The following is a 55,929-nucleotide window of genomic DNA, read 5'->3' as shown; positions in this document are numbered from 1 at the left end:
ATTATGCCCTCCCGCACCCCGAACGCCATGTCGAACGCCACCCGCATCACTCCCAGCATCCTGTCCGCCGACTTCGCCCGCCTGGGCGAGGAAGTGCGCGACGTCGTCGCCGCCGGCGCCGACTGGATCCACTTCGACGTGATGGACAACCACTACGTGCCCAACCTGACCATCGGCCCGATGGTCTGTGCGGCGATCCGCCCGCACGTGACGGTGCCCATCGACGTGCACCTCATGGTCGAGCCGGTGGACGAGCTGGTGCCCATGTTCGCCAAGGCCGGCGCCGACTACATCAGCTTCCACCCGGAGGCCAGCCGCCACGTGCACCGCACGCTGTCGCTGATCCGCGAGCAAGGCTGCAAGGCCGGACTGGTGTTCAACCCGGCCACGCCGCTGTCGCTGATGGACCACGTGATGGACAAGATCGACCTGGTGCTGCTCATGTCGGTGAACCCCGGCTTCGGCGGCCAGAGCTTCATCCCCAGCACCCTGGCCAAGCTGCGCGAGGCGCGCGCCCGGATCGACGCCTGGACCCAGGCCGGCGGCCAGCCGATAGCGCTGCAGGTCGACGGCGGGGTCAAGATCGACAACATCGCCGAGATCCGCCGCGCCGGCGCCGACACCTTCGTGGCCGGCTCGGCCATCTTCGGCAAGCCCGACTACCCCGGCATCATCAAGTCCATGCGCGAGCAGATCGCGCTGGGCGAGAGCCTGTCCGCCTGAGCCTCGGGAACAACGCCATGACCGCATTCCGCGCCGCGCTGCTGGACCTGGACGGCACCCTGCTGGACTCCATCCCCGATCTGGCCTGGGCCGCCAACGCCATGCGCGTGGAGCTGGGCATGGCGCCGCTGCGCGAGGACGTGGTGGCCACCTTCGTCGGCAAGGGCGTGGACAACCTGGTGCGCCGCAGCCTGGCCGGCAGCCTGGAGGCGGCCGAGCCGGACGCCGACGCCTTCGCCCATGCCCGCGAGATCTTCCACCGCCACTACCACGAGGTGAACGGCGAGAAGGCCACCGTCTACCCCGCCGTGATCGAGGGCCTGAAGCACCTGCGCGAGCAAGGACTGAAGCTGGCGGTGGTGACCAACAAACCCACCGAATTCACCCTTCCGCTCTTGCAGCGCGCCGGCCTGGCGGGCTTTTTCGACGCCGTGGTCTGCGGCGACACCTGCGCCCGGCGCAAGCCCGATCCGGATCAGGTGCTGCATGCCTGCGAGCTGCTGGGCGTGGCCCCGCGCGAGGCCGTGACCATCGGCGACTCCATCAACGACGCCCAGGCCGGGCGCAATGCCGGCACCCAGGTGCTGGTGGTGCCTTATGGCTACAACGAAGGTCGTGACGTGCGCGAGCTGGATGTCGATGGTATAGTGGACACGCTTGTCGACGCCGCCCGGTGGGTCGCGCTCTGGAATCAAAACAGGGACGCAGCTGAAATCCATCATGGCATCGCCGGGCCGCAAGCCTGATCGACAACGCAAAACCCTGCGCAACGCAAGAACGCTCGCACAACACATGAACATTTCCATCCAGAACCAAATGCTCGGCGCCTCGTGGCGCTGGTGGCGTTTGTCTTCCGGGTGGCGATGATTCCCTTCCCGGCCCTAGACGCGACGTAGCCGCCTAGCGCCGACACTGTGCAAGCACAGCGCCAAGCCCGGAACCAGTAACCTGGACCGGGCTTTTTTGTTGCGCGCCCGGTCCCGAATGCGAAACCCCGCGAATACCGCGACACCCCCGCAAACCATCGCCGACGAGACCCGACATGACCGAAATCGAATTCAAAGCCCTCGCCGCCCAAGGCTACAACCGCATCCCGCTGGTGGCCGAGACCTATGCCGACCTGGACACGCCGCTGGGCATCTACCTGAAGCTGGCCCATGCCGGCCCCCAGGCCGGCCGCATGACCTGCCTGATGGAATCGGTGGTGGGCGGCGAGCGCTTCGGCCGCTATTCGTTCATCGGCCTGCCGGCGCGCACGGTGATCCGCGCCAGCGGCACGCGCACCGAGGTGCTGCACGACGGCAAGGTCAGCGAAACCCATGACGGCAACCCGCTGGCATTCATCGAGCAATACCAGGCGCGCTTCAAGGTCGCGCTGCGCCCCGGCATGCCGCGTTTCTGCGGCGGCCTGGCGGGCTATTTCGGCTACGACACGGTGCGCCACATCGAGCCCTGCCTGGGCCCGGCGGTCAAGCCCTTCCCGGCCGGCATGGAAGGCGGCACGCCGGACCTGATGCTGATGCACGTGGACGAGCTGGTCATCGTCGACAACCTGGCCGGCCGCATCTACCTGATGGTCTACGCCGACCCGGCCCAGCCCGAGGCCTACAGCCGCGCCCAGCAGCGCCTGCACGACCTGCGCGCGCGGCTGCGACGCCCGGTGGAAATCCCGTACAGCCACGCCAGCATGCAGACCGAGGAACGGCGTGATTTCAAGAAGGAAGACTATCTGGCGGCCGTGCACCGCGCCAAGGAACACATCGCCGCCGGCGATCTGATGCAGGTCCAGGTCGGACAAGTCATCGCCAAGCCCTTCCGCGATTCGCCCCTCTCCCTCTACCGAGCCCTGCGGTCCCTCAATCCCTCCCCCTACATGTACTTCTGGAACTTCGGCGACTTCCAGGTCGTGGGCGCCTCGCCCGAGATCCTGGTGCGCCAGGAGCGCATCGTCGACAACGGCGTACCGAAGTCCCAGATCACCATCCGCCCGCTGGCCGGCACCCGCAAGCGCGGCGCCACGCCGGAAGAGGACGCGGCGCTGGCGGCCGAACTGAAGGCCGATCCCAAGGAAGTGGCCGAGCACGTCATGCTGATCGACCTGGCGCGCAATGACGTCGGCCGCGTGGCCGAGGTGGGCTCGGTCAAGGTCAGCGACACCATGGTGATCGAACGCTACTCGCACGTGATGCACCTGGTGTCCAACGTCACCGGCACCCTTAATCCCGGCATGAGCAGCATGGACGTGCTGCGCGCCTCCTTCCCCGCCGGCACGCTGACCGGCGCGCCCAAGGTCGAGGCCATGAAGCTCATCGACGAACTGGAACCGGTGCGCCGCGGCATCTACGGCGGCGCGGCCGGCTACCTGAGCTATGGCGGCGAGATGGACGTGGCCATCGCCATCCGCACCGGCGTGATCAAGGACGGCACGCTGTATGTGCAGGCCGCCGCCGGCATCGTCGCCGACTCCAATCCGGAAGCCGAATGGGCCGAGACCGAAGCCAAGGCCCGCGCCGTGCTGCGCGCGGCCGAGCAGGTGCAGCACGGCCTGGACGAACCCATCTGAGCGCTCCCCGACAACCGATACGACCAGCGGAGCCGGCCCCGGCTCCCCAGGAGAGAAGAACATGCTGCTGATGATCGACAACTACGATTCGTTTACCTACAACCTGGTGCAGTACTTCGGCGAACTGGGCGAGGACGTGCGCGTCGCGCGCAACGACCAGATCACGCTGGAGGAGATCGCCGCGCTCAACCCCGACCGCATCTGCGTGTCGCCCGGCCCCTCCTCGCCGGCCGAGGCTGGCATCTCGGTGCCCGTGATCCAGGCCTACGCCGGCAAGAAGCCCATCCTGGGCGTGTGCCTGGGCCATCAGGCGATCGGCGCGGCTTTCGGCGGCGACATCGTGCGCGCCCAGCAGATCATGCACGGCAAGACCGTCCGCATCTCGCACACCGGCACCGACATCTTCACCGGCCTGCCCACGCCCTACACGGTGATCCGATACAACTCTCTGACCATAGACCCGGCCACGCTGCCCGACTGCCTGGCCGTCACGGCCACGGCGCCCGACGGCGACATCATGGGCGTGCGCCACAAGACCCTGCCGCTATACGGCGTGCAGTTCCATCCCGAGTCCGTGCTCAGCGAGCACGGCCACGCGCTGCTGCGCAATTTCCTGAACCTCGCCTGAAGAAGGACGCATCGTGACCATTTCCGCCGCCGAAGCGCTCACGCGCTGTATCGAACACCGCGAAATCTTCCATGACGAGATGCTGCATCTCATGCGCATGCTGATGCGCGGCGAGATGTCGCCGCAGATCGCCAGCGCCCTGCTGATGGGCCTGCGCGTCAAGAAGGAAACCATCGGCGAGATCACCGCCGCCGCGCAGGTCATGCGCGAATTCGCCACGCCCGTGGTCACGCCCAATCCGGCCGACCTGCTCGACATGTGCGGCACGGGCGGCGACGGCAGCCACACCTTCAACATCTCCACCACGTCCATGTTCGTGGCCGCCGCCGCCGGCGTGCCCATCGCCAAGCACGGCAACCGCAGCGCCTCCTCGTCCAGCGGCAGCGCCGATGTGCTGGAAGCGCTGGGCGCCAACCTGACGCTGTCGCCCGAGCAGGTGGCCGAATGCATCCAGGCCACCGGCATCGGCTTCATGTTCGCGCCCGCCCACCACGGCGCCATGAAGAACGTGGCCGCCGTGCGCAAGGAACTGGCCGTGCGCACCATCTTCAACATCCTGGGCCCGCTGACCAACCCGGCCGGCGCCGCCAACCAGCTGATGGGCGTGTTCCACGCCGACCTGGTCGGCATCCAGGTGCGCGTGCTGGAGCGCCTGGGCTCGCGCCATGTGCTGGTGGTGCATGGCAAGGACGGCATGGACGAGGCCTCGCTGGGCGCGGCCACGCTGGTGGGCGAACTCAAGGACGGCAAAGTCTCGGAATATGAGATCCATCCCGAGGACTACGGCCTGTCCATGATGTCGAACCGCAGCATCAAGGTATCCAATCGCGAGGAATCGCGTGCGCTTGTCATCGAGGCGCTGGACAATGCCGAGGGCGCCGCCCGTGATATCGTCGCGCTCAACGCGGGTCTGGCCATCTATGCCGGTAACAAAGCTGGTTCCATTCCCGAAGCCTTGGCGCTAGCATTCGAAATGATCGCCACCGGCGCCGCACGCGCCAAGCTCGAAGAATTCTGCGCATACACCCGGAAATTCCAAAAATGAACGACATTCTCGCGAAGATCCTCGCCGTCAAGGCCGAGGAAGTCGCAGCCGCACGCCAGATGCGCAGCGAAGCCGAAGTCCTGCGCGAGGCGCAGGCCCGGCAGGACGTGCGCGGCTTCGCGCAATCCATCGAAGACAAGATCTCGCAAGGCAAGCCCGGCGTGATCGCCGAAATCAAGAAGGCCTCGCCGTCCAAGGGCGTGCTGCGCGAAACATTCAGCCCGGCCGAGATCGCCGCCTCGTATGCCGTGCACGGCGCGGCCTGCCTGTCGGTGCTGACCGACGTGCAGTTCTTCCAGGGCTCGCACGACCACCTGCGCCAGGCCCGCGCGGCCTGCTCCCTGCCGGTGCTGCGCAAGGACTTCGTGATCGACCCCTACCAGATCATCTCGGCCCGCGCCATGGGCGCCGACTGCGTGCTGCTGATCGTGGCCGCGCTCAGCCCCGGCCAGCTGCGCGAGATGGAAACGCTGGCGATGGAACTGGGCATGGACGTGCTGGTGGAAGTGCACGACGCCAAGGAACTTGAAGTCGCGCTTACGATGAAGACGCCGCTGCTGGGCATCAACAACCGCAACCTGCGCACCTTCGAGACCAGCCTGTCGAACACGCTGGACCTGCTGCCCCTGATTCCCGCCGGCAAGCGCGTCGTGACCGAAAGCGGCATCCTCAAGCCCGAGGATGTTCAGCTGATGCGCCAGCACAAGGTCGACGCCTTCCTGGTGGGCGAAGCCTTCATGCGCGCGCCCGATCCGGGCGCGGAACTGGCGCGGCTGATCCGCTGATCCCCTGCCCCCTGATCTCCAGCGGGCCCGGTCCCGGACAGCCTACGGCCGTTCGGCCCGGGCCGCTTCCAGCGCCGCCACGCGCCGGTACAGCGTGCTGCGGTGCACGCCCAGCACACGCGCCGCACGGCTGACATTGCCGCCATGCGCGGCCAGCGCCTCGCGGATGGCCGCGTCTGCCAAGGCCTGCAGGCTGGGCGGCGACGCCTCCTCGGGCTGGCGCGGCGCATGCCGCGCCGCATCAACGCCCCCGCGCTGGATCTCCTCCGGCAACATCGACAAGCCCGCCACGCCCGACGGGCCGGCCAGCACGCGCAACGTGCGCAGCACCGAGACCAGCTGCCGGTAATTGCCCGGCCAGGCGTAGCTGGCCAACGCCCGCTCGACCACGGGCGGCAACGCCGTCGCCGCGCCCTGCGCGTTCCAGAGCGTGCGCAGCAGCTCGCGCAGGTCCGTCCGCTCGCGCAGCGGCCCCAGCGTCACCGTGTATTCGGCGATGCGGAAATACAGGTCCGGCCGCACCGGCGCATCCGCGCCCTCGTGCGCCAGCGGGCGATGCGTGGCGCACAGCAGCGCGAAATCCACCGGCACCGGCCGCGCCCCGCCCAGCGGCGATACCTCGCGCTCCTGCAGCACGCGCAACAGGCGCGACTGCAAGGCCAGCGGCATGTCGCCGATCTCGTCCAGGAACAGCACGCCCCCATGCGCCTGCCGCAGCAGCCCCTTGCTGCCCTGGCGGCGCGCGCCGGTGAAGGCCCCGTCTTCATAGCCGAAGAGTTCGGATTCGATCAGGCTTTCAGGCAGCGCCGCGCAGTTCACCGCCACGAACGGCCCGGCGGCGCGCCGGCTGCGCGCATGCATCTGGCGCGCGAACACTTCCTTGCCCGCGCCGGTTTCGCCCTGCAGCAGAATGGATACGCCGGCATCCATCAGGTGCACAGATCGACCCAGCGCGTCCAGCGCCGCCGCGTCCAGGCTGACGGCGGCTGGCGCGGGCGCGACGGCGCGGGGCTGACTGCGTTCAGGCGCCGGCACGACGCGCGGCGCGGGCGACGGCGGCAGGCTCAGCCGCGCGTGATAGACGGCGCCGTTGCGCGCCTGCACCCGGCCCGTGGCATCGGGCGCGTGCGTCAGCGCGTCTTCGAACAGGTCTTCATGGCGATACACGCCCAGCGCCGTGGCCGAGAGTTCCAGCGCCCGCAGCGCCAGCCGGTTGGCCCCGACCAGCAGGTCGCCCCGGAAGGCCAGCAGCGCCTCGCCCGGCGCCCCCAGCCCGGCCGGATCGGCATGCAGGCGCAGCACGGTGTCGCGCTCGTGCGCCTGCGCGAACAGGCGATGTTCGATCTGGTCCACGGCGGCACGCACCAGGGCCAGCGCATCGGGCCGGATGCCGCCCGCCTGGCTGGACAGGTCCAGCACGCCCAGGATCCGTCCCTGGCTGTCGCACACCGGCACCGCCGCGCAGGTCAGGATGCGGTTGGGCTCGAAATAGTGCTCGGCCCCGTGCACGACGATGGAACGGCCCTCGACCAGCGCCGTGCCGATGGCATTGGTGCCAGCCGCGGCCTCGTCCCAGGGAGAGCCGGGCATCAGGGCGATGCGCGATGCGCGCTGGGCGAAATCCAGGTCGCCGCCGCAATCCAGCACCAGGCCGCGCGAATCGGACAGGATCACCAGGCCGCCCTGCCCGTGCGCACGCTTGCGCAGCTCGGCCATGACAGGATCGGACATGCGGCGCAGCGCCTCGTTGCGCTCGCGGGCCTCGCGCAGCTCGGCCTGGGTCAGCGGTTCGGCGGGGCGCAGGCCGCGCATGTCGAAACCCAGGTCGGCGCAGCGCCGCCACGAACGCAGGATCGGCTCGGCGACCATGCCGCCGGGCACCGCGCCCTGCTGATTGAACAGCAGGCGCGCTTGCGTCAGCGACTGCCGACGGGTCTGGATGGCCATGCATGTCTCCTTGAGCGGCGTTCTGCGACACCTGTTGCGCGACGTTGTCGCAAAACGCGACAGCGCCGGGACGGACTTGCGCCGTCCGCGCCTGCGGGAGGCGCGCGCAAGCCTACTTTCGCACGCGGTCCGCGCGCTTGTCCAGCCGCGTCCCCGGTTGGCACGCGGATTGCTTGAGAGCATGCAGGCAGGCTGCCGCCGCCATTCCCGCTGCATCAACCCGCTGCATAAAAACACTTACGGAGACTAGCAATGGACATCGCGACCCGCGTCACCCCCGACACCTATGGCACGCGCATCGACATCAAGCCGCAGTACGACAATTTCATCGACGGACGCTGGCAGAAGCCGGCTGACGGCGAATACTTCGACAACCTCACCCCGGTCACCGGCCAGCTGCTGACGCGCAACGCCCGCTCCAAGGAGCGCGACATCGAGATGGCGCTGGACGCCGCGCACCGCGCCGCGCCCAAGTGGGCCACCACCGCGCCGGCCGAGCGCGCGCGCATGCTGCTGCGCATCGCCGACGCGATGGAAGCCAACCTGGAGCGCCTGGCCACGGCCGAGACCTGGGACAACGGCAAGCCCATCCGCGAGGCCCGCGCCGCCGACATCCCGCTGGCGATCGACCATTTCCGCTACTTCGCCTCGGCCATCCGCAGCCAGGAGGGAGGGCTGTCCGAGATCGATCACGACACGGTGGCCTATCACTTCAACGAGCCGCTGGGCGTGGTCGGGCAGATCATCCCGTGGAACTTCCCCATCCTGATGGCCGCGTGGAAGCTCGCCCCGGCGCTGGCCGCCGGCAACTGCGTGGTGCTCAAGCCGGCCGAGCAGACGCCGCTGGGCATCATGCTGCTGGCCGAGCTGGTCGCCGACATCCTGCCGCCGGGCGTGCTCAATGTCGTCACCGGCTTCGGCCTGGAAGCGGGCAAGCCGCTGGCCTCCAGCAAGCGCATCGCCAAGATCGCCTTCACCGGCGAGACCACCACCGGCCGCCTCATCATGCAGTACGCGTCGCAGAACATCATCCCGGTGACGCTGGAACTGGGCGGCAAGTCGCCCAACATCTTCTTCGACAACGTCGCCGCCGAGGACGACGACTTCTTCGACAAGGCCGTCGAAGGCTTCGTGATGTTCGCGCTCAACCAGGGCGAGGTCTGCACCTGCCCCAGCCGAGCGCTGATCCAGGAATCAATCTACGAGAAGTTCATGGAGCGCGCGCTCAAGCGCGTGGCGGCGATCAAGCAGGGCAATCCGCTGGACGCCGACACCATGCTGGGCGCGCAGGCGTCGAGCGAGCAGCTGGAAAAAATCCTGTCCTACCTGGACATCGGCAAGCAGGAAGGCGCGCAGGTGCTGGCCGGCGGCGCGCGCGCGCAGCTGGCGGGCGCGCTGGAGCACGGCTACTTCGTGCAGCCCACGGTGTTCAAGGGCCACAACAAGATGCGCATCTTCCAGGAAGAGATCTTCGGCCCGGTGGTGGCCGTGACCACCTTCAAGGACGCCGAGGACGCGCTCAGCCAGGCCAACGACACGCTCTACGGACTGGGCGCGGGCGTCTGGTCGCGCGACGTCAACACCTGCTACCGCATGGGCCGCGGCATCAAGGCCGGCCGCGTCTGGACCAACTGCTACCACGCCTATCCGGCGCACGCGGCGTTCGGCGGCTACAAGCAATCCGGCATCGGGCGCGAGAACCACAAGATGATGCTCAACCACTACCAGCAGACCAAGAACCTGCTGGTGAGCTACTCGCCAAAGAAGCTGGGCTTCTTCTGATCCGGCGACAGCGGCGGCGGCGTCGCGGCCGCCGCCCGCCCGGTCCAAGGCAAGCGCCGCGGACCGGGTCCGCAACGCGCGACCGGAGACACGCCATGCCCGAAGCCACGCCGCGCGTGGTCGCCACCGACGCGGCCCGCGACCTGATCGCCACGCTGCGGGCCAAGCACGGCCCGCTGATGTTTCACCAGTCCGGCGGCTGCTGCGATGGCAGCTCGCCCATGTGCTACGCGCTGGGCGAATTCATGGTGGGCGGCGCCGACGTGCTGCTGGGCGACCTGGAAGGCTGCCCGTTCTACATGGGCGAGGACCAGTTCGCCTACTGGGAGCACACCCAGCTCATCATCGACGCCGTGCCCGGCCGCGGCGGCGCCTTCTCGCTGGACAGCGCCGAGGGCCGGCGCTTCCTGCTGCGCTCGCGGCTGTACTCGGACGAGGAATGGGCGAACGTGGCGCCGGTGGGCCGAGGCTGAGAACCGGTTCCGCGACCGCTCAAGGCCAAAGGTGGCCGCGCGCAGCCGTGAAACAGGGAGTCGGGCCCATCAGCTGCCGCCCCGCCCCTGCTTGCCCGGCGGCACGGCATCGGCGGACCCGGACTGCTTCCACTGGAACGCGACGCGACGGATGCGCGCGGCGCGGAATTGGGTGAACGAACGGCCGCCCGGCATGGGCGCGCCGCGCAAGGGACTGCTGGAGTTCTTCATTGCTAGGCTGAAGGGGTGGGAAAAAGCGGTGGGCGCGGCCTTGTTCAAGCGCGTGGCGCGGCCATCAAGCGGTTGAACGGCCTCAGGCCGACGCGGCGACGCGGGCCGTGGCGCGGGCGGCAGCAGGGCCCTGCTGCGCCCACTCCAGCGCATCCTCGAGCCGGTCGTTGCCCCAGAACATCTCGTCGCCGACGAAGAAGGTGGGCGCGCCGAACAGGCCCAGATTGCGGGCGCGGTCGACCTGGCGGCGCAACGATTCCTTGACCGCCTCGGTCTTGGCGCGCGCGATCAGCGCGTCCGCGTCCAGCGCCAGGTCGCGCAGCAGGTCATGGACCACATCCTCGGCCTGGATGTCCAGGTCGTGCTGGAAATTGGCGCGGAACACGGCCAGGCAGAAATCGCGCCCCCAGGATTCATCCTGTCCCATCAGCGCGATGCGCGCCGGCAGCACGCTCATGCGCGGGAACAGGCGCGGACGGCGGTAGATCACGCCGTACTTGTCGGCCAGGCGCACGATGTCACGCATCATGTAGGCGCCCTTGCCCGGAAACAGCCGGAACGGCGTGTCGTTCCAGCCCTGGGCCTGGAAGATCGGGCCGAGCAGGAAGGGCCGCAGCTCCACGCGCACCCCGGCCTCGCGCGCCAGGTCCTCGATGCGCTCGATCGCCAGGTAGCTGTACGGGCTGGCGAAATCGAACCACATCTGCATGCGCGGCATATCGGGCTGGGGAACATTCATCACGGGGCTCCGGCGACCTGAATTAGCGCGACCTGCGCATCCGGCAGGCCGCTGAGGACGACATCGCGATCGCTGCCCACGGTGATGGCCTCTCCCGCATGCAGCACGCTGTCGTCGGGTTGGCGGTATTCGGACACCCAAAGCGTGCCGACGTGGCACACGATGCGCAGGCCCGAAGCGCGTCTGAGCAGCATAGTCGAACGCCCGGCCAAACGGAATGACATTCCCGCAGTGCAACATAACTGGATCATGACGCCCCCTTGCCGCGGCAACGGCTATCGCGGCGGGCACCCTCGCATGAAATACAACGGAACCCATCGTCTGAGTCATATTGGACGCTTCAGGCGTTATAGTGCTCAAGCGATATTTCGGCCCCTTACGCATGAGTTTCAGGAATGTCATACCCACTGGCCAAACTGCCCCCGCTTGATCTGGTCCGAGGCTTCGTGGCCGTGGGGCGGCGCATGAGCATCACGCTGGCCGCCGAGGACCTGCATGTGACCCAGTCCGCCGTCAGCCGCCAGATTCGGGCGCTGGAGGCGCACCTGGGCGTGCCGCTGCTGGTGCGCGGCTTTCGCAGCGTGTCCTTCACGTCGGAAGGCGCCCGGCTGTTCCGCATGGCCGATATCTGGCTGGCCCAGCTCGGCGACCTGACCGAGCAGCTGCGCGCGCCCGAGCGCCGCACCCCGGTCACCGTCACCACCACCATCGGCGTGGCCTCGCTGTGGCTGCTGCCGCGCCTGGGCGACTTCCAGGCGGCGCACCCGGACATCGATGTGCGCGTGGCGGCCGACAACCGGGTCATCGACATCGACCGCGAAAGCGTGGACATCGCCATCCGCTACAGTCTGCGCGACACCGTGCCCGACGGCGCCGCCTGGATGTTCGACGAATCGGTGGTGCCGGTGGCGCACCCCACGCTGGACGTGCGCGGCCTGGACGCGCGCGAACTGCAGCGCCACGTGCTGCTGGAATTCGACGACCCGAGCCGGCCCTGGCTGCAATGGTCCGAATGGCTCAGCGCGCGCGGCCTGTCGCGCGTGCGGCCCAAGGGCATGCTGCGCTTCAACCAGTACGACCAGATCGTGCACGCGGCCCTGGCCGGCCACGGCATCGCGCTGGGCCGCCTGGCGCTGATCGCGCCCATGCTGGCCGATCGCCGGCTGGCGGCCGTGGGCGGACAACCGGCCAGCGCCACCGAACACGCCTACTGGCTGGTCCGCAACGCCCGCCGCAGCACGCCCGACGCCGACGTGGTGACGCGCTGGCTGACGGAGCAGGCGGCGGCCACGGCGCGCGGATTGGGGGACTGATTACCCTGGCGGCCCATGAGGACAAATTTATACAGAACTTTATAAAGACCGGCCGCGACTTCGCTAGAATGCCGTCGGCCTGCAGCGAAACGCCTCCGCAATGATGCAAACAACCTATCGGACGCGCCCTGCCCCGCACGCCCCCGCGCGACGCTGACGTCGCGCTTTTCCCAGAAGCAGTCCGCAGCATCCCGCGCCGCCCGGCCCAGCCGTTGGCGGGCAGGCTCTTTTTTACCTATTGGCGCAGATGAAGCTTTCCCGTCCGGTTTTTTCCTGGCAAGGCTGGTTCCAGAACTTCCAGCAGTCTTTCCTGCTCCTGCTGGCCCCCTGGCTGGTCAGCGTGCTGGCGCAGTTCGCCGGCCGCGCCTACCTGCTGGCCAAGCACGCGCCGCCGTCGCTGTACATAGCCTCATCGGCAGACGTCGGCCGCTCGCTGACCATCGGCCTGCTGTTCGACATCAAGGTCGCCGCCATCGCCTTTTCGGCGCCGCTGCTGGCCGGCCTGGCGATCGCCGCCTTCCCCCGGCTGCAGCGCGGCTGGCTGCGCTGGCAGTCCGCGCTGGGCGCGGTGATGGCGATGCTGTTCACCGCCGCCACGGTGATCAGCGTTTTCTACTACGCCACCTTTGCCCGTTCGATCGACGTCTTCGTGTTCGGCCTGATCGACGAAGACACCTCGGCCGTCCTGGGCACCGTGTGGCAGGGCTATCCCGTGCTGCGCGCCGGCCTGCTGTTGTCGGCCGTGCTGGCGGCCACATGGTGGCTGACCGCGAAATGGCGCGCGCGGCTGGAGCGGGCCTTGCCAAAACCGCGCTCGGCCCTCGCCTGCGCGCTGCGGCTGCTGCTGATCATCGGCATCACGGTGCTGGCCTGCCGTGGCTCGATCAGCAAGTTCCCCTTGAACAAGGACGACACCAATCTGTCCGCGGTCGCGCTGCTCAACGACATCGCGCCCAACGGCATCTCGGCCTTTTCCTGGGCCCTGGCCGACCGCGACAACGACAAGCGCTTTGCACCGGTGACGCAGCGCGAAGGACAGCTGCTGAACCAGCGCTTCCTGGGCCGCCCTGGCGACGGCCTGGAACCCTTCATGGCCGTCACGGCATTGAACCCCGCCGCGCGCGAGCGCCCGCCGCACGTCGTGCTGCAGGTCATGGAAAGCATGGGCCATCACCTCAGCTCGCTCGACGCCCCCGGGCGCGACCTGCTGGGCGCGCTGCGGCCGCATTGGGAATCCGACTGGCGCTTCGACCGCTTCGTCTCCGAAGGCAACGGCACCATCGATTCGCTGGCCCGGCTGCTGGTGCGCAGCCCCATGAAGGCCATCGGCCAGTCGTCGGCGGCATCGGCCAAATTCGCCGGCAATGCCTTCGCGCCGTACCTGCAGCGCGGCTACCGGGTGCTGTTCGTCACCTCGGGCACGGCCACCTGGCGCAACCTGGGCCCCTTCGTGCGCCAGCAGGGCGCGCACGAGTTCATCGACCAGCAGACGCTGCGCCAGCGCTATCCCGAGGCGCAGATCGGCACCTGGGGCGTGCCCGACGAATACATGTTCCGCTACATGGAGGAACGGCTGGCCGAGGCCGACCGCGCCGGCCAGCCCCTGTTCATCATGGCGCTGTCGACCACCCATCACCCCCCCTTCACGCCGCCGCCCGGCGCCGGCGGGCGCGACCTGGCGCTGGACGAAGCGACGCGGGCCAAGCATTTCCATGACTGGACCGGGATCGACGACGTGCTGGGCACGCTGCGCTACGCCAACGACCAGCTGGGCGGCTTCATCACGCGCGTGAAGGCCTCGTCCGCCGGCGCCCGCACCATCATCGCGGCCACCGGCGACCACAACATCCTGGGCGTGGACTACCAGGACCCGAACGACGCGGCGCTGGCCCGCGCGGTGCCGTTCTATGTGTACGCCCCGCCGGCCTACCGCGCCAATGCCGTCTATGACCGCGAGCGGATCGGCAGCCACAAGGACATCATGCCGACGCTCTATCAGCTGAGCCTCTCGCAGGCCCCGTACTTTCAATCCGGCTGCGACCTGCTGGCGCGGCATCCGGACAGCGGCTGGTGCTTCGGTTTCAACGCGCCCTATCTGATGCTCACGCAGGCCGGCGCCTACCAACCCCAGCGCCCCAGCCGGATCCGGCCCTGGGCCGGCCCGTCGGGCCTGGCCCTGGCGGCCGAGCGCGACGCCACGGCCGAGGAATGGGCGGAGCACGTCAGATTGAACGCCTATCCGGCGCTGATGGAGTGGCAGATCAACCTGCAGGTGCAGGAACAGGGCCACCTGCGCAAATAAGGCGGGATCGGGCCGCGCGCCGGCGCGGCCCGCGCGGGACTCAGCCGACCCGCACCTCGGGCGCGCCCGCGCCCATCTCGCCAACCACGGCCGCCTGGTCGAAGCCCTGGCTGCGGAACAGGTCCAGCACCGCCTGGGCCGCTTCCGGCGCGCAAGCCACCAGCAGACCGCCCGAGGTCTGCGGATCGGTCAACAGCGCGCGTTCCACAGCCGTCACGTCATCCGCCAGCTTCACGGAAGCGCCATAGGACGCCCAGTTGCGGCCCGACGCGCCGGTGATCACGCCATCGGCCGCGTAGGCCTGCACGCCCGGCAGCCAGGGCAGCGCAGCGCGCCGCAGATGAGCGGTCAGGCCCGCGCCGCGCGCCATTTCCAGCGCGTGGCCGAGCAGGCCGAACCCGGTCACGTCGGTGATGGCGTGCACACCCTCCATCGCCGCCAACGCGGCGCCGGGCCGGTTGAGCCGCGTGGTTGTGTCGATCATGACGCGGTAGCCGGCCTCGTCCAGCCGGTTTTTCTTCAGCGCGGCGGACAGGATGCCCACGCCCAGCGCCTTGCCCAGGATCAGCACGTCGCCGGCGCGCGCATCGGCATTGCGCTTGACGCGGCCGGGATGCACCAGCCCCATTGCCGCCAGACCATAGATGGGCTCGACCGAATCGATGCTGTGGCCGCCGGCCACCGGAATGCCCGCCTCGGCGCAGACCGATTCGCCGCCGCGCAGGATGTCGGCGATGACGCTGTGCGGCAGCACGTTGATCGGCATGCCGACGATGGCCAGCGCCATGATGGGCGTGCCGCCCATGGCATAGACGTCCGAGAGCGCGTTGGTCGCGGCGATGCGGCCGAAGTCGTAGGGATCGTCGACGATGGGCATGAAGAAATCGGTGGTGGCGATCAGCGCCTGCTCGTCGTTGAGCTTGTAGACCGCGGCATCGTCCGCGGTCTCGGTGCCCACCATCAGGTTCGGGTAGCTGGCCGCCGGACCGAAACGGGCCAGCAGCTCGGACAGCACGCCCGGCGCGATCTTGCAGCCACAGCCGCCGCCATGCGACAGCGAGGTCAGGCGCGGCACGGCCGGGGCCGCTGCATTCTGGTTCATAGGGTTCTCCATATGTAGACCGAAAAAGGATAGCACCGCGCCCATGATGGGCCTATCATGGCCAGGCAGCAGGCAGCAAGGGACGGCCGCCCGCCAGGGCGCACCGACAGCCACACTTCACCGTGCGTGAGGGCTATATGGACCGCCGCGACTTTCTCCGTATCACCGGCGCCTCGGGCGCCCTGTGCGCCGCCGGCGCGACGCTCGCCGGCTCCGCGCTGGCGCAGGAGCGCACCGCCACCGTCTCCGCCGACTGGCGCGCCTTCGAGCTGACCGCCGACATCAGCATCGAAGATCCCGGGGCCCAGGCCCGCCTCTGGATTCCCATGCCCGACAGCGCCGACACCGACTACCAGCGCGGCGCGCAGACCGTCTGGCGCATCGAGGGCGGCGGCACCGCCAGCCTGGCGCAGGCCCCCGGCTATGGCGTGCGCATGCTGGCCGCGCAATGGCCTGAAAACCCGGACATACGCAGGATCACGGTCATCAGCCGCTTCCAGACGCGCAACCGCCGCGTCGACCTGGACCAGCCCGCGCCCGCCAACTTCCGGCCCGAAAGCGCGGCGACGCTGCGTGAATACCTCAAGCCCACCGATCTGCTGCCCACCGACGGCATCGTCAAGGCCACCGCCGACCGCATCACGCGCGGCCACAGCGGCGATCTGGCGCGGGCGCGCGCGATCTACGAATGGGTGGTCGAGAACACCTGCCGCACGGCCTCCACCCGAGGCTGCGGCGTGGGCGACGTGCGCTACATGCTCACGGCCAATGACCTGAACGGCAAGTGCGCCGACATCAATGCGCTGTTCGTGGCGCTGGCGCGCGCCGCAGGCATCCCCGCGCGCGACGCCTACGGGCTGCGCGTGGCCGATTCGCAACTGGGCTACAGAAGCCTGGGCAAGGCCGGCGACGTCACCCGCGCCCAGCACTGCCGCGCCGAGTTCTACGCCGCCAGCCACGGCTGGGTGCCGGTCGACCCGGCCGACGTGCGCAAGGTGATGCTGGAAGAGCCGCCGGGCGAATTGCCGATCAACAATCCGCAGGTGCGCGCGGCGCGCGTGATGCTGTTCGGCGCCTGGGAGATGAACTGGGTGGCCTTCAACCACGGCCACGACGTGGCCTTGCCCGGCTCCGGCCTCGGCCCGGTTCCTTTCCTGATGTATCCCAATGGCGAGACAGCCGCCGGGCGCATGGACAGCCTGGACCCCGACAGCTTCCGCTACCGCCTGACGGCGCGCCAGCTCCCGGCCTGACGGCCACGGACCGTCCGCCTTGTTCAGCCGCCGCCACTTCCTGCAATCGGGCCTCGCGCTGGCCGCGCTGCCGCTGGCGGCGCGCGCCGCCTCGGACGACGCGCTCAAGTCCGCCACCGGCCCGGACTGGGCGGCCTGGACCTCGCCCACGCCGCCGCTGATCCTGCCCGACCTGTCCGGCCGCGAACACAAGCTTTCGGCCTGGCGCGGCAGTGTCGTGATGCTGAGCTTCTGGGCCACCTGGTGCGATCCCTGCCGCGACGAAATCCCGCTGATGTCGGCGATGGCGCGGCGGCACCGCGAGGAAGGTCTGCGGCTGGTCGCGGTGAACGTGGGCGAGTCGCTGGCGAAGGTCAGCACCTTTCTCGCCAAATGGCCGGTCGCCGGCACGGTGCTGCACGACCGCAACAGCGCGGCGGCCAAGGCATGGAATGCGGTGGGTCTGCCGGCCAACTACCTGATCGACCGAGGCGGCGCGGCGCGCCAATGGCATCTGGGCGAACTGGACTGGAAGGCCGACCGCGTCAGCGGCGTCGTCACGCGCATGCTGCGGGCCTGAAGCGCCGCGCGCGGCATCGGGCGCAAGAGGGATGGCGGAAGGCAGCAGGAGTCGAACCTACCTGGGAACGTCTGACGCCCCCAACCGGGTTTGAAGCCCGGCCGTGCCGCCGGGCACGGATGCCTTCCGCGAAGGCCCGCCTATGATACCGGCTCTGCCGCCGCTTGCCCAAGCGCGTAGGCGCTTTCGCCGCGTAGCACGTGATTGTCGCGCACGCGCCGCGTGTAGCCGACGCGATCGAAGAACTCCAGGATCTGGATCGCGCGCTTGCGCCCCAGGCCGGTCGCGTCGCGGAACGCCGCGGCGTTGAGCCCGGCGGGCGCGGCCGCCAGTCCGCGCGCCAGCGTCGCCAGCTCGCGCACGCGGTCACGGTGATAGAACAGATCCTTCACCACCTGCGCCACCTCGCCACGCCGCAGCAGTTTGCGCAATAGCAGCCGCACGCGCTCTTCCGGCTCGCCGCGCAGGCGCGCCAGGTCGCGCACCCAGGGCGGATCGTAGCGGCCCTCGGCCAGCAACGGCAGCAGCGCGCCGGCCAGCGCGGTTTCATCATCGGACAACGTCGCGGCATGTCCCGGCAGATGCAGCCAGGGCCCGTTGCGCGCGATCCGTCCTTGCGCTTGCAGATCGTCCAGCAGCACCTGCCACAAGGCGTCCGGCATGGCCGGCAGCGCCATGCGGCGCAGCCGCGCGCCGTCCGGGCCGGGCTCGTCGGGCGCGGCCTGATGGAAGGCCGCCAGCGCCTGCTCGGCCTTGGCGCGCAGCGCGTCCCACTGCGCGGCCAGGATCAGCGTGCGGGGCGCCTGCGGCGTGCGGCCGGCCAGCCATCGCGCCCCGGCAGGCGCCGCCAGCGCGCGCGCGTCGCGGCCGGTCAGGCGCTGCAAGGCGGCTTCGTCCAGGCCCAGCGTCGCCTGTTCCAGCAGCGGCGCGAGATCCGCGCCGTCCAGCATCGCCGCCAGCGCGCGCAGCCATTGCAGCCGCGCCGGCGCGCGCCGCTTGCGGTCCGGCGCATTCGGATCGAGCACGCGGCCGCCGCCCACCGTGCGCGTGGCCTGCGCGTTGCGCACGATGTAGCGGTCGCCGGGCATGGCGCAGACCGGCGCGTCGAACACCAGCTGCGCCCAGCCGGACTGGCCCGGCGCCAGCGTTTCCGCCGACAGCGGCACGGCATGCGCCAGATGGCGGGCCGCGCCGATATGCACATGCAGCGGCGTCCAGGCGCGCACCGTGCCGGCCGCGCCGGCGGCATCGGCCTCACCACCCGGCAGCAGCGTCAGTTCCACATCCACATGGCGCGAGGGCAGGAAGCAACGCGCGTCCGCCACCCAGTCGCCGCGCGCGATCGCATTCTTGTCGATGCCGGCCAGGTTGAGCGCGCAGCGTTGTCCGGCCGCGCCGGTTTCGCTGGGCCGGTTCTGCGCGTGGATGCCGCGCACCCGCAGCCGTTCGCCGGCCGGCATCAACCGCAGGTCGGCGCTTTCGTCGCCCGCTCGCGCCAGGCCGGCGTGCGCCGTGCCGGTCACCACCGTGCCGTGGCCCGCCAGCGTGAAAACGCGGTCCACGGCCAGCCGGAACAGGCCGTCGTCGCGGCGCTGGCCCAGCGCCTGGGCCGCCTCGTGCAGATGACGCCGCAGCCGTTCCGTGCCGGCGTCGCTAGCCTGCGCGGCGCACAGTTCGAACACCGGCGCGCCGTCCAGGAAGGTGCCCGCCGTCAATGCGGCGATGCCGTCGCGCGCCGCCGCCAGCTGCGCCGCGTCGGCGCGGTCGGCCTTGGTCAGCGCCACCGCGCCGCGCGCCACGCCCAGCAGCGACAGGATGGCCAGATGCTCGCGCGTCTGCGGCATGACGCCGTCATCGGCCGCCACGACCAGCAGGCCGAAGTCGATGCCGCTGGCGCCGGCGGCCATGGTGTGCACCAGCTTCTCGTGGCCGGGCACGTCGATGAAGCCCAGCACGTCGCCATTGTCCAGCGGCGTGTAGGCATAGCCCAGCTCGATGGAAATGCCGCGCGCCTTTTCTTCCTTGAGGCGGTCGGTGTCCACGCCCGTCAGGGCGCGCACCAGCGTGGTCTTGCCGTGGTCGATATGGCCCGCGGTGCCGACGATCACAGGATGGGCTCCGCCAGCTGCGCGGCGAAGGCGACCTCGTCGCGCGCTTCCAGGCAGCGCAGGTCCAGCCACAGCGCATCGTCGGCGATGCGGCCGATCACCGGCACCGGCAGGCCGCGCAGCGCGGCTTCCAGCCTGTCCAGGTGCCGCCCCGGCCGGCCCGGGCCGCGATGGCGCGCCGCCAGCCCGTAGCTGGGCAGCTGGTTCACCGGCAAAGCGCCGCTGCCGATCTGGCTGTACATGGGCACGGCCTCGACCTCGAAAGCGGAACCGGCCGCGTGCGCCAGCGCGCCGCGCAGCCGTTCGGCCAGCGCCTGGATCTCGCGCTGCGGCCGCGTCAGCAGGCGCAGCGTGGTCAGGCGGTCGGCCAGGAACTCCGGCGCGCGGTACAGGGCCAGCACCGGCTCCAGCGCGGCCAGCGTCAGCTTGCCCACGCGCAGCGCGCGCTTGAGCGGGTTCTTCTTGATCTTGCGGATCAGGTCGGCGCGGCCCACCAGCAGGCCGGCCTGCGGGCCGCCCAGCAGCTTGTCGCCGCTGAAGGTGACCAGGTCGGCGCCGGCGGCGATGGTCTCGCGCACCGTATCTTCTTTCGGCAGGCCGAACTGGGCCAGGTCCACCAGCGTGCCGCTGCCCAGGTCCACCGTGGCCGGCAGGCCGCGCGCATGCGCCAGGGCGGCCACCTCGGCCACGCTCACGCTCTTGGTGAAGCCGGTGACGGCGTAGTTGCTGCAATGCACCTTCATCAGCATCGCGGTGCGCGGGCCGATGGCGTTCTCGTAGTCGGCGGCGTGGGTGCGGTTGGTGGTGCCCACCTCGATCAGCTTGGCGCCGGCGCGCTTCATGATGTCGGGGATGCGGAAGGCGCCGCCGATCTCGACCAGCTCGCCGCGCGACACCACCACTTCGCGCCGGTCCGCCAGCGCGTTGAGCATCAGCAGCACGGCGGCGGCATTGTTGTTGACCACGGTAGCCGCCTCGGCTCCCGTCAGCTCGCGCAGCAGGCCCTCGACCAGATCGTCGCGGTCGCCGCGCCCGCCCGTGTCCAGGTCGAACTCCAGGTTGGCCGGCGAGGTCAGCGCGCGCAGCACCGAGGCCACGGCCTCGTCGGGCAGCAGCGCGCGGCCCAGGTTGGTGTGCAGCACGGTGCCGGTCAGGTTGTGCACGGCGCGCAGGCGCGGCGCCGTGGCGCGGGCCAGCGCGGCGTCCACGCGGCCCGCCACGGCCGCCGCGTCCAGCTCGGCGCGCGTCAGGCCGCCCTGCAGCGCGCGCTGGCGCAGCGCGTCCAGATCCTGGCGCAGCGCCGCCACCACCTGGGTGCGGCCGTGGGCGTCCAGCGCCGGCCGCAGCGCGTCGGCGTTCAACAGCCGGTCGAGCGAAGGAATGTCGGAAACGGCGGCGGCCTGGGCGGCGCCAGCGGACGACGGGACGGCGCTCATTCTTCCTCCGTGCCGTTCCACAGCAAGGGATTGCCGCTGGCGCGGGCGTAGCCGGCCTCGCCGACCAGCACGTCCAGCATCAGGCTGGCCAGGTCGTCGGCCACCGGCTCGACGTGCAGATCCTTGTCCTGGTAGAAGATCTTGCGATAACTGTGGCAGTGGTCGCAGGTCTCCGCCTTGATGGCCTCGGAGCGGCCTTCGATGGCCTGATAGGCCACCGATTCCACGTCCTCGCAGTGCGAGCACTTCACGCGCACCATGTGCCACTGGGTCGAGCACAGGCTGCAGCACAGGTAGCGGTAGCCCTCGAACTGGCCGCCCACGCGCACGATGCTGGCCACCGGCAGGCTGGCGCAGACCGGACAGACGCCGAAGGGGCTGGTCACCGGCAGCTGCTTCTCATCGAAACGGCTGGCCAGGCTGGTCCAGTAGACCTGCAGGGCCGCCATAACGAAGGGCGCGGCGGCGCCGTCGACGCCGTGGTCCTGCTCGGCCAGCACGGCTTCGGCCAGGTCCTCCAGCGCCTCGGGGTCCTCGTCCACGGCGCGGCGCAGCGCGGCGCAGACCTCGGCGGCCTCGGCGGGCGTGCCGGGCGTCCTGGCGACCTCGTCGACCAGCCGCGCCAGGATGGCCCGCCACAGCGGGTCGCGCGGCCAGCCCACCGCCTGCAGCGGCGGCATGCCATGGGCCTGGGCCAGCGATATGCGGTCCTCGTCGGCGCCGGGCGGCTGGCAGTCCTGCAGGGCGCGGTGCTGGGCGTCGACCAGGTCGGCCATCAGCCGCAGGTAGTCGCCCACCGGGCTTTCGGCCGCCAGATGACGCAGGCGCGCGGCGCGCGTGGCGAACACGCTGGCGCGCTCGGGCAGCTGGATGCGGGGAATGCGGTTGTGGTCTAGCGCTTCGATCTCGCCGCGCGGAAGAATTCGCTGCAATTGCGTCTCCAAGAAAACGAACACGGCTGCCCGCCCCGCGTGGGGGACGGGCAGCCGTGCGACCGGTCCGGTCGGGGAAGGCGACGGGCTACTTGCCCGCGGGCTTCCTGAGCTGCTCGCGGAACCAGGCGCGATGATGCTTCCACGCCCAGCCTGCCGTCACATGGCCCCGCAGCATCGCCGTCAAGGAACCCTTGACCCAGATCGCCGCGTAAATATGCACAATGATCGCGCAAATCAGCACCAGCGCACAAACGGCATGCAGCACCGAGGCGGCGCGGATGGCCCAGATCGGGAAGTAGAACGCGAAGTATTCGCGCCAGATCACGATGCCGCTGACGAACAGGCCCAGCATGCACAGGATCAGCACGTAGAACAGCAGCTTCTGGCCGGCGTTGTACTTGCCGACCTCGGGCAGCTTTTCCTCGCGGTTGTCGATCACGTCGTCCAGCTGGCTCAGCCACTGGCGGTCGGCCTTCGTCATGATGTTGTTGCGCCACATGTGGCCTGCGAAGACCACGAAGCAGAAGAACATCACCAGCCCGATGAACGGATGCAGGATGCGGGTCCAGGGACCGCCGCCGAACAGGTTCGAGAGCCAGAAGAAGGCTGGATGGAACAGCGCCAGGCCGGACAGCGCCAGCAGGATGAAGGTCAGCGCGATGGCCCAGTGGTTGGTGCGTTCACCGGGCGAGTAGCGCTTGATCAGGCGGTTGCCGCGGTGGTCGCGGGATTGGCTGTCACTCATGGCGAGCCTCCTCTTCGGCCTTGCGTTCGTCTTCCTCGTGCACCTCGTTGCGGCCGACGCGGGCGTAGTGGAAGAAGCCCGCCAGCGCGGTCAGCGCCATCGCCGCCACGCCCAAAGGCTTGGCGATGCCCTTCCACAACGACACCATCGGGCTGATGTGCGGATCCTTCGGCAGCCCGTGGTACAGCCCCGGCTGGTCGGCGTGGTGCAGCACGTACATGACGTGGGTGCCGCCCACGCCCTGCGGGTCGTACAGCCCGGCCTGCTCGAAGCCGCGCGACTTCAGGTCCTCGATGCGCTCGGCCGCGTGCTGCTTCATGTCCTCCTTGGTGCCGAACACGATGGCGCCGGTGGGACAGGACTTCACGCAGGCCGGCTCCTGGCCGACCGCGACGCGGTCGGAGCACAGGGTGCACTTGTAGGCCTTGTTGTCCTTCTTCGAGATGCGCGGCACGTTGAACGGACAGCCGGTGATGCAGTAGCCGCAACCGATGCAGTTCTCTTCGTGGAAGTCCACGATGCCGTTGTTGTACTGGATGATCGCGCCCGGCGAAGGACAGGCCTTCAGGCAGCCGGGATCCTCGCAGTGCATGCAGCCGTCCTTGCGGATCAGCCATTCCAGGTCGCCCTGCGTGTTCTCGTATTCGGAGAAGCGCATGACGGTCCAGGAATGCTCGGTCAGGTCGGCCGGGTTGTCATAGACGCCCACGTTGGTGCCGACCTCGTCGCGCAGGTCGTTCCATTCCATGCACGCGGCCTGGCAGGCCTTGCAGCCGATGCACTTGGAAACGTCGATCAGCTTGGCGACCGAGCCGACGGACGGCTCGCGGACGCCGGGCGGCGGGGTGGTGGTGGCGGAGCGCCGCTTGATGTCCAGGGATTGCATAGCCATGTCGGTCTCCTGTTATGCCTTCTCGACGTTGACCAGGAACGACTTGAACTCCGGCGTCTGGGAGTTCCCGTCGCCCACGAACGGCGTCAGGGTGTTGGTCAGGAAGCCCGGCTTGGCGATGCCCACGAAGCCCCAGTGGATCGGGATGCCCACGTGGTGCACGGTCTTGCCTTCGATCGTCAGCGCGCGCAGCCGCTTGGTCACCAGCGCCACGGCCTTGATGTAGCCGCGGTTCGAGGACACCTTCACGCGCTGGCCGTTGGCGATGCCCAATTCCTTGGCCATCGCCTCGCCGATCTCGACGAACTGCTCGGGCTGCAGGATCGCGTTGATGCGGACGTTCTTGGTCCAGTAGTGGAAGTGCTCGGTCAGGCGGTAGGTGGTGGCCACGAACGGGAACTTGTCCACCGTGCCCATCGCCGCCAGGTCGTCCTTGAACACGCGCGCGGCCGGGTTGCTGGTCACGCCCTTGGCCTTGGGATGCAGCGGGTTGTAGCCCAGCGGCGTCTCGAACGGCTCGTAGTGCTCGGGGAACGGACCCTCGGCCATGCCCGCGCGGGCGAAGAAGCGCGCCACGCCCTCGGGGTTCATGATGAACGGCCCCATGCCGCCTTCCGGATTCTCGTCGGCCTTGAAGTCCGGGATGTCGGCGCCGCCCCAGCTCTTGCCGTTCCAGGAAATCAGGCTGCGGCGCGGGTCGAAGGGCTTGCCCGACACGTCACAGGACGCGCGGTTGTAGAGAATGCGGCGGTTGGCCGGCCACGCCCAAGCCCAGTTCAGGGTCTGGCCGATGCCGGTGGGATCGCTGTTGTCGCGACGCGCCATCAGGTTGCCCGCCGGGCTCCAGGCGCCGGCGAAGATCCAGCAGCCGCTGGCGGTGGAACCGTCGTCGCGCAGCTCGGCGAAGGCGGCCAGCTGCTCGCCGGCCTTGCGCGTGATCTTGGTCGGATCCTTGGGATCGGCCAGGTCGGCCAGCGCCTTGCCCGAGTATTCCTTGGCCAGTTCCTCGGCCGTCGGACTCTGCGGGTTGGAATACGGCCACGACAGGTTGACGATGGGATCGGGGTACTTGCCGCCCTCGTCCTGGTACATCTTGCGCAGGCGCGTGAAGATCAGCGACATGATCTCGATGTCGCTCTTGGCCTCGCCCGGGGGTTCGGCGCCCTTCCAGTGCCATTGCAGCCAGCGCCCGGAGTTCACCAGCGCGCCGTCTTCCTCGGCGAAACAGGTGGTCGGCAGGCGGAAGACCTCGGTCTGGATCTTGCTCGGATCCACGTCATTGGCCTCGCCCGCGTTGCGCCAGAACTCGGAGGTCTCCGTGACCAGCGGGTCCATGATGACCAGGTACTTGAGCTTGGAGAAGCCCGCGGTCAGCTTGGCCTTGTTGGGCGCGGCGGCCAGCGGGTTGAAGCCCTGCGCCAGGTAGCCGTTCATCTTGCCCTGGTTCATCAGCTCGTAGACCTGCAGCATGTCGTAGAGCTTGTCGAGCTTGGGCAGGTAGTCGAAGGCCCAGTTGTTCTCGGCCGTGGCGGCCTTGCCCCACCAGGCCTTCATCAGGCTGACGTGGAACTTGGCGTAGTTCTGCCAATAGCTGAGCTGGTTCGGACGCAGCGGCTTGGAGGCGCGCGCGGCGATGTACTTGCCGTAGTCCTGCTCGGGCTCGTTGGGCAGCGTCATGTAGCCGGGCAGCAGGTTCGACATCAGGCCCAGATCGGTCAGGCCCTGGATGTTCGAGTGCCCGCGCAGCGCGTTCATGCCGCCGCCGGCGATGCCGATATTGCCCAGCAGCAGCTGCACCATCGCGCCGGTACGGATGATCTGCGAGCCGATGGAGTGCTGCGTCCAGCCCAGCGCGTACAGGATGGTGGCGGCGCGATCCTTGGTCGCCGTCGAGGCCAGCATGTCGCAGACCTTCAGGAACTTGTCCTTGGGCGTGCCGCAGACGCGCTCGACCATTTCCTCGGTGTAGCGCGAGTAGTGCTTCTTCAGCAGCTGGTAGACGCAGCGCGGGTGTTCCAGCGTGGGATCGGTCTTGACGTAGCCGTCGTCGCCGCGCTCGTAGTCCCAGCTCGACTTGTCATAGCTGCGTTTCTCGGCGTTGTAGCCCGAGTACAGGCCCGCGTCGAACGCGAAGTCTTCGCGCACGATGAAGGAAAAGTCGGTGTAGTTGCGCACGTACTCGTGCTGGATCTTGTCGTGATCCAACAGGTACTTGATGACGCCACCCAGGAAGATGATGTCGGTGCCGGTGCGTATGGGCGCGTAAAAGTCCGCCACGGACGCCGAGCGCGTGAAGCGCGGGTCCACGACGATGAGTTTCGCCTTGTTGTGGGCTTTGGCTTCCGTGACCCATTTGAACCCGCAAGGGTGGGCCTCGGCGGCATTTCCGCCCATGATCAGTACTACGTCCGCGTTCTTGATGTCGACCCAATGGTTCGTCATCGCTCCACGGCCAAACGTCGGGGCAAGACCTGCCACCGTCGGGCCATGTCAGACACGGGCTTGGTTATCGAATGCCAACATCCCCATGCTGCGCACGGTCTTGTGCGTGATGTAGCCCACCTCGTTGCTGCTTGCCGAGGCGGCCAGCATGCCGGTGGTCAGCCACCGGTTGACCGTCTTGCCGTCTTCCGTCTTCTCGACGAAGTTGGCGTCGCGGTCGGCCTTCATGAGCTTGGTGATGCGCGTCAGGGCGTCGTCCCACGACATCCGCACCCACTTGTCCGTACCGGGCGCCCGGTATTCCGGGTACTTCAGGCGGTTGGGACTATGGATGAAGTCGATCAGGGCCGCGCCCTTGGGACAGAGCGTGCCGCGGTTGACCGGGTGATCGGGATCGCCCTCGATGTGGACGATGCTGGCGCGCGCATTCTTGGCGCCATCGCCCAGGCCGTACATCAGCAGGCCACAGGCGACCGAACAGTAGGGACAGGTATTGCGCGTTTCGGTCATGCGCGCAAGCTTGTACTGACGGACTTCCGCCATGGCCGTGCCGGGGGCAGCCCCCAGCAATGCCAGACTGGAGCCTGCCAGCGTCGCACCTGTCACCTTGAAGAACTGGCGGCGGTTCATGTTGACCATGAAACACTCCTCTCCGGGTGAGTGACGGAAGCCAAGGGCCGGCCCGACGGGAAAGCCCTACGAATTCCAAGGATATTTAACGCGAAGTATATGCCCATAACCCGTCCCCGCGCCACGGGCCGGGCGGACGAGCCGCAAACCGGGAATTTGACGGCCTGATCCCGGTTTTTCACGGATTTTGGATGATCGCGAGACTGTTACCAATGCCGGCGCCCCCTGCCAATCCATTGGTGCGCCGCCGCAATCGCCGATATCGCGCCGGTCTTGCAACCATCGCGCGAATATATTCGACGCGAAATTTCTCCACTCGTACCATCCGATCCATCCACGTTGCCACGGCTTGCCGCTGTGACTCGCCACGCAAAGGCGACGGGTTCAAGGATCCTGGAGACGAGATGCAAGAATCTATCCATGATGTGGCCGTGATCGGCCTGGGCGCAATGGGCGCCGCGACGCTTTTTCAGCTCGCGGAACGCGGCCAGCGCGTCATCGGCATCGAACGGTTCCAGCCGGGGCACGATCGCGGCTCGTCGCACGGGGAGTCGCGGGCGATCCGCCTGGGCTACTCGGAAAGTCCGCAATACGTGCCATTGCTGCGGCGCGCCTACGCGTATTGGCGCGAGCTCGAGCAGTTGACGGGTGAAACGCTGCTGCTGACTTCCGGGATCCTGGAGATGGGCATGCCAGGCAGCCGATTGGTGGCGGGCACGCTCAAGGCGAGCGAGCAATATGGACTGGACCACGAGGTGCTGAGCCCGCGCGAAGTTCAGCGCCGCTATCCCGCCATTGAATTGCCGCAAGACTATTCCTCGGTCTGGCAGCCGGATGCCGGGATCCTGCGGTCCGATGCCATCAATGCACTGCATATCCGCCATGCGATCGCCCAGGGAGCGCAAGTCGTGACGAACGCGCGCGTGCTGGCCATCGAGCCCCGGGCCGGCGTCGTGCGACTGGTCCTGGACGACGGGCGCGCCATCGAAGCCGGATCGGTGGTCGTCTGCGCGGGGCCGTGGACGAGCGATCTGGTGCCATCCCTGAAGTCCACGCTCACGCTCACGCGGGCGGTCTCCTGCTGGTACCGACCCAAGCGGCCCGAGCTGTTCAAGTCCGGCGCGCTGCCCGTCTTCATGATTGATGACGGGCGCGATTTCTTCTACGGCTTCCCGGACTTTGGCGATGTCGGCCTGAAGTGTGGCTCGCACTATGGAACCGGGCAGATCCAGCATGCCGATCTGGCGCGACAAGACGCATCGGCGCCAGATGAAAACCACACGCGCGACTATCTTGAACGCTACATGCCCGAAGGCGCCGGCCCGCTGCTTGGCATGAAGACGTGCCTGTACACCATGACCCCGGATACGGATTTCATCATCGACACGTCACCGGAGGACGATCGCATCGTGGTCGTCTCTCCGTGCTCGGGGCATGGCTTCAAGTTCGCCGGCGTCGTCGGCGAGATCGCTGCCGACCTGGCGATCAGCGGTGACACGGAGCAGGACATCTCGCGATTCCGCATCGACCGATTTCCGGCCTGAGGGCTGCGCGCCGCACAGCCCCCTCTGGCTCGACGCTATATGGAGCGTCCCAGGCCGCCATCGACCCGCAGGTTCTGCCCGGTGATGTAACCCCCGCCCTCGGAAGCCAGAAACGCCACGGTCGCGGCGATTTCAGCGGTGCTTCCATAGCGTTTCATGGGAACGCCATCGCGGCGCTCGATGACCGTCGGCAGGCTGTCGATCCAACCGCATTGAATGTTGTTCATGCGCACGTTGTCGGCGGCATAGGTATCCGCGAAGACCTTTGCGTAGGCGGCAAGTCCTGCCCGGAACACCGCGGACGTCGGGAATCCCGCAACCGGCTCGAAGGCCGCGACCGATGAAAAATTGATGATCGAACCCGATTTCTGCGCCTGCATGATCGGGGCCACGATGCGAACCGGACGAATGACATTCATCAGATAGATATCCAGGCCCAGGTGCCACTGCTCGTCAGTGATTTCCAGAACCGGCCCGCGCGGCCCGTGGCCGCCGCTGTTGACCAGCACGTCGATGCGCCCCCACTGCCGCATGACCGCATCGACCAGGCGCTGCAAATCGTCATTCGATTGATTGGAGCCGGTCACGCCGATACCGCCCAGTTCATTCGCCAGCGCTTCGCCTTTTCCGGAGGACGAGAGAATCGCCACCTTGAAACCATCCGTCGCCAGGCGCTTGGCGGCTGCCGCGCCCAGGCCGCTTCCGCCGGCGGAAATGAGCGCCACTTTTTCCATTGACATGTAAAAGTCCTTTTTCATTGACTATTTGGACAAGACTCAGAGCCGCCCATCCCCGGGCATGGCAAGCCGCTTGCACGGGACCTTCGGCTCGCCTTCGATTTCAATCCAGCGGTTTTCCCCGAAGGTCCCGCAGGCCGAATGCCGCCAGGCCGCTTATGACGCAAAGCGCCACGACATACCAATTGAACAGGTCGGGCATTCCTTTACTGGCGAGCCAGGAGCCGAGATACGGTGCGGTGCCGCCAAACGCGGCAATGGAAACGTTGTAGGGCACCCCCCAGCCGATCGCGCGCACGCTGGTTGGAAACTGCTCGGCGAAGCTGGCGGCGACCGCGCCGCTGCCCAGTCCGATCAGGCTCATCGCGGCCACCATGATCCATGGCAGCGATTCAGGATTACCCAGCGCATAATGAATCATGGGTATAAACAATGCCGCGAACAGCAGCCACGAACTCCCGAGCACGAGCCGACGACCCACAAGGTCCGCAAGCGCGCCACTGATAGGCATAGACACGCTATAGGCAATCAATCCGAACGTGCTCGCGAGAAATGATGTCGATGCGGATACGCGACCACTGGCTCGCAACAGGTTGGGAATGTATGCAGCCCAGATATAGAACGCCATCGTCGTGCCGATCGCAAGGAAAAAGACTCGCAACACGCCCGGCCAATGATTGAGCATGACGGCGCGCAGGCTGCCCCGGTCTTTCTTTGACGTGGTTCGAGCGGCGCGCTTGAAAACTTCCGACTCTCCGATCGAGCGCCGCAGATAGAGGCCGAAGATGCCAAGCAACGCGCCCAGCACGAACACCAGTCTCCAGCCGTAACTTTCCATCTGGTCCTTCGGCAGCAGATAGGTCAGGAAGGTTCCCGTCAACGACGCGCATAACGTCCCCAACCCAACGCTGATGTAGAAGAAGCTGCCGCTGAAGCCGCGACGGTGCAAGGGCGCCGATTCGACGATATAGCTGCCGCCTGACGATGTTTCACCGCCCATGGCAAGCCCCTGCATCAGGCGCGCCAACAGGAGCATGGCGGGGGCCAACCAGCCCGCCTGTTGAAAGGACGGGACGATCGCGATCATCAGGCTTCCCGTGGCCATGAGGAAAATCGTCGCGGCCAACGCATTCTTGCGGCCATACCGATCCGCATAGATTCCGAAGATGAAGCTCCCCAGCGGCCGCACGAAAAAGCCGATGGCGAAGACGGCGAATGTTGAAAGCAACGCTCCCAGCGGATCACCCGAGGGAAAGACCAGGCGCGAAAGATAGCTGGCGAAGAGCGCGTAGGCGAACCAATCGAAGCACTCGACGAAATTGCCAATCGCGCCGGCCATCACCGCGCGGTTCACGGAAGATGGCGGACTAGTGTCTCCCTGCTGTTCGCGCACCCCATGCCCAGGCGCGTCGGGGTCGATACTCTTGAGCGAGCTGTCCATTTCTCAGCCTTTCATTCAGATGCCTGTTTCAGGAAAAGACACTCGAATCGGGGCTGACGAGAAGGGCGCGATGGCAGATGTTCTCGTCCGGAAAAACGCTCCGCGAAACCCGTCCTTGAATGCCCCAGACTCGCACGGCATGCTTCGACGCTGCTTCGACGCAAGTTAGCTGTCGCCCGGGAAAGAGTCCAAGACAATCATTCAACCGCTGCTATCGCGCGAATGTATGCGACGCGCCCGCCGCGCAAGTTGCGCAACTTGCGCACGCGCGAGCATGGCAAGGCCGGCCATGCGCAAGCCGGCAATCTGACGGCCGGATCCCGGCTTTTCGCGGATTTTGGACAATCGCGGGACTGGTACCATTGCCCGCGAACCCCGCAAGTCCGTTGGAGCGCCGATGCGCCGCGTTGCCCCGCTGATCCTGTCCCTGTCCCTGGCCGCCGTCTGGCCATCCCTGGCGCCGGCCGCGCCGCCGGCCCCGACCCCGGCCGCGGCCGCCACCGAGGCCGCGCACCAGGCGGCGATGGAAGGCTATCTGTACTTCTACCCGCTGCTGGTCATGGATCTGACGCGACGCCAGGCCGCCCATCCCTCGCAGAACACGCCGCCCAACGCCTACGCCTTCGTGCGCGGCCTGCCCCAGGCCGGCGCCGCCGCCCCCTGGGCCAATCCCGACATGCTGCGCGGCACGGCCTGGCTGGACCTGAGCGCCGGCCCCGTGGTGCTGTCCGTGCCCGACACCGGCGGCCGGCTGTACACGCTGACGCTGGTGGACCTGTGGAACGACGCCTTCGCCGTCCTGGGCAAGCGCAGCACCGGCACCGCCAAGGGCAACACCGTGCTGGTGCCGCCCGGCTGGAGCGGCACCCTGCCGTCCGGCATGCCGCGCATCGACGCGCCCACCACCCATGTCCTGGCCCGGCTGCTGATCCAGGCCGACGGTCCGGCCGAGTACCCGGCGGTGCACGCCCTGCAGGATGGCTTCGTGATCACGCCGCTGTCGCAATGGAACCTGCCGCCGCAGGCGCAACGCGTGCGCGCCGACGGCGCGCTGAACATGAAGGTCTCGCCGCGCGAGCAGGTCGAGTCGCTGCCGACCGACGCCCTGTTCGCCTACGCCGCCGAGCTGCTGCGCCGGAACCCGCCGCACGCGGCCGACCAGCCCGTGCTGGCCCGGCTGCGCGGCGAGGGGCTGATCCCCGGCCGCCCCTTCGACTTCGACAAGCTGGACCATCCCGCCAAACAAGGCATGCGCCGAGGCCTGCGGGCCGCGCGCGAGCGCATGCAGGCTGCCGCCGGCGCCACTCTGCGCGAGGCCAATGGCTGGCAGCGGGAAGCGGGCGGCGTCGGTGTGTACGGCAATGCCTACATGCGCCGCGCGCTGGCCGCCCAGGCCCAGCCCGGCGCCAGCCTGCCGGAGGACCTGACCACGCTGCTGCTGGCCGCCGACAGCCGGGGCGAGGCCGTGGACGGCTCGCGCCGCTATCACCTGCGCTTCGCCAGCGGCCAGTTGCCGCCGGCCGGCGCCTTCTGGTCGCTGGCGGCCTACGACGCCCAGGGCCTGCTGGCGCCCAACGCGCTGAACCGCCAGGCGCTCGGCAGCCGCGACCCGCTGCGCTACAACGAGGACGGCTCGCTGGACCTGGTCCTCGGCCACGAAGCGCCCGCGCCCGAGCAGCAGTCCAACTGGCTGCCGCTGCCGGCCTCCGGACCCGCGCAATTGCTGCTGCGCGTCTACCAGCCTGGCCCGGCGCTGCTGGACGGACTCTGGACGCCGCCACCGCTGCTGGCGGAAACGCCGCCGGAGGTCACCGCCGAGGCGGCCCCGGCGCCGGCGGCACCCGCGACCGACCCCGCCCCCGAGACCGGAGCAAGCGCGCCAGCGGCTTCCGCCACGACCGCCACATCGTCCGTCCCGGCGACCCCGCCGGCCAAACCGGCGGTCCAGGGCAAGGCCAAGCCGCAAGCACAGTCCCAGCCGGGCCGCTGACCGGCGGCGTCGCCGCCGTGCCGGCGCAGGCATGGCCCGCCCCATCCGCCCGCGAAAAAGACGGCGGCGCGCCCCCGCCAGCCGCTACCATATTCATTTCAGCAATCAGGAGCGCCCGACATGGACGACGCCTTCAGCCACCAATTGTCGATGACCATCCTGATGACGCCAGACATGGCGAACTTCTCAGGCAATGTGCACGGCGGCACCATCCTCAAATACCTGGACCAGGTGGCCTACGCCTGCGCCAGCCGCTACGCAGGCCACTACGTGGTGACCCTGTCGGTCGACCAGGTGGTGTTCCGCGAACCCATCCATGTGGGCGAGCTGGTGACCTTCCTGGCGGCGGTGAACTTCACCGGCCGCACCTCGATGGAGATCGGCATCAAGGTCGTGACCGAGGACATCCGCAAGAAGCTGGTGCGCCACACCAACAGCTGTTACTTCACGATGGTGGCGGTGGACGAGCACGGCGTGCCCGCCGAAGTGCCGCCGTTGAATCCGGGCACGCTGGAGGAAAAGCAGCGCTTCGTGGCCGCGCGGCTGCGGCGCGAGCTGCGCCAGGAAATGGAACGCCGCCACGGCGAGATCAAGCGCGAAACCACGCACGACGCCGGCAACGCCGGCTGAAGACCCGCGCGGCGGCGTTCAATCCGTTCCGGATCCCGCCTGCGCCAGGGGCTCCAGGCACAGCCGCAGGATGCGCGCGACCTCGCGGCTCGCCTGCGTCGTCGGCCGGACCTCGGACATGGCCAGCGTGATGCCGCGCCGGATGCCGGGCTCGACGATCCGCGCGGCCGCCAGCGCGCCGGCCTGCATATCCCGCAGGACCGCGTGCTCGGCCAGCACGGCGTAGAGCCCGCCCTGCAGCACCATGTGTTTCTGCAGCGCCAGGGAATCGCATTCCAGCGCCACCGTCAGCGTCACGCCCATGCGGCGCGCGAGCTGGTCCATCTGGCGCCGGAAGGCGCTGGGCGCGCCGGCCAGCACCAGCGGCAGGCCCTGCAACCCGGCGAAGGGCACGGTCCGGCGGCCCGCGACCCAGCTGTCCGGCGCGCCGACCAGCAGGTGCCGGGCGGTGAACAGCGCGCTGTCGCGGCGGCGCGCGCCGCGGCCGCTGCGCGGCAGGATGCCGATGTCGACCTCGCCGTTCTCCAGCCACTCGTCGACCGCCGCGCCCACGCCATCGCGCACGCGCAGGCGGATGCCCGGATAGCGCCGGCTCAGCTCCAGATAGGCGCGCGACAGGTACTGCGGATCGATCGAGGACAGCACGCCGATGCAGACCTGACCGGCCGGCTGCTCGACCTGCCGCGCCAGATCCTGGCCCAGCGCCTCGCCCGCCTCCAGCCAGGCCAGCACGCGCGGATACAGGCGGCGCCCGGCCTCGGTCAGGGCCACGCCGCGACCCGTGCGCAGGAACAGGCGGCCGCCGCAGGCCTGCTCCATCGCCGCCAGCTGGCGGCTGACGGCCGACTGCGCGCCATCGCGCAGGGCGGCGACCTTGGTCAGGCTGCCCAGATCGGCGATCTGGATGAACAAGCGCCATTGATCCAGCGTCAACGTAGCCATGAGGCCCCCGGGAGAGAAGACGCGCGCGGCGTCAGACATGACAAAAAAAGTATATCTGCTATCGCTGTCATGCCCTGTTTTCGCAAACCACGGCGTCCTAGACTGGCCGGGATCCGTATCCGCGAGACGCCCCCATGCCCCATCCGCCCAACGTGCTCTTCATCATGGTCGACCAATGGCCCGGCGCCCTGCTGGGCAGCGCCGGCCATCCCGTCATCCAGACGCCGACGCTGGACCACCTGGCCCGCCTGGGCACCCGCTATCCGCGCGCCTATGCTGAATGCCCGATCTGCATCCCGGCGCGGCGCAGCGTGATGACCGGCACCTCGCCGCGCGGCCACGGCGACCGCAATTTCGCTCCCGCGCTGCCCATGCCCGCGCTCCCCACGCTGGCCCAGCGCTTTCGCGACGGCGGCTACCAGGCCTACGCGGTGGGCAAGATGCACCTGTACCCGCAGCGCGACCGCATCGGCTTCGACGACATCCTGCTGGCCGAGGAAGGCCGCTCGCCGCTGGGCGCGGTGGACGACTACGACATGTACCTGGCCGAACAGGGCGCGGCGGGCGAGCAGTACCTGCACGGCATGAACAACAACGACTATCTGCACCGCCCCTGGCACCTGCCGGAACGCCTGCACGTCACCAACTGGACCACCCGCGAGGCAGCCCGGATGATCAAGCGGCGCGATCCGCGCCGGCCGGCCTTGTGGCATGTCTCCTACACCCATCCGCATCCGCCGCTGGTGCCGCTGGCCGCCTACCTGGATCTGTATGGGCGCGACGCCATCGACCTGCCCGCGCGCGCCGCCTGGGAACAGCGCTGGGACCAGGACGCGGACGCGATGCCGCCCGCCCTGCGCAGCATCCGCGAGCACTGGCCCATCGGCGACGACCCCGCCCGGCTGCGCGCCATCCGGCGCGCCTTCTACGCGCTGTGCAGCCACATCGACCATCAACTGCGCGTGCTGCTCGGCACCCTGCGCGAGGAAGGACTGCTGGACGATACCGTCATCCTGTTCTGCGGCGACCATGGCGACATGCTGGGCGACTTCGGCCTGTGGGCCAAGCGCCTGTTCTACGAAGGCTCGGCGCGCGTGCCCATGATCCTGGTCGGCGCGGCCGGCGATGCGCGCGTGCCCGCCGGCCAGGTGGACGAGCGGCTGGTGGGCCTGCAGGACGTCATGCCCACCCTGCTGTCGCTGGCCGGACTGCCGGTCCCCGCCACGGTGGAAGGCCTGCCCATGACGGGCGAGCGGCGCCGCGACATTCTTTATGGCGAATGCAAGGAAGACCGGCTGGCGACCCGCATGGCGCATGACGGCCGCCACAAGCTGATCTGGTACCCGGCCGGCAACGTTGTGCAGCTGTTCGACCTGCAGGCCGACCCGCGCGAATGCCGCGACCTGTCCGAGGCGGCGCAGTACGCGCTTATCCGCCAGCGCCTGGAACAGGCGCTGGTCGAACGGGCCTGGGGCGTGGACCGGGACTGGATTTCCGCGGGCCGGCTGACCGGCTTCCCGGCCCCCGCCGCGCCGCCGCGCGCGGACCGCCAGTTCGGCGGCCAGCGCGGCCTGCACTATCCGCAACCGCCCCTGAGCGATCCCACCCGGACGGTGGGATCGCCGGGCTGAGACGCGCGCCGGCGACGACAACGACAAGGGAGACTGCATCATGAGCTGTGCCAAAACGCTGCTGGCCATCGGCCTGGCATTCTGCGCGCCCCTGGCGGGCGCCGCCGGCCCGGGGCCGTCCTGGCCGGGCGACAAGCCCATCCGGCTGATCGTGCCCTATCCCGCCGGCGGCAACGCCGACATGATCGGCCGCGTGTTCGCGCGGGCGCTGGGCGACAGACTGGGGCAGACCTTCATCGTCGACAACCGCCCCGGCGCGGGCGGTTCGATCGGGACCGGCATCGCGGCCAAGGCCGAGCCCGACGGCCATACGCTGCTGCTGGGCGACATCGCCACGCACGCCATCAACCGGCTCTCGATGCCCAATCTGCCCTATGACGCGCAGCGCGATTTCGTGCCCGTCGCGCGCCTGACCAGCGTCTCGCTGCTGCTGGTCGCCACGCCCAAGACCGGCTTCAAGACCGCCGGCGACTTCATCGCCTACGCCAAGGCCCATCCCGGCAAGCTGAGCTACGCCACCGGCGGCATCGGCACGCCCAGCCAGCTCGCGATGGAGATGCTGCGCGGCGCGGCCGGCATCGACCTGCTGGCCGTGCCCTACAAGGGCAGCGCGCCCGCGCTCAACGACGTGGCCTCGGGCCAGGTGGATGTGATGATCGACGGCGCCGCCGCGCCGCTGGTCAAGGGCGGCAAGCTGGACCTGCTGGCCGTCACCGCCGATCGCTCCCCGGCCTTCCCCGACACGCCGACGCTGGCCGAAGCCGGCCTGCCCGGTTTTCGCTTCGCGTCCTGGCATGGCGTGTTCGCGCCCCGGGGCACGCCCCCGGCCGTGGTCGACGCGCTGGCCGCCGCGATCGCCGAGGCGGCGCGCGACGAAGGCTTGTGCAGGCAATTCCAGGAACAGGGCATCGCGCTGGACACCCGCGCCGGCGCGGCGTTCGCCAGCTTCCTGGACGAACAGCGCGAGTCGATCGAGACGCTGGCGCGCGAACGCGGGCTGCGCCTGGCGCAGTGAGTCCGCGCGCCGCGCCAGTTCAGACCTGGCCGGCCCGTGCCGGCGGCTTGGGCGCCGCCGTTTCCGGATCGCGCTCGCGACCCGTCATGCGCTTGAGCGCCAGCCATTGCTGCGACCAGAAACCGCGACCGTAGTCGCGTCCGCCCTGCTCGGGCAGTTGGTCATGGATGCCGGTGGGACCGTAGTTCGTGCCGAAGCGCGCGGTGCGGAACAGCACGTCCCAGATCGGGAACAACGCGGCGAAGTTGTAGCCGCCGGCCGGGCCCGGCGACGAGGCGTCGTAGGCGATGGAATGGTGATGCCGGTGAAAGCGCGGGCTGACCAGCAGGCGTTCGCCGATGGCGCCGAAATACAGGCGCAGATTGGCGTGCGAGAAGCTCTGCGCCAGCTGGGTGATCGCCACCACCGCCACGAACTGCGCCGGCGGCACGCCCACCAGCTGCGACACGAACACCACGACCACGTCGCGCAGCATGTCGTCCAGCAGATGGTTGCGGTCGTCGCTCCAGATGGTCATCTGGCGCTGGCTGTGGTGCACCGCGTGCAGCGACCAGAGCCAGCCGAAGCGATGCTGGGCGCGATGGTAGAAGTAATCGACCGCGTCGAACAGCAGCAGGTAGATGATCAGGCTGACCCAGGCGCGGTCGGTCACGCCCGGCCAGTACTGGTCCAGCTGGAACGGCGCGAAACCCCAGACGTGCAGCTGGCCGAACACGCTGTCCCACAGCGGGTCCACGGTGAAGAACAGCGCCAGGCGGAACACGCCCAGCCGGTGGATCAGCGTGTAGAGCACGTCGATGCCGATCTGGCGGCGGTCGGTCACGGGCTCGACCGGGCGCAGGCGCTGCAACGGGCCGAACACCAGCACCAGCAGCGCGATCTGCAGCAGGCCGACCAGCAGCCACATGGTGGCGTCGTAGCCGTCCTCGATGAAGTTGCTCAAGCCCAGATGAAACAGCGCGGGCTGCACGAGGGTCTCGAAGAGCCATTGCTGGCACTCCCCGAACCATTGACTAAGCGTATCCATGATCAGTGATGCGTGGCGATCCAGCCCTTGTAGGCCGGATGCGTATCCAAGGTGGCAAAACAATAGCCCTTGCGCTGCAAGCCTTCAACCAGCGGCTCCAGCACGGCGGGGGCCCAGGGGTCCTGGCGCGACCAGATGCCCAGGTGGGCCAGCAGGATGTCGCCGGGCTTGATGTTGCGCAGCGCCTGCTCCAGCAGGCGGGCGTTGGGGAATTTGTCGCTGGGCAGCTCGTCGCCCAGGAAACCGGCCTGCGCCCAGCCCACGTGCTCGTAGCCGCATTCGCGCGCCGCCTTGAGCAGCGCCGGCGAGGTCTTGCCGCCCGGCGCGCGGTACAGCGGCAGCATGGCGTGGCCGGTCATCTGCGTGAAGCGCGCGGACGAGCGCTTGATTTCTTCGCAATACTGCTGCGCGGTCCAGGTCTGGACCTTGCCCGTCTGCGGACCGGCGCTGGGCTTGACGCGGAACTTGCCGTCCGGCAGGTCGCCCTGCCAGTAGACGTGGTCGTAGGTGTGCGAGCCGAAGGCATGGCCCTCGGCGGCGCGCGCCTTCCACCAGGGCGCCCACTGGTCGTCCAGGCTGGCGCCGTCGGTCAGCGTGCGTTCGTTGGCCAGGAAGAACGTGACCTTGACGTGATGCCGGGCCAGCACGTCGGCCACCAGCGGGGCCACGCCCATGTGGCCGGTATCGAAGGTCAGGTAGACGGGCTTGTCGCAAACGGCCGCCGGGGCCGGCCCGGCGGCACCGGCCAGCGCCGGCAGCAGCGCGGCCAGGCAGGCCGCCGCCGCCCGCTTCGACGGCTCAGCGCGTCGGCGCATGGTTCAGCGTCCAGACGCCGTGCGGCGACTTGCCGACCGGCACCTGCTGCACGACCTTCTTCTGCTCCAGATCGACCACGGTCAGCTTGCGCGCCCAGCGCGACGTGACCAGCAGGGTCTTGCCGTCGGCCAGCACGTCCATGCAGTCCGGGCCGCCCGGCACCGCGAAGGTGTCGGTCACGGCCAGCGTCTGCAGGTCGATGCGGCTGATGGAATTGGCGGTGCGGTTGCTGACGAACAGGTGGCGCTTGTCGCCCTGCGCGCGGAAGGCGTGCGCGCCGGCCGCCGTCTTGATGCGCGTGACCAGCTTGGCCGGGCCGTTGCTCACGTCATACGCCTCGACGTAGGAATCGCCGGTCAGGGCCACCAGCAGCGTCTTCTGGTCGGGCGTGAGGAACACGTCGGCCGGCGTCTTGCCCACCGACACGGTCCACTTCGGCGTCTGCGTGGCCAGGTCGATGGCGATCAGCTGGTCGCTGTCCTGCAGCGTGACGTAGGCCGTAGTGCTCTTGGCGTCGATCATGATGTGGCTGGGCGTCTTGCCCGCCGGGATGCGCTTGACCAGCTTCAGGTCGAAGCCCTTTTCCAGCGGCTTCCAGGCATAGATGTCGATATGGTCCAGGCGGTTCGCGGCGGTGACGAACCACTTCATGTCGGGCGAGAACTGCAGCTGGTAGGGATCGACGATGCCGGTCAGCGTGCGCTGCACTTCGCCGGTCTTGGGATCCATCAGCGTGATCGAGTCGCCGGTGGCGTTGGCCACCATGAGCGACTTCTCGTCGGGCGTCAGGTACAGGTGGTGCGGCTCCTTGCCGGTGGGCACGCGGCGCACTTCCTTGTACGAAGCGGGATCGACGATGCTGACGTTGGCGTCCAGCGAATTCAGGACGAAGATGGGGGCCGAGGCCGCCGCGGCGCTAAGCGCCATCCCTGCGCCGAACAGGGCGCAGCGGACAAAATGCATGGGATTCAATTTCAAGGTCCGGCAAGGGGGGATCTGGCTCCGATCCCGGTGCCCGACATTTTGGCATAGCGGCAGGATAAAAAAGCGACGGCGCAGGGTTTGGAAACAATCCCCGGCGGCTGTTGCTGAGTCGCAACAACCGCCGGCCAGCCCCGCTGCGCGCCGCCGCGTGACGCGGCCGCCACATGAAGCCGCTACAAGGTTGCGGCCCCCGCGTCAAAGCTTGGCGACCGACACCTCGGTGGCCTTGACGAAGGCCAGCACCTCGGTGCCCACCTGCAGGTCCAGTTCCTTGACCGAACGGGTCGTGATCACCGAGGTGACGATGCCCGCCGGCGTGTCCACGTCCACCTCGGACACCACCGGGCCGAGGATGATCTCCTTGATCTTGCCGCGGAACTGGTTGCGGGCGTTGATGGATTGAATGCTCATGACTTGCTCCCGAATTGAGAAATACAAGGAAAATCCGCGCCCGCCGTTGCCGGCGCGGGCAATGCTAAATCGCCAGCTTGAGGTGCCGGATGGGAATCACCTGCGCCAGCGGCCGCGGCTCCTCTTCCGGCTGGCGCAGGACCACCCGCAGCACGCGCGCCTCCAGCGCGGCGAAGGCGGCCGAACCGCGCGCGCGCGGACGCGTCAGCGGCACGCGCTCGTCCAGCGCCACCCCGCCCTCGTCCAGCACCAGGATGCGGTCCGCCAGCGCCACGGCCTCGCCCACGTCGTGCGTCACCAGCACGGACGTGAAGCCGTCGCGCCGCCACAGCGTCTCGATCAGCTGCTGCATGTCGATGCGCGTGAGCGCGTCCAGCGCGCCCAGCGGCTCGTCCAGCAGCAGCAGGCCCGGCCGGTGCACCAGCGCCCGCGCCAGCGCGACCCGCTGACGCTGCCCGCCCGACAGCTGCGCCGGCCAGTCGCCGCCCCGGTCGCCCAGACCGACCTGGCGCAGCACCGCCGCGGCCTGCGCCCGCTCCCGGCGCGGCAGGCCCAGCGCCACGTTGTCCAGCACCGACTTCCACGGCAGCAGCCGTGCGTCCTGGAACATGATGCGGACCCGGTCGTCGGCGCCCCACTGCGGAAACCCGTCGAACAGCACCGGCGCGCGCGCGGGCGGTCCGCCCTGCTCGCCGCTGGGCGCTTCCAGCCCCGCCAGCAGGCGCAGCAGCGTGCTCTTGCCGCAGCCGCTGCGCCCGACCACCGCCACGAACTCGCCGGCGGCCAGCTCCAGGTCCAGGCCGCGCAGCACCACGCGCTCGCCGTAGCGCTTGCCCAGCTTGCGCAGCGTCACGCCCAGCGGCGGCGTCGGTCCCGGCTCGGCCTGCGCCGCCCGGGCGTCCGCGCCGCCCTCGGGCCCCGTGCGGGCCGGCCCGTCCAGGTGCCGCAGCAACTCGAACTCGTTGGGGTTGATGAACATGACGGCAGCCTCCCGATACCCGATCCTGCCCGCGCCCGGCCGCGCGGCCCTCAGCGGGACGCCTCCAGCTTGCGCTGGTCGTCGGTCTTGACGAAGCCGGCGAAGGATTTCTCGGTCACGGCCAGGAACTCGCGCGAGCGGTAGGCCGCCGCGATGTCCTGCACATAGGGCCTGGACAGATCGGCCGTGCGCACCGCCACCAGGTTCTGGTAGGTGGGCGTGGTCTTTTCCAGCGCCAGCGCCTCGGTCAGCTTGAGCCCGGACGCCAGCGCGAAATTGCCGTTGACGAAGGAATAGTCGGTGTCCTCCAGCGAGCGCGGCAACTGAGCCGCCTCCAACGGGATGAGCTTGATCTTCTTCGGATTGGCGGCCACGTCCTTCTCCGACACCTGCAGCGGGTCGTAGCCCTCGCGCAGCTTGATCCAGCCCAGCTCCTGCAACACCACCAGCGCGCGCGCCTGATTGGTGGGATCGTTGGGCACGGCCACGCTCACGCCCTCGGGCGCGGCGTCCACGCTCTTGTATTTCCGGCTGTAGATGGCGATCGGCGCGGTCGGCACCTTCACCAGCTCCGACAACTCCAGCTTGTTCTTGGCCGCGAAGTTCTTCAGATAAACCACGTGCTGGAACGCATTGGCGTCCAGCGCGCCCTGCGCCAGCGCGAAGTTGGGCTGCACATAGTCGTTGAACTCGACCACGCGCACCGTGTAGCCCTGCTTTTCCAGGATGGGCTTGATGCCCAGCTTGATCTGGTCGCTGTAGGGACCGGCGGTGGCGCCAAAGACGATTTCCTTCTTGGCCGGATCGGCCGCGACGGCGGCGCCGGACAGGGCCAGCGCGGCGACGGCGACGGCCAGTTGACGGAGGGAGGGCTTGCGCAAGACGGACATGGACGACCTCGGAATGGCGTAGGGGAATCAGCGTTTGTCGATGCGCCGGGCGATGGTGTTGCCGGCGAACTGGATGATCTGCACCAGCACGACCAGCAGCGCTACGGTCAGCGCCATCACGTCGGTCTGGAAACGGTAATAGCCGTAGCGGATGGCCAGGTCGCCGATGCCGCCGCCGCCCACCACGCCGGCCACGGCCGAGTAGGACAGGAAGCTAACCGCCAGCACGGTCAGCGCCAGCACCAGGCCGGAACGCGCTTCCACCAGCAGCACGCGCCGCACGATCTGCAGCTCCGACGCGCCGGCGGCATGCGCGGCCTCGATCACGCCGCGCGGCACTTCGCGCAGCACCTGCTCGACCAGCCGCGCGAAATACGGAATGGCGGCGAAGGACAGCGGCACGGCCGCGGCCACCGGACCGATCGAAGTGCCAGCGATGACGCGCGTGAACGGCACCAGCGCCACCAGCAGGATGATGAAGGGAAAGGACCGCACGGTATTCACCGTCCAGCTCAGCAGCCGGTGCAGCACGGGGCGGTCCAGCGACTGGCCCGGCCCGGTCAGGAACACCAGCACGCCGAGCGGCCCGCCCAGCAGGATGGACGCGGACAGCGCGATCGCCAGCATCAGGAAGGTCTGGCCGATCGCCACGCCCAGCTCGGGCAGCAATTGCACGAAGGTATCCAGCATCACGCCACCTCTTCATAGGGATGGGCGGCCTCGCGGATGAGTTCGCGCCCCAGCGCCGAACTCAGGTTCACGTGCGCGCCCGTGATCTCGGCCTGCTCCAGCACGCGGCCGTTCTCCATCACCGCCACATGGCGGCACAGCGCGCGCACCACGGCCAGCTCGTGCGTCACGATGACGATGGTCACGCCCAGCCGCCGGTTGATGTCGCGCAGCACGCCCAGCACCGAGCGGGTGGTTTCGGGATCCAGCGCGGAGGTGGGCTCGTCGCACAGCAGCACCGCCGGTTCGCTGGCCAGCGCGCGGGCGATGGCCACGCGCTGCTTCTGGCCGCCGGACAGCTGCGCCGGATGGCTGGCGGACTTGTCCGCCAGCCCCACGATCTCCAGACACTCGCGCACCCGCGCGGCGATCTGTTCGCGGTTGCGGCCGCCGTGCACGCGCAGCGGGAAGGCGACGTTCTCGAACACGGTCTCGTTCTGCAGCAGGTTGAACTGCTGGAAGATCATGCCGATGTTCTGGCGCGCGGCGCGCAGCGCGGACTTGCCCAGGCCGGTCAGCTCGGTGCCGGCCACGTACACGGCGCCGTGGTCGGGCCGCTCCAGCAGGTTGATCAGGCGCAGCAGCGTGGACTTGCCGGCGCCGCTCTTGCCGATGATGCCGAAGGTGTCGCCGGCGCGGATCGACAGCGACACGTCGCAAACCGCGTCGAAGCGGCCCGCCGGCAGGCGGAAGGATTTGCTCACGGCGTCCAGCCGGATCACGGGCTGGGGCACGGCGGAAAGCGGGGAAAGCGTCGCGCTCTGGGTCATCGGGTAAATCCGGGAAATGGCGGTCGGTTCATCATCGGGACAGGCCTGGGGTCAGGAATACGGCGTGGGTTCGGGCAGCTGATCCAGCAGCGCGTAGCGGCCCAGGTCGCGGATCTTGTAGGCCACGGGATCGTGCAGCGTGTGCACGCGCGCGTTGCGCCAGTGGCGGTCCAGGCCGTGGCGGTTGTGGGTGGAGCTGGCGCCGGTCACGTCGAACAGCTCGGCGCCCACCGACAGCGCGGCGCGATGCGCCAGCACCTTGGCCTGGGCGCCGGCCACGGCGACGCGGCCGCGCTCCTCGGCGGTGACGGACGGGCCGCGCGCCAGCGCCTCGTCCAGCGCCTGCGCCGCCTGGTCGGCCAGCGCGCGGGCCGCCTGCAGCGACAGCCAGAACTCGCCGAAGCGCTCCTGCACATAGGGATCGTCGGCGTGGCGCTCCACGCCCGAGGCGAACCACGGCCGGGCGGCGTCGCGCACATAGCCGCGCGCGTCCTGGTATGCGCCCTGCGCGATGCCCAGGTACAGATTGGTCATGATCAGCTGCGCCACCTGCGAGCGCAGCGTGGCGCGCGCGGTCGGCGTGGCGCCCGGCGCCTGCAGCACCTGCACGGGCTCGAGCCGCACATGGTCGAAGCGCACCGTGCCGCTGTCGGTCTGGCGCTGGCCGAAGGCGTCCCAGTCCGGATTGACGGTGATGCCCTCGACGCGCGTCGGCAGCGCGGCGATCAGCGCCGTGCCGGACGGCTTGTGCCAGGCCGAGAAGGTCAGCAGGTCCGAGCCCACCGAGCCCGAGCTGAAGCTCTTGACGCCGTCGATGCGATAGCCGTCCAGCTCGGCGCGCGCGACCACGCGGCGGTCCAGCGGATTGAGCGCATTGCCCCAGAACAGGTTGCGCGCCACGGTCGGTTCCAGGAAGTAGGCATGCTGCTCGGGCGTGCCGTAGAGCAGCACCCCGGCCACCTGCAGATGGTGGAAACCGAATACATGCGCCAGCGCGCTGTCGGCCTGGGCCAGCCGGCGCACGGCGCCCAGGACCGTCGACCAACTGGCGCCGGCCCCGCCATACGCGGTCGGCACCGACAGCCGCAGCAGGCCGCTCTGGCGGATCAGTTCGCGCTCGCGGGCGGCATGTCCGCCCTGGCGGTCGCGCTCGACGGCGGTGGCGGCCAGCGCCTGCGCCAGCGTTTCCAGCGCCTCGGCCGGCGTGGGCGGCGGCGCGTCGGCCGCGCGTCCGGAAGCGGCGCCCGCGCCGTCGTCGCGGCGCGCGTCCTGCACGGTTTGGGTCTTGGCCATCATCACTCCTAGAGGGCCGGCTCAGGCCGGCCGGTAAGCGGGGTTCCAGCGCAGCAGGCGCCGCTCCAGCGCGCGGGCCAGCGCGTCCGCGCCCTTGCCCAGCAGCGCGTAGAGCAGGATGCCCAGCAGCACCACGTCGGTCTGCAGGAACTCGCGCGCGTTCATGGTCATGTAGCCGATGCCGGACTGCGCCGAGATGGTCTCGGTCACGATCAGCACCACCCACACCAGGCCCAGCGCGAAGCGCAGGCCCACCAGCATGGACGGCAGCGCGCCGGGCAGGATCACGTCGCGGTACAGGCGCCAGCCGCTCAGGCCATAGGACCGGCCCATTTCGATCAGCGCCGGATCCACCGAGCGGATGCCGTGGAACGTGTTGAGATAAACGGGAAAGAACACGCCCACCGACAGCAGCGCCAGCTTGGCGGTCTCTTCGATGCCGAACCAGAGGATGAACAGCGGGATCAGCGCCAGCACGGGAATGTTGCGGATCATCTGCAGCGTGGTGTCCAGCAGCGTCTCGGCGCGGCGCGACGCGCCATTCAGCAGGCCCAGCGCCAGGCCCAGCCCGCCGCCCAGCAACAGGCCCCACAAGGCGCGCAGCGCGCTGACGCGCAGATGCAGCCACAGCTCGCCCGACACGGCCAGCGACCAGGCCGCGGCGGCCACGGCCGAGGGCGCGGGCAGGATGCGCGATGACAGCCAGCCGGCCTGCGCCGCCAGCTGCCACAGCGCCAGGATGCCCAGCGGCACCAGCCAGGGCGCCAGCGCCGCGCGCCAGCCGCGTTCGGGTCGGGCGCTCATCAGCTGGCCGCGACCTTCGGCACCAGCTCGGTGGCCATGACCTCGCCGAACGGGCCGGTCAGCACCGGATTGCCCTGGCGGCCACGGCCCTTGCCGGGCAGCAGCGGAAACACCAGCTCGGCGAAGCGGTACGACTCTTCCAGGTGCGGATAGCCCGAGAAGATGAAGGTGTCGATGCCCAGCTCGGCGTACTCCTGGATGCGCGCCGCCACGGTCTGCGGGTCGCCCACCAGGGCCGTGCCCGCGCCGCCGCGCACCAGGCCCACGCCGGCCCACAGGTTGGGGGCAATCTCCAGATGCGAGCGGCCGCCCCGGCCATCGTCGAGCTTGCCGCCATGCAGCGCGGCCATGCGCCGCTGGCCTTCCGAATCCATCCTGGCGAAGGCCGCCTGCGCGGCGTTCACCGTGTCCTCGCTCAGATGGCTGATCAGCTCGTCGGCGGCGGCCCAGGCCGCCGCCTCGGTCTCGCGCACGATCACGTGCAGCCGGATGCCGAACTTCACGCTGCGTCCGTGGCGCGCCGCGCGCTCGCGCACATCGGCGATCTTGCGGGCCACGGCCTCGGGCGGCTCGCCCCAGGTCAGGTACACGTCCAGCTGCTCGGCCGCCAGCTCGTGCGCGGCCTCGGACGAGCCGCCGAAATACAGCGGCGGATACGGCTTCTGCGTGGGCGGATACAGCACCTTGCCGCCCTTGGACACCAGCTTTTCGCCGTCATGGCTGTAGCCCGCGCCCTCGTGGCTGGCGGCCAGGATGCCGCGCCAGATCTTCAGGTAGTCGGCGGTGATGGCGTAGCGCTCGTCATGGCTGACGAACACGCCGTCGCCTTCCAGTTCGCCGGGATCGCCACCCGTCACCACGTTGACCAGCAGACGCCCTTGCGACAGGCGGTCGAAGGTGGCGGCCATGCGCGCTGAGAACTGCGGCGAGCTGACGCCGGGGCGTATCGCCACCAGGAACTTGAGCCGGCTGGTCGCGCCGATCAGGCTGGAGGCCACCACCCAGGCGTCTTCGCAGGAGCGGCCGGTGGGCAGCAGCACGCCGTCGTAGCCCAGCGTATCGGCGGCCACGGCCACCTGCCGGAAGTAGTCGTAACCGGCCTCGCGCGCGCCCAGGCTGGTGCCGAGGTAACGCGAATCGCCGTGCGTGGGGATGAACCAGAAAACGTCCATGAAAATCCTTTCCTAGTGCATTTCAGTTGTGCATCACACCGTCGCCGCGTCATCGGGATGCCGCGGAGCCGGCTTTGCCGGTCCGTAGGCATGCCCCCTAGAGGGGGAAGCGCGCAGCGTTTCGGGGGTGGGCTTCATTTCAGTATTGATGGAGCGGCGTCGAATACGTTGAGCGGTTTGGGGATGAGCTTGAGCGCATGGAAGGCGTCCGCCACCTGCTGCTGTTCCAGCAGCACCTCGCGCGTGATCGGCTGCACGCCATAGGCCAGCCGGCTCGCGGCCAGCTCCACGATCTCGCGGTCCAGGCCCAGCACCGGCTGCAGCAGGGCCACGCTTTCGGCGCGGTGGTCGCGCGCCCACAGATCGCCCTTGCGCACTTCGTCCAGCACGGTCTGGATGATCTGCGGATGCGCCTTCTCGTAGCCACTGGTGGCCAGGAAGAACTGGTAGTTCTTGACCACGCCGGCGCCGTCGGCCAGCACACGCGCGCCCAGCTGTTTCTCGGCGGCGGCCTGGAACGGATCCCAGATGACCCAGGCGTCGATCGCGCCGCGCTCGAAGGCGGCGCGCGCGTCCGACGGCGTGAGGTAGACCACGTTCACGTCGCGGTAGGCCACGCCCGCGCGCTCCAGCTGCTTGACGAGCAGGTAGTGCACGTTCGAGCCCTTGTTCAGCGCGACCTTTCTGCCCTTCAGGTCGGCCACACCGCGCAGCGGCGAATCCTTGGGCACCAGGATGGCCTCGCTGGCGGGCGCGGCGGGCTCGCTGCCCACGTACACCAGCGCCGCGCCGGCGGCCTGAGCGAAGATCGGCGGGGCCTCGCCCACTGTGCCGAAGTCGATCGAGCCCACGTTCAGGCCTTCCAGCAATTGCGGGCCGGCGGGGAACTCGGTCCACTTCACCGTCACGCCCTGCTCGGCCAGGCGCTTGTCCAGCGTGCCCAGCGCCTTGACGATGGTGAGCGTGCCGTATTTCTGAAAGCCGATGCGCAGCGTCTTGCCGTCCTGCGCCTGCGCGACCGGCGCCAGCAGCGCCGCGCCCAACAGGCCCAGCAGGCCGCGCAGCAAGGCGCGGCGGATGGCGGAAGGAAATGGGTTCATGTGCGGGTTTCCGGTTCAGACGCTGAAGCCGCCGGCCAGCGCCAGCCGGCCCAGGTCATAGGCTTCATTGGCGACATAGGCATGCGGACGCAATTGTTCGGACAGCCGGTCGACCGAGTCCTCCAGCCGCTGCCGCACGTCGTCGTCGATATGGGGCTGGCCGGCCTCGTCGACGCGCACCTGCTTGTCGGTGGCGTACACGCCGGCCAGGATGTGGCGCGCGCCCAGCGCGGACAACACGGGCTTGAGGCCGTATTCCAGCGCCAGCAGATGCGCCGGGCTGCCGCCGGTGGCGATGGGCAGCACCACCTTGCCGGCCAGCGCCTTCTCGTCCAGCAGGTCCAACACGGCCTTCAGGCCGCCGGCGAACGAGGCCTTGTAGACCGGTGTGGAGATCAGCACCGCGTCGGCGGCCGCGACGCGGGCGCGCAGCGCGCCGGCGGCGGGGCTGGCGTAGTGGCCCTCGATCAGCTCTTCGGCGGGAATGTCGCGCAGGCCCAGTTCGCCGATGTTCCAGCCGCCCGCGCGCAGCCGGTTGGCGGCGTGGCGCAGCAGGGCGGAGGAACGGGAACGCTGCGACGGGCTGCCCGCCAGGGTGATGATGCTCATGGTGTGTCGCCGGATGTCAGGGATGCGGAAAAGACTGCCGGACGCGTCAGAACGCGGGCACCAGCGAGCCCTTGAATTCTTTCTCGATGAAGGCGCGGACCTCGGGCGACTGGTAAGCCGCCACCAGCTTCTTGACCCAGGGCTGGTCGCGGTCCTTGGCGCGCACCGCGATCAGGTTGGCGTAGGGACCATCGGCGGCTTCGCGGCCAATGGCGTCGCGCGCCGGCACCAGGCCGGCCTGGTCGGCATAGTCGTTGTTGATGGCGGCGGCGGTCAGATCATCGAGCGAGCGCGGCAACTGCGCCGCGTCCAGCGGCACCAGCTTGAGCTTGCGCGGGTTGGACACCACGTCCTGCGGCGTGGCGTTGTTCTTCTGCTCGGCCTCGGGCTTGAGCGTGATCAGCTTGTACGCCGCCAGCAGGCGCAGCGCGCGGTTGCCGTTGGACGGGTCGTTCTGGATGCCCACCGAAGCGCCCTCGGGCAGGTCGCCCAGCGCCTTGATCTTGCGCGAATAGAAGCCCAGCGGCGCGGTGACGGTCAGCCCCACCGGCACGATGTCGAAGCCGCGCGCCTTGATCTGGTTGTCCAAGAAGGGCTTGTGCTGGAAGGCGTTGGCGTCCAGGTCGCCGGCGTTCAGCGCGGCATTGGGCAGCTGGTAGTCATTGAACTTGACCAGCTTGATCTCCAGTCCGTCGCGGGCCGCGACCTGCTTGACCACGTCGAAGATCTTCTCGGTCGTGCCGACGGAAATGCCGACGCTGATGGAGGACTTTTGCTGCGCTTGCGCGCCGGCGGTGAAGGCGGTGGCCAGGACGGCGACGGACAGCAGGCGGATCAGGGTAGACATCGTTTCGATTCCAGGATGGGACAGGAGACGGGACGATTCTGTCATCGCGTTTGCGCGCCGAAAAATACTTAGTCGGCATGACCTTATGTGCCTTATGTGGCCGCGCTTGCACCGCATGGACAGCAACCCACTTCGGGAAATATGCGCTTATCGCCTGGGGTTCTAAGCAAAGCCGGCGCCTTGCGGCGCCGGTTATCTGCCACGCATGCGCGCCGCGCGTTCAGGCGTAGGCGGCCCGGGCGCGCGCGCCCGCGTGTACGTCCGGCAAGGCCGCCCGGCCCGCGCCGAACAGCTTCTCGCGCAACGTGCCGTCGGCGTAGGCGGTCTTGTATGAGCCGCGCGATTGCAGCTCGGGAATCACGAGGTCGATGAAGTCCTCATAGCACTCCGGCGTGACCGTGCGCGCCAGGTTGAAGCCGTCGATGCCGGTTTCCGCGACCCAGGATTCCAGCTCGTCGGCCACCTGCGCGGCGCTGCCCACCAACGCCGGATAGCGCCCGCCCAGCGCCATGTCGGCCAGCAGGTCGCGCACCGTGCGGTCGGTGCGCGCGACGGTCAGGCTGCGCACGGCGGATTCGATGGCGTTGTTCTTCACGTAGCGGATCGGCTCGTCCGGCGCGTAGGTGGAAAAATCGATGCCGGTGGAGCTGGCGTAGTGCGCCAGGCCAGCCTCGGGACTGGCGTAGCGCAGGTACTCGGCGTGCTTGTCCCGGGCTTCCCGTTCCGTTCGCCCGACGACGGCCGTGATGCCCATGAAGAACTTGATGTCGCGCGGATCGCGGCCCTCGCGCGCGACCGCCTCGCGCAGCTCGGACACCAGCTTGCGCAGCCCCTCCTTGGTCTGGCTGGAAACGAACACGCATTCGGCATGGCGCGCGGCGAAGGCCAGCCCCCGGCCCGACGAGCCCGCCTGGTACAGCACCGGCGTGCGCTGCGGCGAGGGCTCGGCCAGGTGATAGCCTTGAACACGATAGTATTTGCCGGCATGGTCCACCCGGCGCACGGCGGCGGGATCGGCATAGACCCGCGCGCGCTTGTCGGCCTTGACCGCGTCCGCGTCCCAGCTGCCTTCCCACAGCTGATAGGCCACGTCCAGGAATTCGTCGGCGCGGTCGTAGCGCTCGTCGTGCGCGATCTGCCCGGACAGCCCCATGGCGCGCGCCGCGCTCTCCAGGTAGCCGGTGACGATGTTCCAGCCCACGCGGCCCTGGGTCAGGTGGTCCAGCGTGGAGAAGCGGCGCGCCAGCAGATAGGGCGCCTCGTAGGTCAGGTTGACGGTGACGCCAAAGCCCAGGTGGCGCGTGGCCGCCGCCATGGCCGGCACGATCAGCAGCGGGTCGTTGACGGGCAGCTGGATGGATTCGCGCAGGGTCAGGTCGGCCGAGTCCTGGTACACGTCGTACACGCCGACGATGTCGGCCAGGAACAGGCCATCGAACAGGCCGCGCTCCAGCAGCCGCGCAAGGCCGGTCCAGTAATCCAGTGTCTTGTAGGCGGTGGACGTGTCGCGCGGATGCGTCCACAGCCCATGGTTGATATGGCCCACGCAATTCATGTTGAAGGCGTTGAGCAGGATCTGCTTCTTGGTCATGACGGACGGTCTTCCAGGCTTCTGGCCGGGGCCGGCGCGACGGCTGGCCCCGGCGGGGTTCAGGCATGCAGCCTATCGCCGCGCGCGTCGGCGCGGAAGAACGGATTGCGCATGCGCTTATGCGAGGCCGGCATAAGGCGCGCGCATATCGTCATCACTAAAGAGTGCTTGCTGGCGATGCGCACGCTTGCTTAGAGTCTGGGCTTGCCACCACCAGCCCAAACCGCGGGCGGCAGCGCCTGCGCGGCATCGCGAGCAGATCCATGACCCCTACCCTACCGGACACCCGAAACGGCGCCAGCGACCCGCAAGGCGTCGGCCAGACCCTGCACCGCTGGCTGATGGCCGCCGGCGCGCTGATGGGCACCGGCGCGCTGTTCCCCAACGTGATCCTGCCGGACGGCCGCGCCGTTGATGGCGCGCCGCCCGCCGCCGACCGGGCCGCGCCGGCCGTCGGCCGCCGCGCTCCCGCGCACGCCTGACCCGCCGTCCGACACGCCCGGCGCCGTCCGGGAAAACCCCGCCGCCCTCGTCCGAAAGCGGGACTGGATCACGCCAAAACACGGGCCTATACTGAATTCGCCGTTGCTGAACGTTCCTTTTTCCAAGGGAGAGGCAACATGTACAGGCACCTGCTCATCACCGTGGACGGCTCGCCGCTGTCCGATTCGGTTTTCCAGCGCAGCATCGTCTTCGCCAAGGAGATGAACGCCGCCGTCACCGTGCTGCGCGCCATTCCCGAAGACCACCTGCTGGTCTACCAGGCCGAGATGCTAGGCACCGCCCAGGGCTACCACACCGACCAGGCGCGCAAGAACGCGCAGGCCTACCTGGACGGGCTGGAGGCGCAGGCCCGCAGTGCGCTGGTGCCCTGCTCCTGCCTGGTGGCGGTCAACGACCACCCGCACGCCGCCATCGTCGACACCGCCAAGGCGCAGGGCTGCGATCTCATCATCATGGGCTCGCATGGACGCCACGGCATGACCGGCTTCCTGCTGGGCAGCGAAACCCAGCGCGTGCTGGCGCAGACCAAGCTGCCGGTGCTGGTGCTGCGCTAGTGTGCAGTCCCGCAAATACGGCCGCCGGCATGCGCACGCCACCTAGGCGCCGGCGGGCACACGCCCGCCGCGCCGGCGCCAGCCTGCCAGCGCCAGCACCAGGAAGAAACCCACGGTGTAGGCCAGCACGTCCCACCAGTCCGGCACGCTGCCGAGCAGGATGCGCAGCAGCGGCTGCTTGATCTGCCAACCGTAGAGCTTGGCCAGGTATTGGCCGAACTCGACCGCATAGCCCGTCAGCAGCGCCGCCACCGCCAGCGGCAGCACGCCCGCCCGGATGAAACTGCGGAACACGAGGTACACCCAGCCCACCGCCAGCACGTCGCCGACGAAGCCGCGCAGCCAGGGATAGGGTTTTCCCACGGTGGCGATCAGCGCCTCCACGGCGGTGAGCAGCAGCAGGGCCGCGAAGGCGCGGCCATCGAATCGTAGCGACATGGTCCAAGACGGAAATAGCGGTTTTTGAAACCGCGCGGCGCGCAAAAGCGTGGCGCGGCGACGGGGTCCGGGCGCATACTCTGGCAAGCCGCCGCCGGACAGGTTGCGCAACGCCGGCAGCGTACTCGAAAAACTCCTGGAGACAACGAGTATGAGCACATCCGGCACCAACGGACGCCGGCGCTTCCTGCGCCAGGCCTGTACCCTGGGCGCGGCCGGCACGACAGCCGGCCAGGCCCTGAACGCGCTGGCGGCCCCCGCCACCGTCACCCTGCCCTTCGCCAACGGCGAGCGCGAGCTGATCGCCTACCCGCAGAAGCGCCCCCTGATCCGCCAGACCGCCCGGCCGCCGCAGCTGGAAACGCCGTTCGAGGTCTACAACGAGGGCCTCATCACCCCCAACGATGCCTTCTTCGTGCGCTATCACCTGGGGAACATACCAACCCGGATCGACCCGGCCGCCTACCGGCTGCGCGTGGGCGGCCTGGTGGACGCGCCGCTGGAACTGACGCTGGCCGACCTGAAGGAGAAGTTCGGCGCGCCGGTGGAGCTGGTGGCCGTGACCCAGTGTTCCGGCAACAGCCGCGGCTTCTTCGAGCCGCGCGTGGGCGGCGGGCAGCTGGGCAACGGCGCCATGGGCAATGCGCGCTGGCTCGGCATCCCCCTGTCGCGCGTGCTGGAGAAGGCCGGCATCGGCAAGGCCGCGCGCCAGGTCAGCTTCGAAGGCATGGACCGGCCGGTGCTGCCGGGCACGCCCGAGTTCGTCAAGGCGCTGGACGCGGCCCACGCGATGGATGGCGAGGTCATGCTGGCCTACGCCATGAACGGCGCCGACCTGCCCCTGCTGAACGGCTACCCCGTGCGCCTGGTGGTGCCGGGCCACTACGGCACCTACTGGGTCAAGCACCTGGCCGACATCACCGTGCTGGACAAGGAATTCGACGGCTACTGGATGCAGAAGGCCTACCGCATCCCGGACAACGACTGCGCCTGTACGCCGGTGGGCAAGGCGCCGGAGAAGACCCGCCCGATCGGCCGCTACAACGTGCGCAGCTTCATCACCAGCCTGGCCGACGGCGCACGCCTGCCGCTGGGCCAGGCGCAGCGCGTGCGCGGCATCGCCTTCGACGGCGGACGCGGCATCCGCGAGGTGCAGTTCTCGGCCGACGGCGGCAAGACCTGGCGCGCCGCGCAACTGGGCCAGGACCTGGGGCGCTACTCGTTCCGCGAATGGCAGGCGGACTTCAGGCCGGAACGGGCGGGCGCCTACGAGCTGAAGGCCCGCGCCACCAACATGGCCGGCGAGACCCAGCCGCTGGAGGCGCTGTGGAACCCCGCCGGCTACATGCGCAACGTGGTCGAAACCCTGCGCGTCACCGCCGCCTGAGGAGCCCGTCATGAACCGTCATCTGCTTGCGCTGGCCGGCGCTGCCGCCCTGGCCATGCTGTCGCCGGCCCATGCGCTGGACATCCAGCTGCCCGCCGAAACCGCCACCCTGCATCCGGGCGCCAGCCCCGGCGCACAGAGCGCGGCCCAGTGCCTCATGTGCCATTCGGTGGACTACCTGTCCACCCAGCCGCCCATGCCGCTGGGCTTCTGGGAGGCCGAGGTCAAGAAGATGGTCGCCGTCTATGGCGCGCCCATCGCGCCGGATCAGGCGCAGCTGATCATCCAGTACCTGAACCAGGCCTACCCCCCGCCCCCGGCGGCGCCCGCCGCCGCGAAGTAGGCCGGACCGGGAAGGCCCGGGGCGGGCCCGGCCCGCCCGCCATGCCGGCGTCCGGCTTTCGGCGTACCATTGGGCGACCCCGGCCCGCGGTACGGCCGGGGCGATTCTCGAGGCCCGCATGCTCCAACCCGTTTCGGCCAACACCGACCTGCCCGCCGAGCCCGCCGCCGCGCCGGCGCCCGCGCTGCGCGTCAGCACACTGTCCCCCCTGTCCTTCCCGGCGTTCCGGATCATCTGGATCGCCAACCTGTTCGCCAACCTGGGCACCTGGGCGCAGTCCGTCGCCGCGGCCTGGATCATCACCACCGAACAGAGCAGCCCGCTGCTGGTCGCCATGATCCAGGTGGCCGCCGCCTTTCCGCTGGTGGCCCTGTCCATCCTGACCGGCGTGCTGGCCGACAACTACGACCGCCGCAAGGTCATGCTGGCCGGCATGGGGCTGGAACTGGCCGGGGGCCTGTTCATCACCATCCTGGCCTTCGCCGGCCTGCTGCACCCGATCACGCTGATCGCCTCGGTCTTCTGCATCGCCATCGGCAGCGCCGTCGTGACGCCGGCCTGGCAGGCGGCGGTGGGCGAGCAGGTGCCGCGCGCCCACGTGGGCAGCGCGGTGCTGCTGAACAGCGTCAACTACAACGTCGCGCGCGCGGTCGGTCCGGCCATCGGCGGCCTGCTGCTGGGCGCGCTGGGCGCGCCCTGGGTGTTCCTGCTGAACTGCTTCTGCTATGGCGGCCTGATCTGGGCGATCTGGCGCTGGAAGCGCGACCTGCCCGAGCGCCGCCTGCCGCCCGAGCGCCTGCTGCAGGGCGCGGTCACGGCGCTGCGCTACACCCAGCATTCCACCGTGACGCGCGTGGTCATGCTGCGCGCCTTCGCCTTCGGCCTGTCGGCCAGCGCCCTGTGGGCGCTGCTGCCCCTGCTGGCCCACGAACACGACGGCGGCAGCGCCATGCTGTACGGCTACATGTTGGGCGCGCTGGGCCTGGGCGCCATCCTGGGCAGCGTGCTGGTGCGCCGGGTGCAGGCGCGCTGGGGCGCCAGCGGCCTGATCAGCGCCGCCGCCGGCCTGCTGGCGGCCTGCCTGCTGGCGCTGGGCCTGACCGGCACGCTGTGGGTCGCCTTCCCCGCCCTGCTGCTGTCCGGCGGCTGCTGGATCGGCGTGCTGGCCACCTACAACACCACGGTGCAGATGCTGGTGCCGGACTGGGTCAAGGCGCGCTCGCTGGCGCTGTACCAGACCGCCATCTTCGGCGGGCTGGCGGCCGGCTCGTTCATGTGGGGCCATTTCGCCGGCACGCTGGGCGTGTCGGGCGCGCTGGCCGGCGCCGGCGTCATGCTGGGCCTGACCGTACTGCTGCTGTACCGCTCGCGCCTGCCCGAGCAGGTGGACGCGCAGTCGCTGACGCGCGCCGACAGCGCCGAGCCGGCCCTGCAAGCCGCCGGCTTCGACACCGAGCACGGCGCGGTGCTGGTGGCGGTGCAATACCAGATCCCGAACGACAAGCTGCCCGCGCTGATCGGCGCCGCCCATCCGCTGCGCCTGATGCGGCTGCGCAACGGCGCGCAGCAGTGGCAGCTGTTCCGCGACCTGGAACGCGAAGGGGTGTGGCGCGAGGTCTTCCTGGTCGAGAGCTGGATGCAGTACCTGCGCATGCTGGATCGCATGACGCTGGCCGACAAGATGGTGCTGGACGGCGTGCGCGCGCTGCACGCCGGCGACGCGGCGCCGGAAGTGTCGCGCAACGTCAGCTACCTGGCGATGAACGGGTCGCAGGGATTCTCGCTGCGGCGGGATCCGGAATCGCTGTAGGGCGCGCGGCCCGGGCCTGTCCGGGCGCAGGCTCAGAATGTGATGGTGGCCGTGACGGTATCGCTGTAGCTGCCCGGCCTGGGCGTGGCCTGCGGCGGCACCAGGCCGTAGACGGTGTAGCTCTGCGCCGCGCCCGTGCCCAGGCCGGCCATGGGCGAGCCGCCCGTCGCGTCGCCCCAGACGATGGCGTAGTTCGACCCCTGGTACAGCTGGTAGCCGACCGTGTCGGCGGCGGTCGAGTGCTTCATCTTGCGCGCCAGCACGTTGCCGCCCACCGTCCCGCCATTGAGCGCCAGCGAGTACGCGTT

The 55,929-nt window shown here is 69.1% G+C and carries 53 protein-coding genes and 1 tRNA gene (1 of these 54 running past the window's edge); 22 read left to right on the top strand and 32 right to left on the bottom strand.

Going from position 1 to position 55,929, the window contains the following annotated elements; genetic code table 11:
* Positions 1–3: 3 nt before the first annotated feature.
* The 6 genes from rpe (at position 4) to trpC (ending at position 5,744) form a co-directional block, all read left to right on the top strand.
* The gene (gene rpe, locus C2U31_RS06755; protein WP_103272142.1) at positions 4–723 is read left to right on the top strand and encodes a ribulose-phosphate 3-epimerase; all 720 of its coding nucleotides are present in this window, start codon (positions 4–6) and stop codon (positions 721–723) included.
* A gap of 17 nt (positions 724–740) precedes the next feature.
* Positions 741–1,469: a phosphoglycolate phosphatase gene (locus tag C2U31_RS06750; RefSeq protein ID WP_103272141.1), complete on the top strand. Its 729-nt coding sequence runs from the start codon at positions 741–743 to the stop codon at positions 1,467–1,469.
* Between the two features lie 296 nt (positions 1,470–1,765).
* Positions 1,766–3,286 carry an anthranilate synthase component I gene (gene trpE, locus C2U31_RS06745; protein WP_103272140.1) on the top strand — a complete coding sequence of 507 codons (1,521 nt, stop codon included), beginning with the start codon at positions 1,766–1,768 and terminating at the stop codon, positions 3,284–3,286.
* Positions 3,287–3,347: 61 nt separating this feature from the next.
* The gene (locus C2U31_RS06740; RefSeq protein ID WP_103272139.1) at positions 3,348–3,914 is read left to right on the top strand and encodes an aminodeoxychorismate/anthranilate synthase component II; all 567 of its coding nucleotides are present in this window, start codon (positions 3,348–3,350) and stop codon (positions 3,912–3,914) included.
* Positions 3,915–3,927: 13 nt separating this feature from the next.
* Positions 3,928–4,959, top strand: coding sequence for an anthranilate phosphoribosyltransferase (gene trpD / locus C2U31_RS06735; protein ID WP_103272138.1), 1,032 nt, complete (start codon positions 3,928–3,930; stop codon positions 4,957–4,959).
* Positions 4,956–5,744: an indole-3-glycerol phosphate synthase TrpC gene (gene trpC, locus C2U31_RS06730; RefSeq protein ID WP_103272137.1), complete on the top strand. Its 789-nt coding sequence runs from the start codon at positions 4,956–4,958 to the stop codon at positions 5,742–5,744. The genes trpD and trpC overlap by 4 nt, the downstream gene beginning before the upstream one ends.
* Before the next feature lie 42 nt (positions 5,745–5,786).
* On the opposite strand, the gene C2U31_RS06725 is transcribed toward trpC, so the two are convergent.
* Entirely contained in the window at positions 5,787–7,691 is a 1,905-nt protein-coding gene (locus tag C2U31_RS06725; protein ID WP_103272136.1) for a sigma-54-dependent Fis family transcriptional regulator, read from the bottom strand.
* 252 nt (positions 7,692–7,943) lie between these two features.
* Between C2U31_RS06725 and adh the strand changes: the two genes are divergently transcribed.
* Complete coding sequence (gene adh / locus C2U31_RS06720; protein WP_103272135.1) at positions 7,944–9,473, top strand: aldehyde dehydrogenase; 1,530 nt, start codon at positions 7,944–7,946, stop codon at positions 9,471–9,473.
* A gap of 95 nt (positions 9,474–9,568) precedes the next feature.
* On the top strand, positions 9,569–9,946 hold the full coding sequence (locus tag C2U31_RS06715) for a DUF779 domain-containing protein (protein ID WP_103272134.1): 378 nt from the start codon (positions 9,569–9,571) through the stop codon (positions 9,944–9,946).
* A 69-nt stretch (positions 9,947–10,015) separates the two neighbouring features.
* Here C2U31_RS06715 and C2U31_RS30745 read toward each other — a convergent pair whose 3' ends face one another.
* The 3 genes from C2U31_RS30745 to C2U31_RS06705 form a co-directional block, all read right to left on the bottom strand.
* Positions 10,016–10,177: a hypothetical protein gene (locus C2U31_RS30745; protein WP_199770965.1), complete on the bottom strand. Its 162-nt coding sequence runs from the start codon at positions 10,175–10,177 to the stop codon at positions 10,016–10,018.
* 82 nt (positions 10,178–10,259) lie between these two features.
* A complete protein-coding gene (locus tag C2U31_RS06710; RefSeq protein ID WP_103272133.1) occupies positions 10,260–10,916 on the bottom strand; it encodes a 2-hydroxychromene-2-carboxylate isomerase in 657 nt (218 codons plus the stop codon).
* The gene (locus C2U31_RS06705) at positions 10,916–11,110 is read right to left on the bottom strand and encodes a DUF2917 domain-containing protein (RefSeq protein ID WP_233772681.1); all 195 of its coding nucleotides are present in this window, start codon (positions 11,108–11,110) and stop codon (positions 10,916–10,918) included. Before C2U31_RS06705 ends, C2U31_RS06710 begins: the two co-directional genes overlap by 1 nt.
* 201 nt (positions 11,111–11,311) lie before the next feature.
* On the opposite strand from C2U31_RS06705, the gene C2U31_RS06700 reads away from it, so the two are divergent.
* Both C2U31_RS06700 and C2U31_RS06695 read left to right on the top strand, forming a co-directional pair.
* A complete protein-coding gene (locus C2U31_RS06700) occupies positions 11,312–12,229 on the top strand; it encodes a LysR substrate-binding domain-containing protein (RefSeq protein WP_103272131.1) in 918 nt (305 codons plus the stop codon).
* 247 nt (positions 12,230–12,476) lie between these two features.
* Positions 12,477–14,531 carry an LTA synthase family protein gene (locus tag C2U31_RS06695; protein WP_103272130.1) on the top strand — a complete coding sequence of 685 codons (2,055 nt, stop codon included), beginning with the start codon at positions 12,477–12,479 and terminating at the stop codon, positions 14,529–14,531.
* Between the two features lie 40 nt (positions 14,532–14,571).
* Here C2U31_RS06695 and selD read toward each other — a convergent pair whose 3' ends face one another.
* Positions 14,572–15,633, bottom strand: coding sequence for a selenide, water dikinase SelD (gene selD, locus C2U31_RS06690; RefSeq protein WP_103272129.1), 1,062 nt, complete (start codon positions 15,631–15,633; stop codon positions 14,572–14,574).
* 137 nt (positions 15,634–15,770) lie between these two features.
* On the opposite strand from selD, the gene C2U31_RS06685 reads away from it, so the two are divergent.
* Together C2U31_RS06685 and C2U31_RS06680 are read left to right on the top strand one after the other, a co-directional pair.
* Entirely contained in the window at positions 15,771–16,886 is a 1,116-nt protein-coding gene (locus C2U31_RS06685; RefSeq protein WP_103272128.1) for a transglutaminase-like domain-containing protein, read from the top strand.
* A gap of 19 nt (positions 16,887–16,905) precedes the next feature.
* Positions 16,906–17,445 (top strand): TlpA disulfide reductase family protein, encoded by a 540-nt coding sequence (locus tag C2U31_RS06680; RefSeq protein WP_103272127.1) that lies wholly within the window; start codon positions 16,906–16,908, stop codon positions 17,443–17,445.
* Between the two features lie 32 nt (positions 17,446–17,477).
* Here C2U31_RS06680 and C2U31_RS06675 read toward each other — a convergent pair.
* From C2U31_RS06675 to fdnG, 7 genes are all read right to left on the bottom strand, one after another.
* Positions 17,478–17,573: transfer RNA gene (locus C2U31_RS06675), tRNA-Sec, on the bottom strand.
* A gap of 12 nt (positions 17,574–17,585) precedes the next feature.
* Complete coding sequence (gene selB, locus C2U31_RS06670; RefSeq protein ID WP_103272126.1) at positions 17,586–19,553, bottom strand: selenocysteine-specific translation elongation factor; 1,968 nt, start codon at positions 19,551–19,553, stop codon at positions 17,586–17,588.
* Positions 19,550–20,989 (bottom strand): L-seryl-tRNA(Sec) selenium transferase, encoded by a 1,440-nt coding sequence (gene selA / locus C2U31_RS06665; RefSeq protein WP_103272125.1) that lies wholly within the window; start codon positions 20,987–20,989, stop codon positions 19,550–19,552. Before selA ends, selB begins: the two co-directional genes overlap by 4 nt.
* Complete coding sequence (fdhE, locus tag C2U31_RS06660) at positions 20,986–21,921, bottom strand: formate dehydrogenase accessory protein FdhE (RefSeq protein WP_103272124.1); 936 nt, start codon at positions 21,919–21,921, stop codon at positions 20,986–20,988. The genes selA and fdhE overlap by 4 nt, the downstream gene beginning before the upstream one ends.
* An 88-nt stretch (positions 21,922–22,009) precedes the next feature.
* Complete coding sequence (locus C2U31_RS06655) at positions 22,010–22,669, bottom strand: formate dehydrogenase subunit gamma (protein ID WP_103272123.1); 660 nt, start codon at positions 22,667–22,669, stop codon at positions 22,010–22,012.
* Positions 22,662–23,561 carry a formate dehydrogenase subunit beta gene (gene fdxH, locus C2U31_RS06650; protein ID WP_103272122.1) on the bottom strand — a complete coding sequence of 300 codons (900 nt, stop codon included), beginning with the start codon at positions 23,559–23,561 and terminating at the stop codon, positions 22,662–22,664. Before fdxH ends, C2U31_RS06655 begins: the two co-directional genes overlap by 8 nt.
* 12 nt (positions 23,562–23,573) lie before the next feature.
* Positions 23,574–26,642, bottom strand: a complete 3,069-nt coding sequence (gene fdnG, locus C2U31_RS06645) for a formate dehydrogenase-N subunit alpha (protein ID WP_158658322.1) — start codon at positions 26,640–26,642, stop codon at positions 23,574–23,576.
* Positions 26,643–27,037: 395 nt separating this feature from the next.
* Here fdnG and solA point away from each other — a divergent pair, with 395 nt between their 5' ends.
* Positions 27,038–28,177 carry an N-methyl-L-tryptophan oxidase gene (solA, locus tag C2U31_RS06635; RefSeq protein ID WP_103272119.1) on the top strand — a complete coding sequence of 380 codons (1,140 nt, stop codon included), beginning with the start codon at positions 27,038–27,040 and terminating at the stop codon, positions 28,175–28,177.
* A gap of 35 nt (positions 28,178–28,212) precedes the next feature.
* Here the strand turns inward: solA and C2U31_RS06630 are convergent, their stop codons facing one another.
* Together C2U31_RS06630 and C2U31_RS06625 are read right to left on the bottom strand one after the other, a co-directional pair.
* On the bottom strand, positions 28,213–28,917 hold the full coding sequence (locus tag C2U31_RS06630) for an SDR family oxidoreductase (RefSeq protein WP_103272118.1): 705 nt from the start codon (positions 28,915–28,917) through the stop codon (positions 28,213–28,215).
* A 100-nt stretch (positions 28,918–29,017) separates the two neighbouring features.
* A complete protein-coding gene (locus C2U31_RS06625) occupies positions 29,018–30,355 on the bottom strand; it encodes an MFS transporter (RefSeq protein WP_103272117.1) in 1,338 nt (445 codons plus the stop codon).
* A 397-nt stretch (positions 30,356–30,752) separates the two neighbouring features.
* Between C2U31_RS06625 and C2U31_RS06620 the strand changes: the two genes are divergently transcribed.
* Positions 30,753–32,345, top strand: coding sequence for a DUF1254 domain-containing protein (locus C2U31_RS06620; RefSeq protein WP_103272116.1), 1,593 nt, complete (start codon positions 30,753–30,755; stop codon positions 32,343–32,345).
* A 120-nt stretch (positions 32,346–32,465) separates the two neighbouring features.
* Positions 32,466–32,975, top strand: coding sequence for an acyl-CoA thioesterase (locus tag C2U31_RS06615; protein WP_103272115.1), 510 nt, complete (start codon positions 32,466–32,468; stop codon positions 32,973–32,975).
* An 18-nt stretch (positions 32,976–32,993) separates the two neighbouring features.
* Here the strand turns inward: C2U31_RS06615 and C2U31_RS06610 are convergent, their stop codons facing one another.
* A complete protein-coding gene (locus C2U31_RS06610; protein WP_158658321.1) occupies positions 32,994–33,917 on the bottom strand; it encodes a LysR family transcriptional regulator in 924 nt (307 codons plus the stop codon).
* A gap of 134 nt (positions 33,918–34,051) precedes the next feature.
* Between C2U31_RS06610 and C2U31_RS06605 the strand changes: the two genes are divergently transcribed.
* Complete coding sequence (locus C2U31_RS06605; RefSeq protein WP_103272113.1) at positions 34,052–35,548, top strand: sulfatase-like hydrolase/transferase; 1,497 nt, start codon at positions 34,052–34,054, stop codon at positions 35,546–35,548.
* Positions 35,549–35,588: 40 nt separating this feature from the next.
* On the top strand, positions 35,589–36,563 hold the full coding sequence (locus C2U31_RS06600) for a tripartite tricarboxylate transporter substrate binding protein (RefSeq protein WP_103272112.1): 975 nt from the start codon (positions 35,589–35,591) through the stop codon (positions 36,561–36,563).
* A 19-nt stretch (positions 36,564–36,582) separates the two neighbouring features.
* On the opposite strand, the gene C2U31_RS06595 is transcribed toward C2U31_RS06600, so the two are convergent.
* The 15 genes from C2U31_RS06595 to C2U31_RS06525 form a co-directional block, all read right to left on the bottom strand.
* Positions 36,583–37,590, bottom strand: a complete 1,008-nt coding sequence (locus tag C2U31_RS06595; protein WP_103272111.1) for a sterol desaturase family protein — start codon at positions 37,588–37,590, stop codon at positions 36,583–36,585.
* A 2-nt stretch (positions 37,591–37,592) separates the two neighbouring features.
* On the bottom strand, positions 37,593–38,405 hold the full coding sequence (locus C2U31_RS06590; RefSeq protein ID WP_199770964.1) for a polysaccharide deacetylase family protein: 813 nt from the start codon (positions 38,403–38,405) through the stop codon (positions 37,593–37,595).
* A complete protein-coding gene (locus C2U31_RS06585; protein WP_199770963.1) occupies positions 38,389–39,369 on the bottom strand; it encodes a YncE family protein in 981 nt (326 codons plus the stop codon). Before C2U31_RS06585 ends, C2U31_RS06590 begins: the two co-directional genes overlap by 17 nt.
* Positions 39,370–39,585: 216 nt before the next feature.
* On the bottom strand, positions 39,586–39,801 hold the full coding sequence (locus tag C2U31_RS06580; protein WP_006227327.1) for a molybdopterin-binding protein: 216 nt from the start codon (positions 39,799–39,801) through the stop codon (positions 39,586–39,588).
* Between the two features lie 64 nt (positions 39,802–39,865).
* Positions 39,866–40,780: an ATP-binding cassette domain-containing protein gene (locus C2U31_RS06575; RefSeq protein WP_103272109.1), complete on the bottom strand. Its 915-nt coding sequence runs from the start codon at positions 40,778–40,780 to the stop codon at positions 39,866–39,868.
* Between the two features lie 50 nt (positions 40,781–40,830).
* Positions 40,831–41,670 (bottom strand): MetQ/NlpA family ABC transporter substrate-binding protein, encoded by an 840-nt coding sequence (locus C2U31_RS06570; RefSeq protein WP_103272108.1) that lies wholly within the window; start codon positions 41,668–41,670, stop codon positions 40,831–40,833.
* A 27-nt stretch (positions 41,671–41,697) separates the two neighbouring features.
* Complete coding sequence (locus C2U31_RS06565; protein ID WP_103272107.1) at positions 41,698–42,360, bottom strand: methionine ABC transporter permease; 663 nt, start codon at positions 42,358–42,360, stop codon at positions 41,698–41,700.
* A complete protein-coding gene (locus C2U31_RS06560; RefSeq protein WP_103272106.1) occupies positions 42,360–43,169 on the bottom strand; it encodes a methionine ABC transporter ATP-binding protein in 810 nt (269 codons plus the stop codon). Before C2U31_RS06560 ends, C2U31_RS06565 begins: the two co-directional genes overlap by 1 nt.
* 51 nt (positions 43,170–43,220) lie before the next feature.
* Positions 43,221–44,462, bottom strand: a complete 1,242-nt coding sequence (locus C2U31_RS06555; protein ID WP_103276284.1) for an acyl-CoA dehydrogenase family protein — start codon at positions 44,460–44,462, stop codon at positions 43,221–43,223.
* Between the two features lie 21 nt (positions 44,463–44,483).
* Entirely contained in the window at positions 44,484–45,266 is a 783-nt protein-coding gene (gene ssuC / locus C2U31_RS06550; protein ID WP_103272105.1) for an aliphatic sulfonate ABC transporter permease SsuC, read from the bottom strand.
* On the bottom strand, positions 45,266–46,438 hold the full coding sequence (ssuD, locus tag C2U31_RS06545; protein ID WP_103272104.1) for an FMNH2-dependent alkanesulfonate monooxygenase: 1,173 nt from the start codon (positions 46,436–46,438) through the stop codon (positions 45,266–45,268). The genes ssuC and ssuD overlap by 1 nt, the downstream gene beginning before the upstream one ends.
* Before the next feature lie 134 nt (positions 46,439–46,572).
* A complete protein-coding gene (locus tag C2U31_RS06540; protein WP_103272103.1) occupies positions 46,573–47,538 on the bottom strand; it encodes a sulfonate ABC transporter substrate-binding protein in 966 nt (321 codons plus the stop codon).
* Between the two features lie 15 nt (positions 47,539–47,553).
* A complete protein-coding gene (ssuE, locus tag C2U31_RS06535; protein WP_103272102.1) occupies positions 47,554–48,147 on the bottom strand; it encodes an NADPH-dependent FMN reductase in 594 nt (197 codons plus the stop codon).
* 46 nt (positions 48,148–48,193) lie between these two features.
* Positions 48,194–48,994, bottom strand: a complete 801-nt coding sequence (locus C2U31_RS06530; RefSeq protein ID WP_103272101.1) for a MetQ/NlpA family ABC transporter substrate-binding protein — start codon at positions 48,992–48,994, stop codon at positions 48,194–48,196.
* A 220-nt stretch (positions 48,995–49,214) separates the two neighbouring features.
* Positions 49,215–50,585, bottom strand: a complete 1,371-nt coding sequence (locus C2U31_RS06525) for an LLM class flavin-dependent oxidoreductase (RefSeq protein WP_103272100.1) — start codon at positions 50,583–50,585, stop codon at positions 49,215–49,217.
* Between the two features lie 263 nt (positions 50,586–50,848).
* On the opposite strand from C2U31_RS06525, the gene C2U31_RS06520 reads away from it, so the two are divergent.
* Positions 50,849–51,067, top strand: a complete 219-nt coding sequence (locus C2U31_RS06520; RefSeq protein ID WP_103272099.1) for a hypothetical protein — start codon at positions 50,849–50,851, stop codon at positions 51,065–51,067.
* Between the two features lie 138 nt (positions 51,068–51,205).
* On the top strand, positions 51,206–51,643 hold the full coding sequence (locus C2U31_RS06515) for a universal stress protein (protein WP_103272098.1): 438 nt from the start codon (positions 51,206–51,208) through the stop codon (positions 51,641–51,643).
* Between the two features lie 42 nt (positions 51,644–51,685).
* Here C2U31_RS06515 and C2U31_RS06510 read toward each other — a convergent pair whose 3' ends face one another.
* A complete protein-coding gene (locus C2U31_RS06510; protein ID WP_103272097.1) occupies positions 51,686–52,081 on the bottom strand; it encodes a DUF2809 domain-containing protein in 396 nt (131 codons plus the stop codon).
* A gap of 151 nt (positions 52,082–52,232) precedes the next feature.
* On the opposite strand from C2U31_RS06510, the gene C2U31_RS06505 reads away from it, so the two are divergent.
* The 3 genes from C2U31_RS06505 (at position 52,233) to C2U31_RS06495 (ending at position 55,621) form a co-directional block, all read left to right on the top strand.
* Positions 52,233–53,468, top strand: a complete 1,236-nt coding sequence (locus C2U31_RS06505; RefSeq protein WP_103272096.1) for a molybdopterin-dependent oxidoreductase — start codon at positions 52,233–52,235, stop codon at positions 53,466–53,468.
* A 10-nt stretch (positions 53,469–53,478) separates the two neighbouring features.
* Positions 53,479–53,811, top strand: coding sequence for a sulfite:cytochrome C oxidoreductase subunit B (locus tag C2U31_RS06500; protein WP_103272095.1), 333 nt, complete (start codon positions 53,479–53,481; stop codon positions 53,809–53,811).
* A gap of 118 nt (positions 53,812–53,929) precedes the next feature.
* The gene (locus tag C2U31_RS06495) at positions 53,930–55,621 is read left to right on the top strand and encodes an MFS transporter (RefSeq protein WP_103272094.1); all 1,692 of its coding nucleotides are present in this window, start codon (positions 53,930–53,932) and stop codon (positions 55,619–55,621) included.
* Between the two features lie 32 nt (positions 55,622–55,653).
* Here C2U31_RS06495 and C2U31_RS06490 read toward each other — a convergent pair whose 3' ends face one another.
* On the bottom strand, positions 55,654–55,929 hold the end of the coding sequence (locus C2U31_RS06490; RefSeq protein WP_103272093.1) for a spore coat U domain-containing protein. Its footprint extends 699 nt past the window's final position; only the last 276 of its 975 coding nucleotides appear in the window; its start codon lies beyond the right edge, outside the window — the gene reads right to left on this strand; it ends in the stop codon at positions 55,654–55,656.

This window comes from Achromobacter sp. AONIH1, assembly GCF_002902905.1.
Taxonomy (GTDB): domain Bacteria; phylum Pseudomonadota; class Gammaproteobacteria; order Burkholderiales; family Burkholderiaceae_B; genus Achromobacter.
Note: the sequence above shows the minus strand (reverse complement) of the source record. Positions and strands in the feature narration are given on the sequence as shown.

Bases quoted from the DNA above. Each gene is read 5' to 3' on its own strand.
- C2U31_RS06540 (WP_103272103.1), bottom strand. From the start codon at position 47,538: ATGAACCCATTTCCTTCCGCCATCCGCCGCGCCTTGCTGCGCGGCCTG.
- trpC (WP_103272137.1), top strand. From the start codon at position 4,956: ATGAACGACATTCTCGCGAAGATCCTCGCCGTCAAGGCCGAGGAAGTC.
- C2U31_RS06685 (WP_103272128.1), top strand. From the start codon at position 15,771: ATGGACCGCCGCGACTTTCTCCGTATCACCGGCGCCTCGGGCGCCCTG.
- selA (WP_103272125.1), bottom strand. From the start codon at position 20,989: ATGAGCGCCGTCCCGTCGTCCGCTGGCGCCGCCCAGGCCGCCGCCGTT.
- C2U31_RS06585 (WP_199770963.1), bottom strand. From the start codon at position 39,369: ATGCATTTTGTCCGCTGCGCCCTGTTCGGCGCAGGGATGGCGCTTAGC.
- C2U31_RS06575 (WP_103272109.1), bottom strand. From the start codon at position 40,780: ATGTTCATCAACCCCAACGAGTTCGAGTTGCTGCGGCACCTGGACGGG.
- C2U31_RS06505 (WP_103272096.1), top strand. From the start codon at position 52,233: ATGAGCACATCCGGCACCAACGGACGCCGGCGCTTCCTGCGCCAGGCC.
- C2U31_RS30745 (WP_199770965.1), bottom strand. From the start codon at position 10,177: ATGAAGAACTCCAGCAGTCCCTTGCGCGGCGCGCCCATGCCGGGCGGC.
- C2U31_RS06590 (WP_199770964.1), bottom strand. From the start codon at position 38,405: ATGCGCCGACGCGCTGAGCCGTCGAAGCGGGCGGCGGCGGCCTGCCTG.
- C2U31_RS06555 (WP_103276284.1), bottom strand. From the start codon at position 44,462: ATGGCCAAGACCCAAACCGTGCAGGACGCGCGCCGCGACGACGGCGCG.
- C2U31_RS06625 (WP_103272117.1), bottom strand. From the start codon at position 30,355: ATGGACAGCTCGCTCAAGAGTATCGACCCCGACGCGCCTGGGCATGGG.
- C2U31_RS06740 (WP_103272139.1), top strand. From the start codon at position 3,348: ATGCTGCTGATGATCGACAACTACGATTCGTTTACCTACAACCTGGTG.
- ssuE (WP_103272102.1), bottom strand. From the start codon at position 48,147: ATGAGCATCATCACCCTGGCGGGCAGCCCGTCGCAGCGTTCCCGTTCC.
- C2U31_RS06615 (WP_103272115.1), top strand. From the start codon at position 32,466: ATGGACGACGCCTTCAGCCACCAATTGTCGATGACCATCCTGATGACG.
- selD (WP_103272129.1), bottom strand. From the start codon at position 15,633: ATGAACCAGAATGCAGCGGCCCCGGCCGTGCCGCGCCTGACCTCGCTG.
- C2U31_RS06520 (WP_103272099.1), top strand. From the start codon at position 50,849: ATGACCCCTACCCTACCGGACACCCGAAACGGCGCCAGCGACCCGCAA.
- C2U31_RS06715 (WP_103272134.1), top strand. From the start codon at position 9,569: ATGCCCGAAGCCACGCCGCGCGTGGTCGCCACCGACGCGGCCCGCGAC.
- C2U31_RS06620 (WP_103272116.1), top strand. From the start codon at position 30,753: ATGCGCCGCGTTGCCCCGCTGATCCTGTCCCTGTCCCTGGCCGCCGTC.
- ssuD (WP_103272104.1), bottom strand. From the start codon at position 46,438: ATGGACGTTTTCTGGTTCATCCCCACGCACGGCGATTCGCGTTACCTC.
- C2U31_RS06510 (WP_103272097.1), bottom strand. From the start codon at position 52,081: ATGTCGCTACGATTCGATGGCCGCGCCTTCGCGGCCCTGCTGCTGCTC.
- C2U31_RS06500 (WP_103272095.1), top strand. From the start codon at position 53,479: ATGAACCGTCATCTGCTTGCGCTGGCCGGCGCTGCCGCCCTGGCCATG.
- C2U31_RS06565 (WP_103272107.1), bottom strand. From the start codon at position 42,360: ATGCTGGATACCTTCGTGCAATTGCTGCCCGAGCTGGGCGTGGCGATC.
- C2U31_RS06695 (WP_103272130.1), top strand. From the start codon at position 12,477: ATGAAGCTTTCCCGTCCGGTTTTTTCCTGGCAAGGCTGGTTCCAGAAC.
- C2U31_RS06605 (WP_103272113.1), top strand. From the start codon at position 34,052: ATGCCCCATCCGCCCAACGTGCTCTTCATCATGGTCGACCAATGGCCC.
- C2U31_RS06530 (WP_103272101.1), bottom strand. From the start codon at position 48,994: ATGTCTACCCTGATCCGCCTGCTGTCCGTCGCCGTCCTGGCCACCGCC.
- C2U31_RS06705 (WP_233772681.1), bottom strand. From the start codon at position 11,110: ATGCTGCTCAGACGCGCTTCGGGCCTGCGCATCGTGTGCCACGTCGGC.
- C2U31_RS06560 (WP_103272106.1), bottom strand. From the start codon at position 43,169: ATGACCCAGAGCGCGACGCTTTCCCCGCTTTCCGCCGTGCCCCAGCCC.
- C2U31_RS06630 (WP_103272118.1), bottom strand. From the start codon at position 28,917: ATGTCAATGGAAAAAGTGGCGCTCATTTCCGCCGGCGGAAGCGGCCTG.
- C2U31_RS06580 (WP_006227327.1), bottom strand. From the start codon at position 39,801: ATGAGCATTCAATCCATCAACGCCCGCAACCAGTTCCGCGGCAAGATC.
- C2U31_RS06750 (WP_103272141.1), top strand. From the start codon at position 741: ATGACCGCATTCCGCGCCGCGCTGCTGGACCTGGACGGCACCCTGCTG.
- C2U31_RS06610 (WP_158658321.1), bottom strand. From the start codon at position 33,917: ATGGCTACGTTGACGCTGGATCAATGGCGCTTGTTCATCCAGATCGCC.
- C2U31_RS06700 (WP_103272131.1), top strand. From the start codon at position 11,312: ATGTCATACCCACTGGCCAAACTGCCCCCGCTTGATCTGGTCCGAGGC.
- C2U31_RS06495 (WP_103272094.1), top strand. From the start codon at position 53,930: ATGCTCCAACCCGTTTCGGCCAACACCGACCTGCCCGCCGAGCCCGCC.
- solA (WP_103272119.1), top strand. From the start codon at position 27,038: ATGCAAGAATCTATCCATGATGTGGCCGTGATCGGCCTGGGCGCAATG.
- rpe (WP_103272142.1), top strand. From the start codon at position 4: ATGCCCTCCCGCACCCCGAACGCCATGTCGAACGCCACCCGCATCACT.
- trpE (WP_103272140.1), top strand. From the start codon at position 1,766: ATGACCGAAATCGAATTCAAAGCCCTCGCCGCCCAAGGCTACAACCGC.
- ssuC (WP_103272105.1), bottom strand. From the start codon at position 45,266: ATGAGCGCCCGACCCGAACGCGGCTGGCGCGCGGCGCTGGCGCCCTGG.
- fdxH (WP_103272122.1), bottom strand. From the start codon at position 23,561: ATGGCTATGCAATCCCTGGACATCAAGCGGCGCTCCGCCACCACCACC.
- adh (WP_103272135.1), top strand. From the start codon at position 7,944: ATGGACATCGCGACCCGCGTCACCCCCGACACCTATGGCACGCGCATC.
- C2U31_RS06710 (WP_103272133.1), bottom strand. From the start codon at position 10,916: ATGAATGTTCCCCAGCCCGATATGCCGCGCATGCAGATGTGGTTCGAT.
- C2U31_RS06525 (WP_103272100.1), bottom strand. From the start codon at position 50,585: ATGACCAAGAAGCAGATCCTGCTCAACGCCTTCAACATGAATTGCGTG.
- C2U31_RS06725 (WP_103272136.1), bottom strand. From the start codon at position 7,691: ATGGCCATCCAGACCCGTCGGCAGTCGCTGACGCAAGCGCGCCTGCTG.
- C2U31_RS06600 (WP_103272112.1), top strand. From the start codon at position 35,589: ATGAGCTGTGCCAAAACGCTGCTGGCCATCGGCCTGGCATTCTGCGCG.
- C2U31_RS06515 (WP_103272098.1), top strand. From the start codon at position 51,206: ATGTACAGGCACCTGCTCATCACCGTGGACGGCTCGCCGCTGTCCGAT.
- C2U31_RS06570 (WP_103272108.1), bottom strand. From the start codon at position 41,670: ATGTCCGTCTTGCGCAAGCCCTCCCTCCGTCAACTGGCCGTCGCCGTC.
- C2U31_RS06655 (WP_103272123.1), bottom strand. From the start codon at position 22,669: ATGAGTGACAGCCAATCCCGCGACCACCGCGGCAACCGCCTGATCAAG.
- C2U31_RS06595 (WP_103272111.1), bottom strand. From the start codon at position 37,590: ATGGATACGCTTAGTCAATGGTTCGGGGAGTGCCAGCAATGGCTCTTC.